A 45150-nucleotide genomic window follows, 5' to 3' on the forward strand; every position below is an offset into this window, starting at 1 on the left:
CTTAAAGAACAGCAACAGCAAGAAACTGCTCAAACTTTAGAAGACGACTTGCAATTACTATGGCAAGAGTGGCAAGAAACGTCTCAGCGAGAATCTGAAGCAAAGCAGCGGAGTGAAGCGCTCAATCAGACAATAGCTGATTTGAAGCGTGATCGAGATTTAATACAACAGCAATCTCGTCAGCTAGAGCAACAGTTAGAAACAATACCTAATATTAATGAACTCAATGCTGCTCTAGAAGGAGCTAGGGCAGAATCAGAGCGGATTAAAGCACAATTAAGGGATTTTGAAGTTTATGTTTTAGAAGAAAATCACAAGCTAGAAGAGAAAAATGCTGACTTAGACCGAGAACTAAATTCAGCTTTAGAAGAAAATCACAAGCTAGAAGATGAAAATGCTGAATTAGACAGAAAACTAAATTCATCTAAGGAGTATATCCGTTATTTGCAAAATATAATGGATGATAACAATTCTTTGATATCAGATACTCAAGAGATAGTTATAGATAGTTCCTCTTCTGCTGGAGTTAGTTATAGATTGAGAAATGTTTCAGGCAGAGGTGCGGTGCGGTCTTTAGAGCGTTTGGGATTCACCGAAGATAGGCAAAGAGGCAGCCATGTTATCCTGAAAAAAATGATAACACAAACAATTTCTGTCCCCGTACCAATACATGAGGGTCAATCATTAAAGCGTGGGACACTCAGGGCTATTATTCGGCAAGCAGAGATAACCAGAGAGGATTTTTTAGATAATCTGTGATCATGTTGAATGGGAAAAAACAATTTTAATGGAGTTTAATTACAAATGAAATTTAGGGTAATCGAAACACTAATTGCTAGTTCTATTATTCTATCAATTTCATCCTTATCATCTGCTCAAAGTAATCAAAAAAAATCTACAATTCTACCCACAGGAACTTACTACTCTCAAGGAACCATGTTCAATAATTCCCGGAGAGAAATTGCACATAAAAACAATAGAATCTGTATTAAGATTGTCAAGGGCCCTGCAAATCCTTACAAGGGAGTGGAAGATATCACAATTAGCAGCGTGTCTTTTCAAAAGGGGAAATTCTATATTGATGCTACCGGAGAAGAGTTAATCTTAGAAAAAAATGGAAAAGTAATAAATAGTGGTCGTGGTGGTGTATGGGAGTATAGAGGCACCTCACCAGATCCCAGGAGTCAACCTATACAGGCTCAAAAAATGGCAGAGTGTGTAGCGGCTCAAGGACGATATGTACAGAAGATGCAAGGAATATCCATCTCAGGAATCGATTTTCCCAAGCATTAACCATGATCGACATAGGTGGGGTTAATGGGGGACTAGGCGCAAGCTAGGCTGAGCCTTTGTTCCCTGATGACTTGACGGATGTGGTTGAGGAGGGCTTCCCAAATTGCGTCGGCGATCGCCACTGGATATTTGAAATGTTCGAGGTCGTATTGTACAATGACTTCTAGGGGTGCTAGGATTTGCTGGTTTCGACAACTGGCAATTGCTGCGATCGCCTCTTGTTGCCATCTGGCAAATAGTCTGTAGCTGAAAAAGGAACTGCATTTTTGTCCTTTCTTGTTCAGGTAAACGACTATTACTTGATGTTGTTTGGGGTAAACTTTGACTATCCGGTTGACGGGCATTCTCAGGGCTTCGGCTGCTTCTTTTTTGGAGATTTGCCAGCGCTGGGGTTTTAGCCAACCGGAGGCTGTAAGGCTCTGGCGTGTGTGGCTGGGCTTGTGAGTTTTTAGATTGCGTCTCTTGGTCATTGCTATTTCTCCTAAATCGGTTTTCATTAAAATTAAAAGTTTCAATGTAATTAAAATAGTATCTGCTAAATCTTCTCCTGTCAAGCAAGACAGGTAAATTTGTTGGTACACAAGTAAACTAGGAATTGTGGTTATCTCGTGGCTGATACCGTGGACGCAGAAGCTAAGAAAAAACTGAGTGAGGTTGTTAAATTAGCGCGGGGCTCGATGAGTCTGACTGCTTTTGGCAAGCTGTTGGGAGTTTCTGCTGCCTCTGTCTTGTATTGGGAAAAGGGGCAGGTACTTCCAGATACGAAAAATTTGACTCAGATTGCGACAAGAGCAGGCTTTACGATGGAAGAGCTCATGGCTCATCTTGAAGGCAAGCCGGTGCAGGAACCCGTAGATACTAACGATCTGCTTAAAAAAATTCAATGTATGCCAATTAGTGAGTTGGCAGTTATTGGTAGAGCCGTGATGGATAGACTTGCTGCTGCTGCTGAGTCTTCTGGGTAAGTACAGTTGATGTGGAGCTATTTAAGGTACTATTAAAATCATAGTTGTTACTGATTGGTATACTTCTAATATTAGCAGCGATAAGTTAGCTTGTCAACAACAAGTGAAAAAATCATAAATTGAGAAGTAAACTTGTTAAATGTGGTTAAGTGGTAACTGCGATTGTGGATGCTGAAGGTAAGAGAAAACTGATCGAGATTGTTAAGTTAGCGCGTGGCGACCTCAGCCAGCGAGCTTTTGGCAAGCTTTTGGGCGTGTCATCGACTGCTGTACAGTTGTGGGAAAAAGGCCAGAGCATTCCGGATACGGAAAATTTGACTCAGATTGCTATTAGAGCTGGTTTCACGCTAGAAGAACTCATAGGTCATCTCGACGGGAAGCCGATGCGGGAACCGATGGATACGAACGATATGCTTAAAAAAATTCAATGTATGCCGATCGCAGATTTGGCGGTAATTGTCCGAGCGGGCGTGGAGCGGCTGGCTAATGCTGCTGAGTCTTCAGGCAAGTACAGTTGAGCGGGTACGAGCCGATCGCCCTTAAAAATTTCCACCACTCGTGCTTATCACAAATCTAGTAATTTGTCAAGGCAAAATCTACTTTGTTACGGAGTGCGATCGCCCTTATGGACTGACGCACTCCAAGCAAAGAAACCGGGTTTTTTACCGAATCTGCGGGATACAACGCGTCTTATCGTAAAAAACCCGGTTTCGGGGCCCCTATGCGATCGCCCTTATGAAAAAACCATTCGCCCTATCCCTGACTCAATATGTCTAAAAACTCTTGGACAATGCGATCGGGTTCTTCGCAGCATCTTTGGGCGTCACAATAGTGGATGATACTGATACCAGCAGATGCAAACTGCCGAAAAGAAATTGATCCAACAGAATGGCATTAACCTACGGCAAATTCTGTGAACTGGCGCATATAGGGTGCATGGAACCCCAGAACAATATCATCTTTAGCAATACCTAATTCCATTAAATCCAGGGTGATATCGTCTGCCGTTGTGTTGAGTTGGAGCCAGATTTTTTCATCTTTAATATCGAGGTGTAAAATTGGGCCGTAGACACGCTTACTTTTGTGCCAGCCGACATACGCTAATTGGTAATGGTCGCGCTGTGGATCGAACAGAATTTGGAGTTCTAACTCTGAATTGCTAGAAGTTCCAGAACGCATCTGAGCATAGTTGAGTAAGGCTTGCTGCACGGCATTTCGATAACGATCTAGTTTAGCCATTGTCTGATTTCCTCTCTGGTAGGATCGTAGACGATGAGACGGGTTTGACTCCTTTGAATGACGGATTGAATGAAGGGAACAACAAAAAAGTCGTCATAAATGCTGACAGGAACGGCGAGGTAAAGTTTTCGATCGGGATCGGTATCTTCGAGTGCGTAGCGATAGTTAAGACACTGACCCAAGGCCGTATGAAATTCCGAAAGTGTAGAGGCTCCAAGAAAGCTTTTGACCTCAACTGCGATTTTTTGACCCTTGCGCTCGGCAATGAGTAACTTCTCTGCTCCAAAGTCAATGTAGAGGTTGCTGAGGCGCTCGATCGGGATTGTAAGTGGATCATCGGTAATTGTCCAGCCATCTTTTTGGAGGGCGACTTTTACGGCTTCATGAAATCGATCTTTGGCAGGCATAGCCACTGAGAACGCTTTACTATTCCTATTTTACCATTGAATCGTGCTGCCCGATCGCCGATCGATACAGGAATTACGTTTTAACTAAATGCGATCGCCCTCTCCCTGACTCAATATGTCTAAAAATTCTCGGACAATGTGATCGGGTTCTTCTGTGCATCTGTTAGCGTCGCAATAGTGGATGATGCTGATACCGTGAGATGCAAACAGTCGATCGCGCGTTTCATCTTTTTGTGTGTCGGGATGCCATATTTCCAGAATACCCCATTTGCCTTGGTGGAAGATGAGAAAATCTGGTTCTTGGTTTTGTCGGCCTGCGGGTGTGGTGAGCCGGGCTTTGGAGTTGGGGAAAAAGAGGGTGTTTGTGCGATCGAGGGCTTCGGCTATTTTTACTTCTTCTTCGCAGCGAAAGCGCAGATCGTTCCAGTGATAAATCCGTTCTTTTGTGCTAGACAAAATTCCTTGGTTATGTGCGTCTTCAGCCTTGATAATTTCATCTGATACTGTATAATAATCAGATAGAATTGCACCGTGTAAATCTGCTGATGAATCTGATTAACTTAAGTTAGCGAATGATAGTTTTGCTCCGCTTAAGTTAGCACCGCTGAGATTAACTCCAATAACTTGAGTTCGATGTAATGTCACTTGATTTCGCCGCAAGTATCGCTTAAAAACAGAGCGTAAATTATTTTTTTTTACCTTTTCATCAAAAGCCTCTGAGAGTTGTTTCCAGAGTTTAGCCGCCAGCGCTTTTATGTATTCATCATTATATTGAGAGAGTTGAGAAATTTCCTCATAGGAATATCTGCCTTCCCAGCATTGTCTGAAGATGATCTCTTGCACGTCGTTTAAGCCTTCGCCATCGAGGACTGTTTCTGCGATCGCGATTGCTTCATCAACGGTCATGGCTTAAGTTTCCTTAAAGTATATATTTGGTGAAGTTTTGACAATAATACCATTTTTTTATGATGCTGTATAGAATCCGATCCCCCCTAAAGAGGGCGGGCGGGCACGGGGAGTAGGGGTCGCACCGCCCCTACAAGGGGGGAGACAAGATTTTGATCAAAGTCCCCCTTCTTAAGGGGGATTTAGGGGGATCGAGATATGTGCAACGACCCATTAAATTAATATAAGAGGCTATATCTTAGGAATTAAGGCTGATGTTCATTCAACCAATTGGTTAAATCTGAAGCTTCGGAAAAGTCCAAAAGCGCCTCTCCTAAATCCTCTAATTCTTCTACGGATAAAGTGTGAATTTGTTCGCGGGTTTCAGATGCGATCGCACCGATGCGTCGAGTCAACTGGCGAGTGAGGAACGACAGCGCCTCATCTTTCCTTCCTTCAAGGAGGCCTAGTTGTCTTCCTTCAAGGAGGCCATCTTCGCGAATTTCTTGGTAAATCACAGAACCGCGCATAGTTTCTTTCCTAAATAGTTGTCTGATTAAGTTTTTTTCAAATCTCAAACCTGCGAGCACTTGGGTGCAAGCGAGTAAATCCGCTTGTTGAGTAGGTTCTTCTATTGTAGCAATCTGAGTAGCTATTTGCTCTAACAAAGTTCGCGGCGAGTTGGTTTGGGATAGTGTCGCGAGTGGGAGCAAGCCGGGGACGGACAGCAGTAAAGCGGGGTCTTGTTCCCAGAGGCGAATAACTCTATATCCGTGTCGGGTGTTCGCGTCTGTGTACTCCGATACAAAAACTTGTTCTGAGGCTGTTTGCTGCAAAAAGATTACTACTTGATTGATGGAACAGGAGTATTGCCGTTTGAGCCTGACGTAGTAGTCTAGCATTCTGAAGGCGATCGGCGGGTCGGAGTAGGGTCGGGTTTCAAATTCCAGATGCAGGATTTGGTTATCTGTTTGCAGGAAAACGAGAGAATCGGCTCGGATGGGCTCTTGAATTAGTTCGGTTTTGAGTACCTGAACGCTGGTGGGCTCGTCAATTGGCAGCAGCCAGCGGACGAAGGCGACGGGGAATTTTTCTGCTAGATATTTGCAGGTGTTGTCGTAGGCCAAGGAAGTTGGGTTGTGAGGGTTGATTAGAAGAGTTTAACTCTAGCGGCATCTACCTGAGAATAGATTTTAGGGCGATTTGGGGAAAGTCCTTACTTTTTATCACTTTTTGTCACTTTTTCTCACTGACACAGATCGGGTCGTATTGGTAAGCTGATTTGAATAAAGAACACTCGACAAAAAGAATATAAGGAGAAAGATTGTGGAACAGTGGATTAACTTCGAGCAATCTTTTAACCAGCGTTTAAATAGCCAAGATTTAGACGAACAACAGACTAAAGCTAGAAACACCAAGCTTGAAGGTCATGCTTTAGTTAGAGGCGTTGCAGGTTCTGGCAAGTCATTAGTGTTGCGGAATCGTATTGAAAAACTAATCGAGGCAGGATATAACGATATTTTGGTATTGTGCTACAACCGCTTCATGAATGGATGGATTGATTCAATAATAAAAGAAAAAGGCTTGAGTTTAAAAGTAGAGAGTCGAACTTTTCATAGTTGGGCTTATCGCATTGGATACGATTACAATTGGGATGAAATTCCTGAAAAGCGGCAGCAAATTATTGATCTAGTTAAAACATATTATAATGCCAACCCCAAAAAGCGTTATAAAGCAATTCTAATTGATGAAGCTCAAGATTTTTATGATGAATGGTTTATGGCGATGTTATCTGCTGTAGATCCCGACACAAACTCTATCTTTTTTGTCTATGATAACACTCAGTCAGTTTACGGTCAGCCACATCGAAGAAAGCGAGAGTGGACTTGGAAGAGTCTTGGATTTGATATTCCTCCACGTCGTTCGCAAATATTTGATATAAACTATAGAAACGCGCCAGAAATTATAGAATTAGCTTGGCAGTTTATATGTCCTTATTTAGCTAGTGCTAATATGAAGACAAGTAAACGTTCAGGTTCTAATATCGGTAGTATTGTCGAACCACTCAAAAAGTCTTCTCGCAGTTCATCTATTAAGCCAATGCTTGTAAAAAGTGATATGTCTCCAGATAATATAGCTAAACAGGTTAAACTGGCATTGAGCAGTCATCCAGTATCTTCAATCGGAGTTTTATTGCATCCACAAGAGTCAAGATTCTTTAAATCAGAAATTAGTAGATGCCTGGGAGAATTGGGTGTTCCCCATCACGCTCCAAAGGGTTCTCCAGACCGAGGTAATAACCTTGTAAACCGACCTTTGGTAATAGTCGATTCTTGGAATGCGCTGAAAGGAGTTGAGTTTGATGCCGTTATTATTGCTGGCGTTGACCAAGTGGAAGAATTATCAGATCCCGATAAAAATTTTCAAGAAAAAGCAGGACTTTATACAGCAATAACAAGAGCAAGAGATCACGTAGTTATGTTATACCAAGATGAAACTCAAGTTGTGCAGCAACTTCAAAACATTTTGACAGCACCGGATGTTTTGGAGAGTGACTCAAATGCAAATGCTCAGGCTGCTTAGTGTGCAACATTAAGTCCTAGGATAGTAGGACATTTCTTAAGTTCATCTGATAACTTTTAGCTCCGCGATCGCTTCATTAACTGTACCTCGAAACACCTTTCCAGATTGATAGTCTTGTTTTCCTTGTGCAATGTTAGCAGCAATTTCGGTGCGACGGCGATCGCTAAGTCTCCGGTGCATGATGACAAGTAAAGCAGTTTGTTCGTCTATAGACAATGTTTCGATCTCGTCTAAAATACTGTCAAATGTTGAGGTTTGCATGGTGAATTAGGTTTTGTGGCGATGAGGGCAGTCTTATTTTACTCAGGTTTAATAGAATTTGCTGAAGGCGATGGGAGGTGCGATCGCCTCCTTTGACAGTTTTTGAAGTGCGATCGCCCTTAACAAATAAGAAAAAGCGCGATCGATCAATCGTCCCTTAAAGCCGACAGTGTTAAGGAATGAAAATCCGACCAACTCCTATATAGTTTTCGATGTAAAGTACAAGCTCAATCAAGCGATCGACACATTGCTCCCGATAGTCACGCTCAGCCACTCGATCGATGTTTCCGAGGGTAACAACAGGTAGCGAAGTTGGTGAACTTTCTTCACGAATAACTTGCTCTAACGAATCTGTTCCTTTCATACTGCGATTTGCTGTCAGCAGAATCATCTGGTTGTCTTGAGCAAATCGCCAAACAATTCGATCGCTACTATTAATTGGTAACTCAACTTCTTCAAAAATCACGAAGCGAATCGATAGTAAATCAAGCCAACCTCCGGCAGTTATACTGCCAAAAAGCATGAGAGCTTGCCCCTCAATATTAGGGTCAATTATAAAAATCATCAGCTTGATACAGCAAGTCTAGCTTTTCGTGCCTGAAGTTTTGCCCAAGCTGCCTGTCGATCCGGCTGTGGCGGCATTCCTGCAATCTGAGCGAGTCGATCGCGATTGCGATCTTCCCAATACTGCCGGATTTCTTCTGCCTGTTGCAAAACTATTTGATACTCTGATTCTACTTCAGTACGATTTGTTTCAATATAGGACATTGCTGCGTTGAATTGTTCGTCGGTTATGTAAAACTGATTGTGGATTAGCTTGGGTGGATAGCCAGCGCAGATGTAATCCATGAGTTGATAAAGTGTAATCCGCGTACCTGCGATCGTGAGTCCGCGCTCGGTGCGAATAATGGTTGATTTTCCGCTTGATACCGAAGTCATAGTTGTAACCTTTAAGCGATTATCTTCATTTTACCTTACTGTATCGACTCATAAATTCTCGCCCTCCAAGTCAAATCCCTTCCACTCCATCATACTTTCAAGGATTCTCGCTGCTGCTCACTACAAGGCACTCCATAAGCAGTATACGGTCTAACATCAGGCGGTTGCAGTCCCAAAACAATTGATTTAGCCGGAATTCCCGCTGCAACTAACTCCTCAGCAATCAGGCGATCGGTATTATTTGCTTGAATCCACACCTGACCATCAATAATATCAATATGAATCACGCAATGGTGAATGCGCTGCTCGTTAAACCAACCTATATTGATTAACATATAGCGGTCATTTTCTACATCAAAAATTGTGGCGTTTTGCGTCCCACTATCACAAACGGGAATCTCAGCGTATTCAGTAAGGAGCTGTCTAACAAGTTGGCGATAATTATTTAAGCTATCCATTGTACTATTTCCTCGGTTTTTGGGTTAAAAACAACAAGATTTAGGCGGTTATTATCTAGCAATATCTGACCAAATCTTTGTCCTTCAAAAAGCTCCGTAAAAGCATTTAGTGGAATTGCAAGATACAGTTGTCTTTCTGATTCCGTCCGTTTTAAGATGTCATAGTAAAGAGTATATTGACCCAAAGCTTGCTCTAAATCTGCAATTCGAGACTCTCTGATAAAACTTTTAACTTCAACGGCTATTTTGCGATCGTTGTTCTCAGCAGCTAATAGCTGTTCGGCACCAAGATCGATCGATAGGTTTCTCTTCGCCCAAGCCAAGGGATACGGATCGTGGGTAATTGTCCAGCCAGCCTTAATCAGAGCCTGTTTGACAAGTTGATGATAAATGTCTCTTGCTGGCACGATTGCTCTCTTTTGCGATCGAGGTTGACACTGACTATTATAATGTATTGCATCGCACCTTCTCACCCTCACTTTTCTACAACCTTCTCCCATCCCCTGCTTTGAAAGTTGTTGAAGTGCGATCGCCCTTTTTCCTCCACCACACAAACAGAATTTTACAATAGCATTCAACAAGCAATTTGAAGCGTCCTAGGTTCAGGGATAGATTCACCTTCTGCTTCCCATGCTTCCAAATACATTTCAATCACTTCTTCGCCCTTATGAATTGCTTCCTCACGAGTTTGACCGTGAGTGCAAGGCATCACCACGCGATCGCCAAACTCTGGAATCGTGACTAAGAAAAGCCGATCTTCATCAGACCATTGAATAATCATACTGTATCGACTCATAAATCCTCGCCCTCCCTTAACTCATTGAGTTCAGTTAATAACTGTGCTAACTGCTTTTCTAGGTAGAGTGCCACATCCTCTCCATCTTTGCCGGGAATTGTCAGTGTTTTTCTGAGCATTGGATGTCGCCAACGCTCATGGCTACCTTTGCCGCGCTTGGGTAGATAAACAAAACCTTCACGCGCAATTTGAACTTTTAACTCTCTAATTTTCCTTGGCATGGATTTTGTCTACTGCTCTACTTTATTTTATCACTTTTTTTCCACTCCTCTAAAAGCGTGCTAAGTTCACGGATAGATTCATATTTTTTACAAAAATTTCCATGATAATATATTTGCGATTCAACGATAGTTTGTTTTTAGGAGATATCTATTAAAAGTCCGATCGCGCCCAACAACAACAGTATCGATCGAAATCCCAACAGATACCTGAGAATCCCTAAACAAAGTAGAACTCCATCGAGATATGCCTCAGTCAGTTGTGCTCAAATTTTACATTGGGCAAGGTTTGCGGCAAGATTTAACAAAATTGTTTAGCGATCGCCCCACCTCACCCAAATATTCCTGCACCCACATCGAGGCCAGAAACCCGGTTTCTTCGTATATCTCTAGCTGAGAATCAGTGATTTTTCATAGAAACCCGGTTTCTTCCCGTAACTCCTACCAAATCAAAATCTGGCAATACCCTAAATATAATTAAAATTTGTTAAGATTAACACGACCTCAGCGCCGGCATCCCATTCCCCGCGCTTACATCCCCTTCCCCAGCCCCCACAACAATGCTGCGACTCGAACACATCAGTAAAATTTACCCCACAGGCGTCGTACTCAAAGATGTCACCTGGGAAGTCAAACCAGGCGATCGCATCGGCTTAGTAGGCGTTAACGGTGCCGGCAAATCCACCCAACTCAAAATCATCGCCGGCGAAATCGAACCCACCGCAGGCGAAGTCATTCGCCCCGCCAGCCTCCACATCGCCTACCTCTCCCAAGAATTTGAAGTAGATCCGACTCGCACCGTCAGAGAAGAATTTTGGCGCGCCTTCAGCGAAGCCAACGAAGTCCACGAATCCCTGATGCAAGTCCATCGAGACTTGGAAAACTCCTCCCCAGAAAATCTCGACGAACTGATCCACAAAATGGATCGGCTGCAACGGCAATTTGAAGGCTTAAACGGCTACGGTTTAGAAGCCCAAATCGAGAAAATTCTGCCCGAAATCGGATTTGAACCTGAAGATGGCGATCGATTAGTCAGCGCCTTCAGCGGCGGCTGGCAAATGCGGATGAGTTTGGGCAAAATTCTCCTCCAAAAACCCGACATCCTGCTGTTAGACGAACCTACCAACCACCTCGACTTAGAAACGATCGAATGGCTGGAAGTATACCTCAAAGGGCTGACAACCCCAATGGTAATCGTATCCCATGACCGAGAATTTCTCGATCGGCTCTGCACCCAAATCGTCGAAACCGAACGCGGCGTTTCCAGCACCTACCTCGGCAACTACTCCTCCTACCTGCTGCAAAAAGCAGAAGCCAGAGAAGCCCAACTCAGCGCCTACGAAAGCCAGCAAAAAGAACTCGAAAAACAGCAAGCATTCGTTGAAAAATTCCGCGCCAGCGCCACTCGCAGCACCCAAGCCAAAAGCCGCGAGAAACAGTTAGACAAAATCGAACGCATCGAAGCGCCCACCGGCGGATTAAAAACTTTGCATTTCCGCTTTCCCCCCGCACCCCGCAGCGGCCGCGAAGTAGCAATAATTGAAGATTTGGTGCACACCTACGGCGAAAAAATCCTATTTTTGGGAGCCGACTTATTAATTGAAAGGGGCGATCGTATAGCCTTTCTCGGCCCCAACGGCGCGGGCAAATCAACCCTGCTACGCCTGATTATGGGTTTAGAAAAGCCGACCGAAGGTACTGTCAAATTGGGAGGCCACAACGTCATCCCCGGTTACTTTGAACAGAATCAGGCAGAAGCCTTAGATTTGAATAAAAGCGTGATGGAAACCATTCACGACGAAGTACCCGACTGGAAAAATGAAGAAGTTCGGACTTTGTTGGGCCGTTTCTTATTTACTGGTGAAACAGTATTTAAACAGGTTGGCGCTTTAAGCGGCGGCGAAAAAGCCCGCTTAGCTTTGGCAAAAATGCTGTTGACTCCCGTGAATTTGCTGATTTTGGACGAACCGACAAATCACCTTGACATTCCGGCGAAAGAGATGATGGAAGAAGCGATTCAGAATTATGACGGTACCGTAATTATCGTTTCGCACGATCGCTATTTCATCTCCCAAGTCGCCAACAAAATAGTGGAAGTTCGCGACGGGGAGTTTCGGACTTATCTGGGAGATTACCATTATTATCTGGACAAAATAGCTGAAGAGAAAGAACTAGCAAAGTTCGCCAAACTTGAAGCTGAGAAGGCGGCAAAGAAATCCGAGAAGGAGGCGAAGAAGAAAGCGGCGGCTAAACAGAAGTAAATAACTTGACTGGTAGGGACACGGCAATGTCGTGTCCCTACGAATATGTAGCTGTAGGTGCGGATACATCGAAACTCCTCAAAGTCGATCGACAATCTCACAACGACGCAGGTTAATTAAGAAAAGCTATATTTAGTTAAACTACTGTTTGTAGGAGTGTGTCGCTACAGCATTTAAATAGACAAAATTGCATAAATCCTTGTTTGATCCAGTCACCGCAGATTTAAGGCAGATGAACAAAGATAAACGCAGATAATTTCCAGATAATTGTGGAATGAGTGCAATCTTGTCTAATGAATGTACGCTTTTATTAGCGAGTACCTCGACCTCAACGACTTGGATCTTTTCGTTTAAAGAATGGCTTTTGAGAACTAAGACACTCTTGCAAATCATCATCTAACTCTGTAGTAGGAAAACTATGATCTGCCACATATTTAATCAAATGATTTACCGAGCCAAACAAGAGAGTTTCTGTATCTTGCTGCAACAGAAATGTACCGTCATATCCGCCATATCCGTTAATTTTGTAAAAGTTTTGGCGCTGAGTATCCGCCGCAACGGAAGCCACAACAACTCCCTTATAAGAATAGTTTCTTAAGCAGAGTCTATTTTCTTTTTCAGCAATCTCAATATATCGATTCCCGGCGCTGCGATAGACGCCCACCTGTAAGGGTAAAGCAGCTAAAGAGTGTTCAGCCCCGATGATGGTCAAAAACAGAACTATCAATCCAAACTCGGTACAACTGTTCCAAAATTTCATTTTTGATTCCGCCTAATCTAGCTAAGATTAAAATTTAAACCCAAAATTCTATTAATCATTTGATTCGCCTGCGACTCGTAACTCCCGCCAAACAAATTAAAGTGATTCAAAATATGATATAAATTGTAAAGCGTTTTGCGCTTTTCATAGCCTGAATCCAGCAACCAAACTTCATTATAACCACGATAAAAGGCTGCGGAAAAACCGCCGAACAGTTCCGTCATCGCAATATCGACTTCTCTGTCGCCCCAATAAGCCGCCGGGTCAAAAATCACCGCTTCCCCCGCAGATGTCACCCCCGCATTTCCCCCCCACAAATCCCCGTGAACTAGCGAGGGTTGAGGTTCATAACCAGCTAACAATTCAGGAATCATCTCTAATAAACGTTCCCCTTGCGGAAAATGACCGCCCCGACGCTTAGCCAATTTTAACTGATAACCAATCCGATGTTCTGCCCAAAATTCTGCCCAATTTGCCGTCCAATTATTAATTTGCACCGTTGAGCCGATCGTATTATTCCTATCCCACCCAAAACCTCCCCTCAGCAAGGTTGAATTCGCCTTTTCTCCCCCCCTTAGCAAGGGGGGGCTGGGGGGGGTGTATTTGTGCATTTCGGCAAGTTTTCGCCCCATTTCTTCCCAAGCTCGATCGCCCCCGCGTCCTCCCAAATCCAACCACTCCAGCACAATATAAGCTGAATTCCCCTCAGATCCCCAGCAAATCGGCTCAGGTACTCGAATCGTCTGGGTTTCTCCCATTTGCTGCAAACCCAAAGCCTCGGCTTCAAACATCGCAATTTGGGAAGCTTGATTGATTTTCACGAAGTAAGTGCGGGAACTGCTGCTGATATAATAGCCTTGATTGATGCAGCCACCGCTGACGGAACGGCGATTGTCGATCGCAAATTTGTCTCCCGTTACTTCGGAGATATGCACGCTAATTTTGTCCCACATGGCATCAAATCGTGTTTAGTGCGATCGTAATTAGTTTAACAGCTAGAGTAACAAATATCGCAGATCAAGCTTTAGTAAATTATCCAGCACTTTGATTTAAAACTGCCTCAATTTGTTTTTCTATTTCTTGAAGTTCTAGACGTTTGTCAGCCAGCCAAACTTTTTGGGCTTCGCATTCTGCTTGATTTTGGCGATCGCGCTTTTCCTGCTGTTCTAATAAATTTTCCCACAGCGACATTGCTTTTGACATCACATCGCTACTCGTCTCAACTCTTTCTTCAAATACTGCAATAATTCTTTCTTGTATCTTATCAAAAATCGACTGCGAAGATTCATCAAACTTCTCAAACCCTAACTCGCAAACTTTTTCCTTGATTTGACCTTTAACTGTATCGCCATCTAAGAAACCCCAGCCCAAACCGCCACCAACACCCGCAGCTAAACCACCCAAAATAACTCCAATAAAACCCAGTCCCGTAAAAAATAGCAACGCAGCACCGACTGCTGCACCAATGCCTAAACCGCCCATGAGTCCGCCATCTTCTATTTGTGAGATTGATGAAGCAATTGTGCTTCCACTTGTACCAATACCACCCAAATTTCCCGCGCTCGCCAAATTCTTAAATTGACTGACAAGGTTACTACTCAGTTGCTTATCGAACTTTTGAAACTCCTGCCGAATTGCATTAATTTCTTCACTGATTTGGCTGTTTAAACTTCCTAGATTTTTTTGTAAAATAGACTGTACTTTTTGAGTAGCCCAATCTTCTATTTCTTCGGTGATATCTCGCACAAATTGGTCGGAATAATCTTTCGTCAGCTCGTTCTGACTCCACATATGCGAATGCTCAGAAGTCCAGCGATCACTTTTTCCGATCAGGCGCTCACCCAATAATTCTAGCCATTCATGCCAAGATTCAATAGCTTCTTCTACACATTTATCCATCAGTTCATCTGCTAATAGTCTAATTTTCACATCGCGGCCGCTTGCTTCCGCCATTTGTTCAAAAATCTTCGCCTTATCTCCTTGAGAAACTGTCAAATTTCCTTCTAGCATTTCCCTATATTGAGTCAATTCATCGCAGCCAGTGTCAATGATTTGCTTAATTCCGGCGGCGGATTGGTTAAGTGCGATCGCCCCCCGTTCAACTGTCAAAAACTGTTCCAGAGATTTGGTAAAATCCTGAAAAGATTTCACATACTCATTTTCCGTCCCGTCCAAAATCGCATCGAGTGCAGATTGAGCAGAAATAAAATGAATCCGGTTTTCACCCACAATCAAAATTTGCTCTTTAACAATCTTTTCTACCCTTTCTCTTACCTGCTTGCGGCTTCCTTCCCGACGCAGCAAATCGGCAAAATTAACTAAAACAAAAATACTCTTCGCAGCTTCATTATCTTTACCCTGATTCAACTCTTTTTTCAAATACAACAGCAGTTCCCGCTCTTTTTCTGTCAAAGCATTTTGAGCGTGAGTCAAAAAAATTACCGCATCAGTTGTTTTGAGAACCTGTTCCGTAACTAACGTGCGTTCCGCTTGTTCGTTCAATCCGGGAGAATCAATAATTTCTACACCATTGGTACACAATTCGAGATTCGGATGCTCAAAAATGATTTCTTTGATTTCTGAATTGACAATTTCATCTCCAAAAGAACCTAAAGCCGCTTCCTCAGAAATCGAGGCTTTATCTTTATATTGCTCAGGTGAAATCTCCTCTTCGCGTCCGTCTTTGTATTTGCAAATCACCCGCTGCTGTAGCCCGTATGTCAAAACTGTCACCGTACCGCTACAGGGAATATCCCGCACCGGTTGAATTTCCTCCCCCAGCAAAGCATTGAGCAAAGTAGATTTTCCTTTACTAAACTCGCCGACAACAGCAACGCGAAACCGCTGAGATTCTAATTTACGAGATATCTTTGTTACTTCTTCTGTTAAATTAGGAGATAGCACGTTGCGATCGCTTCCATCTCGCAGGGTTAAACCTAGTTTTCCACAAACAGCATCCAGTTGTTGCCGATACTCCTGAAAATTTTTCAACTCCTGATAGGACGAGACTGAATTTTTGTGATTTTTTTGCTGTTTCGGTTTGGCTGGCAAATGTTGGATAATGTGACTAGCAGCACGGACAAACATAGAATCGAGAGATTGAAATTGTGCTGGATCGAGTAAGGAGTGGACTTCTGCTAAAGTTGCTGTATCGCTGATTGCTTGATTGCTAAAACTCGCTTCCAAAAAAGTCAAAAATCGCCCAGCAATTCCGAGTCTGTTGGCGATGTTTTGCAAATATTGTTTTTCTCGTTTATCTATTGTCCCATCTGCCGCCGACATTTGATACCCAAAACTAATCAGCAGCAGTTTTTCCTCCTCAGAAAAACACGCTGTCAGCGCCAGCAACGCCGTCACTTTATTGTAAACTTGCCGGTCTTGCACGCTCTTAACCATCGGCATTACCAATGGGCGCAAACTGTTGTTAGCGGGGATAAGTTCCGTAAAAGTTGTCCGCAATCGCTGCTTTTCCTCAGCACTTACCGTACCGTCGGCATGAATGACTCCCAACAATACCGTCACTAGCGCCGCCAGAAAAAGCAGAGGCGGAGTAATATCCTCTTTTCGTAGTCTTTGCCCAGTCAGCAGCGAAACAAGCTCAACCGTTTGCGAACTAATTAGCGAAGTGTCCATTTGCAGGGCCTACTGATAATTTTTTTTTATTTAAACTATCATAATATATTAGTTATTCTGTGGTTTGCTACCAGGGTAAAAATTGATGATGAACTTTGTATTTCCCGCAGCGGTACAGGCTGCGATCGAGGCTGGCAAGTACGCACAAGTGTTTACATCTGCTGGAGTGCCGATCGGCATGGCGAGAGATGCAGCGACGGGACAGTTTGCGGCCCATGCCGTCGGCGCTGCCCTCAACAATAGCCCTCTCTCCCCCTTAGTCTCTCCCATGCAGCTTGTTATGGGCGGCTTGCAGATGCAGCAAATGCACATGGGCTTTCAAGCCGTCCAAGCCAGTTTGGGCGTGCTGCAAGCGACAACAGCCGTCATTGGTGTTGGAACTTTCGCCGGGGTAGCCTTGTCGGCGGTGAATTTGCACCAGACATTGAAACTAAAAAAAGCAGTTGAAAAGCTGGAAGTTAAAGTAGAAAACGGTTTCATCAATTTAGAACAACTTTTGAAAGGCCAAGGTGCGGAAATTAAGCAATTAATTTCCGAAGTTGTTGCAGATATAAAATTTGAGAACCACCGTTTAGTCTTAGTGCAGGCTTACGGGTTATTTAATCAAGCAATTCAACGAATGCGATCGGCTTTGCGACTGGAAGATATCAACCGCCGCAATGCTGAAATTGATGCGGCGCGGGGGATGTTGTTTGAAGCTTTAGCCGATTACAGAAACCCGCATTTGTTGGCAGAAACCTGTGCGGCGGGACAGTTGCGCCGATTAGAGTGCGGTTGGGCGATCGAGCAAAGTATTATTGGCACGTATCAGGTGCAAAATGAATTTGGTGCTGCGGGCGATCGGATTTCTCAACTGCAACAAAAAATCCGTCAAGACGGCATCGGTATTATAGACTGTTGTGACTCAGACGAAGAGCTTGACTTTCTTTTTCCTGAAATTACGCGAATTCACAATCACGATTTAGCCGCATTAGACATTTGGCAAAATCAGATTGAATGGATTAAATCTTTGCCGCCAAGTGAGTTAAAGCAGTTGCAAAGTGCTGATTTTAATAAATCTGACTCGGCTGTTAAGGTGGAGAAAAACTCAGCCGCAACAGCTTTAGCAATCCCAGACGAACAGTTATTTTATGAAAATTTGCGGCCGAAGTCTCATTTTTATGCGCTTCGCACTCAACTGGAATGGATGCTCGATCGGCAGCGACGTGAAAATTATGAAGATTATATCATTAAGCAAGGGCAAATAGCGGGTCATAAAAGTTTAGTAGCGTCGAATTTGGAAAAAGCCTCTGATTTTGCTGTTGCTAATCTCTTTTACTACTTCAGAGTCCGAGATGAATCGGAAGAGGAATTAGAATTAGATGCCGATCGAACTACAACTGATACCAATACTCCTACCGTTTTTGTTGAATCTTCCCCCAGCCATAAGGTTAAGCAACAAATTTATGAAAAAGTCAAAGCCGTTGTTGCCAAGCAACTAGAAGTTGATGCAAGTGAAGTCACCATCAACGCTAATTTTGCCAATAATTTAGGAGCCGATTCTCTCGATGCAGTAGAGCTAATCATGGCGATCGAGGAGGAATTCGACATTGAAATTCCCGATGAAGCTGCGGAGAACATAGAAACGGTTCAACAGGCTGTTGATTACATTTACAAAAAAGTTGCTGTTTAAAAAGCAAAGACAGTAACCAAGTTCAAATTCCTGAAACAGAAAAAAGCACTAGAAAGACTTCAAGGTTTAATGTAATACCAACTCAGAAGAGCGATCGGTGTAGGTACACAGCACTGCCGTTTCCCTACCAGGAACTCAGGCACAGCGGAAAACAAATTCTGTACGAGCCATGTCATTTTTAGTACAACAATAATCAAAGAAAATGAAGTCTAAATCAGTTACACAAATCAGCGGTCTTCCCGGTCAATTAGTCGGTGCAGTTCCACTCCGAACCAGCGGAACTGGAACTATTAAAATTATTGGGGACACCTTACAAGGAAATTTCACTTCATTTTTTGGCTTAGAAATCAAAGAAATTGTCATTCCCATTCAAAATGTCAAAGCAGTTGAAATTGGGGAAGGCTGTACTTGGTGGCTGCTCGGACTCGGAATTTTAACCCTCGGTTTCTTCTTCATTGGTATTATATTTATTGTGTTGGCTTTTGTTGTAAAACAGCGTTATATTGTCATTTATACAAGTAGAAATAATCTGATTCTGTTTTGTGCAAAAAATGATAAAATCAACCAGTTTCGGAACGAAATTATAGAAGCTTGTCGTCCTAAACTGAGCTATATTTCCCGACCCTCTCAGTCTCCACCAGCGCCACCTTCTTTAGCCAAAGTGATTGATACTTAGCTAAATTTACCAGGGCGATTGCTATTTCTACCAAAGTGCGATCGGCTCTTCTCTTGAAGAAAGCACGAAGCGCGGTTAGAACAAAAAAGTTAGGGACATACAGTTTAAGGAGTAAAAATCTAATGCAACTAATTTTGGCAGAATTTTGTGGACGCTGGGGCTGTTCTTGGTGGGAGAACATTATCACCATCATCTTGGTTAGTCTGAAGGGTAAGGGTGCTGTACTATTGCTGGGATTATTGCTGATGTCGATATTTTTGGTCGTTCTAATATTGCTAGTAGGCTTGATAAGCTGTTCAGCATCTAAAACGCATATTGCATAGTATAATATGATGATATTTATAAAAAGTCAATGCCTACTAAAAACTTCCTCAGTTCCGAGACAAGGGAAAATCTTCAACAAGTATTAAAGGAGCATGAGCATCCAGACATTCGGCAAAGAGCCTTAATTTTTTTATTGCTAAATAGCGGAAATACACAAGCTCAAACTGCTGAACTAATAGGATGCTCTCTGAGAAAGATTGCTTATTGGAGCATTCATGGTGATCCTGATAATTTAGACACTTTTAAAGATAATAGGATGAAGGGTAATTACCGAAAAGCCACAGAAGAATACATTAATTTACTTTTAGAAACAGTTGAAGTAGAACCTGAGAAATATGGCTATGAATTCGGGAGATGGACAACAGCTAGACTTGCCATATATCTAGGAGAGAAAACAGGAATCGAGTTGAGTAGTACCCAAGTAAGGAGAATTTTAAAATCAAAAAAGTATGTTTACCTTTGGGCTAAATACAGCTTGAAGGATAAGCAAAATGCCGTAGAAAGGGGTTTATTTAAAGATAAATTAGCTGAGTATTTAAGAATAGAAAAAGAATCTCCAAACCTATTGCAGGTATGGTTTTGGGATGAAAGTGGATTTAGTTTAAGAGTAATTAGAAGGAAAAACTGGTGTAAAAAGGGTACTCGAAGTAATAAAAGAGGAGACCGACGAAAAGGTCGTATTAATGTTATGGGTGGAGTGAGATACTCAGACAAAAAAAGATGGGTAGATTTTATTCCATCTGGTAATTCTGCTAATTTTTATGCTGTGCTGAAAACTTTTTATGAAGATTTAAAATCCGAGTGGATATTGCAAGGAAATTTAGCGGAAGAATTTGAAGATAAAGGCTGTAAATTTGTGATAATCTTGGACAACGCTAGTTTTCATAAAAAAGCAGCGACTTTGCAGAAAATAGCGTCAGAGATGCCGAATCTAATCATAGAGTTTTTGCCCAAGTATAGCCCGGACTATAACTTAGTTGAATTAGTCTGGCATTCTGCCAAGGAATATGTTGCTAATAGATTATTTGAATCCATTGAAAAATTAGAAGCACTGTTACATAAACTGTTAAATGAAGGAGGACTAATTATGAAATGGAACCGAAAAATAAAAAATAAAGGTAACTTAGTTAATGCAGTTTAGATGTTTGACAGCTTATTTTAGCTTTGATGGTTGCCAGTGCCTATTTGCTGAGACGCAAATATTACAAAATCCTTGCAGGAATTGCTCTGAGCGGTGTAATTGCTATTGCCATCATGACTGTCACCAGACCCCTAGATTGGAGCAAACCTTCGATCGCACAAGTCATGTCTAGCCGATCGCCGATGTGGACTCTCTCAGCCCGTGGCATCAAAAAACGCCCGCTATTTGGATGGGGATTTGACGGTTTCGGCATTGCCTATCCCTACATCCGAAATCCTCAAGTAACTCCGATTGTTGTAAATTTAGACGAGTTTACTTACGACTATATTAACATAAAAGCTGAAATCAGCACTAGAGAAATTCCTACTTACAAAGCTCACAATTGGATTCTGGATACAACCCTATCAGTTGGCATCTTAGGGCTGCTTGCTGGCATTGCAGTTTGGGGATATTATGTATGTTTAGCCATGAATTCGTATCTGCGCGGTATTGAAGCAGTTGCTATTGCTTATTTCATTTTTACTTTCACTTGGTTCGACTGCGCTCAATACGCACATATTGCTTGGTGGATCATGAGTCTCGCCGCAGTTAAATCCGCTTCTGCTACTCGTTTTTCTCGTTTACGATCGCAGTCTGGGCAATTACCAATTACTAATTAGCAATTACCCATTCCCCAATCTTACATTTCCTGCATCAACCGCAAATAATTCTGCCGCATCTGCGTCATATTTTCCATCATTCTATTAGCCATATCTTTCTCAACATCGCTCATTTGTTGCCAAAATAAAGCCGATCTCCTCGCCATAATTGCTTCTTCCCAAAGCATCTCCAAAAGTTGCGCCGCCATTGGGTTTTCAGCATCGATAATCCCACACAATTGCTCGAAGGCCCGGTTGGCTTCGGTGTGAGTGCTAACATCCTGAACCAGGCTTAGGCATTTTTTCAGTTGTACGATCGGATTTTCAGAAGAGTAAGCCATAATTTCACTAAGATAAGCGACAAAATTTACAATGATACCTTTGACATTACTAGAGTTTTGACACTCCCCGGCAGACCAGCGCGGGGATTCTTAAGACAGCAATTTGAGTCTTAAAGGCGATGCCAAAGCACCTCTACCGATTCCACTTAGATCTAGTCCAAGCATTATCGCTACTTTTCTAGCAATATTTGCACAACCATTACAATCTGCATTGATTAGCCAACCTTGAGCCGTTCTGTACAAACCGCGCTTAATTCGTTTGCCACTAGGAAGCCACCCTTCGGGTTTTTCGCCAAATTTAGGTAGCAAGTCATTATCGACAAACGAAGCTTTGGAAGAATATGATTCTTCAGCTTCAACAAACCTTAAACCGTATTGCTCGCACAGTTGAGCTATTCTATCTTTCAGTCTGCCCGTAGGGATTTGCACAAACTTTTGATTAGTGTTGCTTCCCATATTGACAGACTCTTTTTGTCCTTTGTTCCAACCAAAAATAACTGTACCGATTTGGTTGTCTAAGCAGTGCTGAATTACTTTTCTTGCTGCTTTGTTGACGGCATCTCGCATTTGGCGATTACGTTTTTCAGTTAAGCCTGCCAATCTTTTAGACCAGTAGCCGTTGGCTTTCCCTTTCATGAGAAAAGCAACCCGTTTGTTATATCCTTGATTGAGGGACTTGAGATGTTTGCCGTCAACGATAAAACTTGTGCCGATATTGCTCAAGCAGGTTAGCCAGTTGTCTATTCCGTGGTCAATTGCTAAGCATTTGGCAGGGTCTACATTCGCTTGGACATCCTCTGTTTTGTAAATCAATTCCAAGTAGAAACAGCCATTCCGGGGAAGAATGCGATACTCTCGAATTGTTTTAAAATCTAGATTAGATGGCATTGGTAGGAAAAACGCATCTAACCCGAACCACGCTTTAACCTTGCTCAAGAGAGGAAATCGCAGCATCCCATTCTTAAGTTTTACGGATCTTCCTGTAAACGTTACAAGTGCCATTCCACCTTTACGGTATCCCGGCAATTTAGGGTGTTGCGTAACCGTTCCATTTTTGATTCCTCTGAGTAAGCCCATAAAAGACTTAAAAGACTCTGCTACCCCTGTCAGAATTTGCTGAGCTGTATCTGAATAGAACGCTTGATAGTGCAGGTTTCTATCTTCAGTTCCCAAGACTTTGTGTAGCTTAGCCCGGTTCGGAATCTTGCCAGTTTTAAAGTATATTTGGCGAGAATAATAGATACCGCAATTAGTAAGCTTTGCCGACTCGGAACACAGATATTCAAGAATCGCTTGAATGCTTGAATCAGCTCGAATTAGATTTTGTTGACAACCAAACATTGCTGAATCCTCCTATAATTTATAGTACAGCAAAAAGCAGGACAATCTATTAATAAATATTTAGATTTTATATTAAAAAGGCGAAGAAAAAACCGGCCACTGAAGAAGGGGCTTCAGACCCAATAATTTGGTGACACAGCCGTAGAGTTCCCTACATACCAGCGCCAAGGCAAATCCATGCCTTGAGAAATCCCGATCCGCGTAGTTTGCACAAAATTTATTGTACCCTCCTCCACAGCTTGCTGAAATTGCTCGCTCCGGTGTTCCAACCGCAGCGGTTGGCCTGCACCCAAGGGAAAACCGCTTAAAGTTCGATCGATCCCCAGTACCTTACACAGTTTGCCAGGCCCGGCGGCGAGGCGCGATCGCTTCTTCTCAGGAATTGCAGCGAATTCTTTGGGAACCACATCTACCTGCAAAGCTCGAATCAGCACAGCACTAGCAACTCCCTCTGCATCCGTCACGACATTAAAACAGTGATACATCCCGTAGATTAAGTAAACGTAGCTCATACCCGGAGGCCCGAACATCACCTCATTGCGAGGAGTTCGCTTTCGGTAAGCGTGACAAGCGGGATCTCCCGGGCCGTAAGCTTCGGTTTCGACAATAATTCCCCGAATCGTCTCGCCGTCAGGAAACTGCCGCACCAACGAACATCCCAGCAAATCTGGCGCTACGCTGGTAGATGGCCGCGCCAGCCAAAAAGATTCTACAATCTGAGTATTTGCACTCACTCAACAACAGCAGGTAAATTATGGACGTTAAGTTAGTTTTAGCAGTCTTGACAGCAGTTTTCACCGTTTGCTGTCTGTTCTTCGGCACAAAAAACGGATTCTACGATACTGACAAGTATCATGGTAACGGTTCTGCTCACTAATTTTAGGCGATTGTTAGTTGCTTAAAAAAACCGCCGCCTGTCAGTCAGGCGACGGTTTTTTTTTATGAACCACAGAGGCCACAGAGGACGCAGAGAAAGAGAAAGAGAGAGCGGAAAGAATGAAAAGAAGTTGACAAATGATGACACAGCAGATTGCTGTATTTGCTGCAATTAAGGATGAATTTTGCCATCGGGCATTTTAGTTTCTTGCAAGCTAGCATTTGAGAAGTCAGCGCATCCCATGAGGTTGAAACGCATTGTGGCTCCTCGATCCGTTGCTTTCATATTGAAACCAACTACTGCATTTTCTGAGTTATTCTGTTCTGGAACAGCGGTGACATTAAAATCCATATTTGCTTCTTTTTCATTAGCCTCAAGGTTGAAAGTGATGCCAGCACAGCCCAAATCAGCTCCCGTCAGGTTGGCTCTATTTAAGTTGGCATTTTTGAGGTTGGCATTGGTCAACTTGGCTCCTGATAAGTTAGCACCTTCTAGGTTAGCTCCCTGCAAGTTGACTCCTTGCAAGTCTAATCCTTGTAAGTTGGCATTGCTGAAATTGCATTCCGGACACTGTTTTGTTTGCAGCAATTCCTTGACTTGGTTTTGTTGCTGGGAAAATGTTAGATGTTTTACCGCAGTAAATACAACTGCGATGGACAATCCAGCAGTAAATAAATTATTTAATTTCATAAATATCCGAAAAGCTTCGGTGGCTTTCTCTCGCGGTTAATAGATTTCTCCAAGAGTGCGATCGACCTCTCCAGAATTCCCACACTAAAATTGCAGGCATCTCCCACAAGCAGTCGGGCGAAATTAAACACCGCCGGACTTATAAATCCCGCCTCCTTTCCCTCGCCAGTGCTGCTTTGAGTTTCGGACTCGCCCCCTCGGTCTGCTTCACTTTGCTTTGAGCAGTCCACAAGCGGAATTTATTATTACCCGAAGGCGCGCAGTGGCATATACCTGCGGACTGAAATAAAAGAAACTTTATTTATATCCCTGGAAAGAGGAAATTTTCGAGAGACTTGAGGATAATTAATATAGAAACGCAATACTGTAGCTGCGCTGTTAAGTTCTCAGCAACTACTTTGGTCAAAATTGCTTTGAGAAATTAGTTTACTCTAAAAACTGTTGGCAGCAGCTCAGGTTCCTCAACCTCGCCAGAACACACTCTACCTATAATCCCGACAATTCGGAGCGGCAATGAACACAATCAAACCCGAACCCCAAAGCTCGCGCTTCATGGCTCTGCTGCTGACAACGCTGCTGACATTTCCCTTTGTGAGTGCTTGCGGTTCTAGCCAGCAAAATTCCGCTCCTCCGCCTCCTGTTGACAACACTCGCGCTGGAGGAGTGCAAACTAATCGTGCCTCCACTCCTTCCCCACAAGCCAAAAAAGGACTGAGCAATGCTCAAAAAGTAGGGATTACTTTAGCAGGAGCAGCAGCCCTTTACTACATCTACAATCAGCACAAAAATAAACAAGAAAAGGGGCCGCAGGGAAAACATTACCTTTCCAAAAACGGTCGCGTTTACTACCGCGATGCCCAGAATCGCGCGGTCTGGGTAACGCCCCCGCCTGAAGGAATTAAAGTTCCGGAGTCCGAGGCAGCGCGTTACCGCGAATTCCAGGGGTACAACAACCAAAATACCGGTCGAGACCTTACTACCTTGCCGGAAGCTACAAGTCCTGTTCCCGCACAGTAGTCTAAGCATTTGAGATTTTAGATTGCAGGTTCCCTGACTTTCAATTAAATCTGGGATGCCCAATCTAAAACAGTCGTGTTTCAACACATAAAAAAGAGGAACTTTATCATGGTAGATGGATTTTTGCGGAAGTTAAAAGATGCGATCGTCGGGCCAGACAGCGAGCAACTCGATCCTGATGGCAATTACCAAGATGCCTCCAATGCCGGACAGTACGGCAACCTGACTCCAGCCAGCCAAGACCCCTACGGCGACCCGGCTGAGTACGGAGAGTACGGCAACCTGACTCCAGCCAGCCAAGACCCCTACGGCGACCCCGCAGACTACGCCGGTTCTGGAGAGTACGGCAACCTGACTCCAGCCAGCCAAGACCCCTACGGCGACCCCGCAGACTACGCCGGTACAGACTACGGACAGTTCGGCAACCTGACTCCGGCCAGCGAAGACCCCTACGGCGACCCCGCAGACTACGTAGCGGATGCTGGAATGTTCGGCAATGTGAGTCCGGCCAGCGAAGACCCCTACGGCGACCCGGCGGATGAGGAAGGGTTTAGTTAAGTCAGTTGGCTAGAAAATTTACCTGGTAAGCAACAGCACCCCTGCGGGGGTGTTTTTTTGTTGCGAAATACCAAGAGTGAGCGAAAGATGAGCACAAAAGCGAACTCTTGAGGGGAGAGAGAATCTGAAACCCTTAACGGACAAGAGAATTGTTAAACGGAGAGGGTGGGATTTGAACCCACGGTGACATCACTGCCACACTCGGTTTCAAGCCGAGCGCATTCGACCACTCTGCCACCTCTCCCGGCGCATAAATTTTATCATACCAGCAAATGTCTCTAACTACAAATAGCTGCAGATTCAGTGCGCCGATAAAGAATTTGTTCTCTTTCTACCCCGAAATCTTCGCCTACCCATACCAGAGACACTTCCGACACGGCTCCATTTTCCAGCAGGACGATCGAGAAATTCCGCAATTTCGAGCACTCTCTCTCCACAATTCGCGGTACGCTGGCCGCATTCAAATAAACTGTACCCTCCGCACTCACCTCCAGCGACTTCCGCAACTCGTGCTTCGTGTGCCGCAGTTTGTGGTGCATATGACCAAAAGTTACCAGAGGTATGTGCTTCCCAGAACTCCGAGTTCGATCGATCGCCTCCGCAAAATCCGGGTCGCCCCAATCCCCTCCCAGCGGCTTCCAATCTCGCCCGCAGGGGTCTTCAGGAGCCTCTCCTAAGCCCGTCGGACCCGTGTGACCCAAAAAAATCACATTTTCGCAATCGGCATCCGCTGCCGCCCCTGCTATGCGCCGCGCCGACTCCTCAAAACTTTCTACCCCAAACCACTCCGAGTAAAAATCCCCGTACTTCCACTCCGAGCCCCCCCAAGTAAACGGGCGGCTTCCCACCACAGTTACGCCCAATTCTGGAAAATCACGCTTCCCGTAACCGACGTGAGCTTCTCCCATTAAATCTAACTGCTGTTTTACCCAATTTTCTTGAGTGCGATCGTAAGGACACTGACTGCGGCCCCACTCCGTCGCCGTGTACCAAGCGTCGTGGTTCCCAAACACCGCTGCTTTCGGAATGTCCAATTGGGCGATCGCCCGCACCACCTCCACCGACTCATTGCCAAAATCCCCCACAAACAGCACCAAATCAACGCCCAGATGCTTCAGGGCCTCGCCGTCTTCAGGTTCCCAGCGATCGTGAACATCCCCAACCACCGCAATTTTGATAGATTTAGCCTCATTCATGTGATTTGCGTTCGTTCGTTCGATCCCTTACCGCTTAAAAATTCCTACTAAACTTACCAATTTTCGGCAAATCCAGCCTTCACTAATTATACAGTGCAGCCTCTCCCAGGGAATTGGAGATTTGAGATTTGAGATTTGAGATTTGCTCAGCTTTCTTCATCTTTCACTCCAGGGCGCAAAAATTCTCTCCCCCTTTGACATGAGAAGCGATTGGCCTGAAGTTAAGCCCGTTAATCACCGACTCCAACGCCATAAAACTCAAGCGAGTCGGGACAGAACCCCTAGACTGAATTATTCCTCCCTATCAGGTTCCCCCGACCTTTCTTCATCTTCAATTGCAAATTCGCTGATGTAATCTCGCACGACACGCTCGAAGAACAGGGTGGCCGGTAAGCTCGACCAGTCGCTGTAGTGACCGAAACCATAGCGCAGAGATTCAACCAGTGCAGCAAGGCGATCGGGATTGTCATTTTCTTGTCGCAAGGTAACAACAATCTCAAGGGGATTGGGAGTTGTCCACTGACCCAAAAACGGCGGTTTGCTTGCGATTTGGTCAACTTTTAATTTAGCTTTATTTAAAAATTTGCCTTTGGACTCATCAGATTTCTTGGCAGCTTCGTCAACTTTTAAATCAGCATTATTTAAAAGTTTGTCTTGAGAATCATCAGCTTTCTTGGCACCTACGTTAATTTTTGTTGAGCGATAGCAACTTTGACCGCGTAATTTACCTGGTTTTTCATTTCGTACAGATAGATAAGCAACACAACCCGTTTGATTAGTTGCGCTTAGTCGAAATAATCCCTTTACACTAGAGGCTGAAGGAATTTCAAGGGTTGAAGTCAGTTCTTTTTTTGTCCGCGTATCTTCCAGAGAAGTTTCTGTTAAATATCGGACTTTTTTATCGATAATTCCAGGGGCGAGGTCTTGGCGAATCCGAATTATCCGCGCGCCTTTCCATTCTTGCTCCATATGTTCGTGCAAGGGGCTTCCCGACTGGGTTTCAAAATTAATCTGATTTGCATTCATTTTAGAATCGGCAAGCCAAGACCAAAGTTTCACGCAGTTGGAAGAATCGATCGTAACTAATGGTTGATTTCCCTCCTCTACAGAATTGGAAATAATCTGCTTGACAAATTCCATGAAACGATTCCGACGCACATCTTCTTTGTCAGCCAGTTTCACGGGGGAGATTTGGGAAATGAAGGCGATCGCATCAGAAAACTTGCTCCAAGGACTGATTTGTAAACTATTCCTATCATAAGCACAGCACAGTTCGCACTCGCCTGTCTCCACGTTGAGACGCATAGCAACTGGTAAAAATGTCTTCTCAATAGAGCCGCGAGTGCGACCTTTCTGTTTGCGGACGATCGTAATCCCAATAATTTCTTTTGGTCTGGCTTCTTGAGGAGTATCTTTTAGCCATTTGTCAACCTTTTCTTTGACATCATCAATGCGGCCAGAATGAGCCCAAAGTAAGTCTTTTAGAGCCGCTTGCACTCGATGGGAAAAATTATCGAGGTTGAGAATATTTTTGTCCTTACTTTTTTCAATCGGTAGCAGAAACTGCACGCAAGAACCAGCGATTTTAGCCAGTGCTTGACGGGATGAGGGTTTATTCACCGAATCGTCATGTTTGTTGTCTGGATACCATTCCCGTGCCATTACCAGGCAAAAAGTTCGCTGTTTGCGTAAAGCAAGTTGTTGGACGATCGACTCCCAGGCTTTTATGCGGTTTTGCGATCGCTCTTTCGCTTTCAAATTTGCACCTGGCAATGACTCTCTCGGCCCGTGAGTGTTTGCTGGCAAACGATTAGCCATGAGTTCGATCGCATCACCCCAGAGAACTGGAATCATTGCTTGCAGCAGTTTCACTTCGGTTTGGCATTGTTCTTCGTAAAAGACAACAAGCAACAGTCTTTCGTTAGGATATAGCCGACGCATAGCTTCCTGGTTTGCCTGAATCATCGCCTTGAGTTCTTTTAATTGACAAACCAATTTAAGGGCTTTTCTGCCTTTTGCAATATTATCTAAATTGGTATCAAGGTGTTTAGTGAGCAAGCTGTTTAACTCATTGTCCTCAAAGCTTTCTAGATATTTGGGAGTCAAATCATAGCAGTCGTCTTTTTCGAGAACTTCTAAAGCAGCACCTAACAGAGTAGGCAAATTAATCATGCGTGAAGCTGTATCATCTAATTTGTGGCTTTCACCTCTCTTAAATTTTACAGGATAGTAATTATCAAAAGCTTTAAAACCGATAGGTTCAAGAATTGTGGCTATCGCCTCAAAAGCTTCTAATTTATCAATTTCCGGTACACCAGCATCAATTCCGTGTTTTCCTTCTTGCAGTCGGTTGCGGTAAGTTAATACTACTTTACAGCTATCCGTTGAAGCTTTCCCCAAAGCAATTTGGGAACCATCAATATTTTGACCGTTAGGGGTTTTCAGCGGGAGTTTTAGCTTGCCGCGCAAGGCTTCAAAATCTTTATCGATCGCCCAAAACCAATTTTTCTTTTTGTCGGGTTGATTTTTCTCAGGTTTTTCGGAATCGGAAAGCACCGTGTAGCGAAAGGTGCGATCGCTATAATCATCAGAAAAGACAAAGCCGCTAATATTTGCTGAGTTATAGCGTGCAGGTTGTAACCCACTTAACCAGCGGCGTTTGGAAACATCTATCTTCAATAAAGGCTGGTGCAAAGAAGGATAGGTTACAACTTCTAAGCGTACCACCAGACTGAATGTTCCTGTAGTGTCGGGTAGAGTAATGGGATCGGTAATCAATTCTGCCATCCCAGTTGTGAGGCTACCACTGCTGGAAATAACCCGCTTCATTGTTCCTAGCCCCTGAAAAATCTCTTTTCCGGCGATCGCACGAGCTGCATAATCGACTAACACGCGATAATCATAATTGTTGCTGTGTTTTGTAGTTCCTGTATTTGGATTCCATTTCCAAGGTAAAACTTGAGACTCAGACGGAGTAATTGTTAACAACTCCTTTCGATCGTGCAAATCTTCCAAACGGTCGATAACTTCCACTAGCCCATCTTCTTTTTCAGCAAAAGGTTTTAGGAAATTTGTTATCCACTCGTTGATAATTGGGCGTAACGCTTTCTGGATATCTTGTGTACTTTCGGAATTTAAGTAAGCAAATGGTTCCGGCTCATTTACACTTTTAGAATTCAACGAATAGTTACTCAAACCTACATTTGACTGAATCCGTGCGGCACTGTCAAGTCCTACTTCTAACAAACCTCGCAGCGAGGCATAAGGGAGATTTTTGATGGCTGAATCGCCCTTGCAAGCAGCTTTTTGGATAGTTGAAAGCTCATGTAAAGCAGATTTTGTCCAACCTAGTGTCAAGCCTTTGACTGTTACTGGCTCGATATTATCTGGCACGGTAAAAGCTAGGGTAATTTCTTTCAGACTCTTATTCGCAAGAGGAATGTAAAGAGTGTCTGAAACCACAGTAGCTTCAGTTTCTTCGTCATCATCGGATTCGATTTCGTCAAAAATGTCGTCGTTCATGGTTGCATCTCCAATAATAGTGGTTTCCTTTATAGTCCTGGACGCATGGGGGCCAGAAACCGGGTTTTTTTACGAAAATATTTCGTTACAGCCCGTAGATTCGGTAAAAAACCCGGTTTCTTTGGTCTGAGTGCGTCCAGGACTGCTTTACTTCGCCGTCGCGATCGAATTCAATTTCGTCCAAAATTTCGTCGTTCATGCTTACATCTCCAATAAAGGCGAAAAATCATTAAAATCGTCTTCTTCCTCTGTCAAACCTTCTGAATCGCGTAAACTTTCCGGGTAAACTATGCCATTAATGCGCCGCAGGGGCTCCAGAAATGCACCGTAAAGTTCTTGATAAATTTCTCGAATCACTGGATCGGGATGCTTGACGCATTCTTCTAAAATAATTCGCATCTGAACTAGCATACTGTCCCGCCCGGAGTCAGGTTCATTTTTAGTAGATTTAATTGCCCAAGCTGCATCGACAAAGTAAACTTGTACGGGACATCCATTTCGCATCCCGCGCCCAATTGTTTGCAAAATCCCAACCATCTGATTTGCCGTAAACGGTTTAAATAAATCTTCACCCAAACGGCTAGCCATGAGAGGTTCGCGTAACAGCCGATTAGCCGTTTTCCAGAGTAGTTTTCGGGACTGTTTCCAAGTATTATAAATTGCTGGCAAGTCTTCGGATTCAGTAAAAACTCGACTGTCAAATTCTTGGGTAGCTTTTCCGGCTAGACTGTACAAAAGTTGCGTATCGTCAGTCGTGGGGTGGGGACGGGTGAGGAAATAAATTGTACCAATGGCTGCATCGAGTTGCCTATCTCCTTTGGTGAAAACAATATTTACGCCTCTACCAATTGCCAACATCGGAAAAATGATAATATCGCAAGTTTCATCATCTCCTAAAGCCTCGCACTGAGCCGTGGTAACGAAATCAGTGGGTTGCTCTCCGTTTTTGAGAAAATTAACAACTGCTTTGGTTCTTTTGCCGATTTCTGGATGGTAATCGTTGATAAAATTCTTAACGTTCCGAGCTTGTTCATAGCTGTTAACAATTAAGGCAGCTTTGCGGTAAATACCATGTTGCACGTCAAAGTTGAGGATGGATTTGTAAATTTCAGATTTCTTGGTTCCTCCTTGCACCAGCGCGTCTACCATTTTTTTTAAATTACGATCTCGCAGTTCGCCTGCACCGCTATATCGGAGAGGTTCATCGCGCGATTCGCGATCTGGCAGCCATTTGAAGCGGTAAATGCTCTTTTTGGGAGCGTGTTCTGTTTGCCGCGGTTTCAGCAGATAATCCGGCCCAGAGTTAATGTGATAAGCAGGACTTGCTTCGAGAAATGAGGTAGCTGAAGTCATTAAAACTGCCGGCCCTGTCAGTTCGCCATCTGCCTTAAATAACTGATGAAAACGGTGCATTAACATCCGAGGCGCGCCCACAAAAATAATATAAGACAGTTCCACATTTCGGGCTTGAGAGCGAGTAGTTTGTGCCGATTCACAACTGTATTTCACGCCCGAAAAAGACCCCAAAATATTCTCAGGAATCAGTTGTCGCAGTTCCGGTGTTGCCGTTGATTCGACAATCGGTTCCCGAATCAGTCCTTCTGCTACCATTGTTCTAGTTTGCGGTACGATCCGCTGATAGCCTAAAATCACGAAAGTAACGCAAACAAGTAAGGTAATCGTATCCTGAGCTTCGCCTGATGCAGTGCCATCCTTAAAACACAAAGGCAAAAACAATTCGGCAATTTCTTTGACTATTTTATCGCGCCGTTCGATCAGATTCTCCGCTAAATAACGACGAAAATAAAGAATTTGAGTTTCCCATTGCTGTTTGAGCGTGTCGGCGTTTATTCCCAGCCTTTGAGCGCACAGATCCATGTTTAGCCGATCGTGCGGTTCAATGCCCGTGCGATCGTAAAAAGCATGGTAAGCAGCCGTTTCCCAGAATTCTTTCAAGGCTCGACTTTTGCTAAATCCCTGTTTGACTTCATCTTCGTCAAGGCGATCGCGTTTAGAAGTTTTCTCAAAGCCATCCAACAAATCGCTGACTATTCTCAGAACGGTTAATAACTGATTCTCATAGCGTTTGCCGACTGGCGATGAGGGCATATTTTGAACGGCAGTAATTAACGATGTGTTGTGATTGCCAAATTCTGCTAGATCGCGGCTATAAAGTTCTACATCTCGATCGAACAATCGATAATTTTCGCCGCGAGCAAAACGATTGTGAATTTGTTCTTGAATGACTAAATGGATAGAATCTGCCGCACCTGAAAGTTTTAAAGTTGCCGCACCGTAAGCATCCAGAGTTGATTGCACCATATCTGCTTCGTCAAAAACTACGACATCAAATGTCCGGGCAATTAATTCAAAATAACGAATGCGATCGCGAATGGCATGGGGTGGTACTTCAGTATCCATTGAGAGAACGTGGCCGACCCAAATATCGGCATCTAGCAAATCGCGGGGTGCTTTGTGGCGGCCGCACATCGTCCAAACCGGACAAAGATACTTTTTCATTTGCCCTTTTTTGCCACCGCTTTGTAAAATTTCCTTGCAGGGTGCATAACCAAATCCCCACATCGAAGTATCAGCAGTAGAAAACGCAGGTAAGACGCAATTTAAGCCAAAAACTTCTGCCTGTTCCAAACTATAGGCAAAGCCGCCATTTCCCCCTGATGCTGCGATCGCCTCGGCAATATTGTTAGCGTGTCGGCGACGAGTTCCATCGCTTTGACCGACTAGCATTCCCACTTTAATTTCGTGAAATGCTAGTTCTGCCATGTACTGTCTGGCAACTTCAATAGAGGGAAACACAAACATCGCTTTATAACCGCGTTTTCCCAACCATACAGCTATCAATACGAGCAAAGTTGTTTTGCCCGATCCAGGCAGTCCAATTAAGTGCTTGATGCCTTCTAATTCGATGACTGTTTCTTCCCGCAAACCCTGACCAATTTCTGGCACTTTAATTGCAAAATGTTCAAACCGTTGTACCCAGCTACCCCGTCTTTTTTCAGGGTGATTTGCTTCGCGTTCATCCATCTCAACTGCTAACTCGTACAGTTCCGCAAGGGGAATGCGGATTTTTGCTTTCGGCAGGCGATCGAGGGAATGGGTGCGGCGCGGCGCAAGTGGGGCTGCGATCGGCCCAATTGGCACTCTCGCGGCTGTTGTTTCTTCACCTAAAGCAACGGCCATTTGCTGGCGGGGATCGGCAAAGGTGGCGCTGTAAAATTGGTGTGCCAAAGGCTGGCCCAGAATTTGACGTGCTTGGGCAATTAAAGGGTCTTCTAGGGGGTCTGTGCGTTGAAAGTGAAGTGTTTCTAAGTTAATTTTATAGGTTCCTTGAGTTTTGTTGCGGTAGTGGCGATCGTTATAAATAGCAACGGCGTGTTTCACTGACTGTTCTGTCACGTAAGCCAGCGACATCAGGCGCATATTGAAAATGGCTTGGCGGGCTTTTGTCAACGCGGGTGCATTGATGATACTCGCCATTCCCGATATCGTTAAAGGGGCATATTCTAGGGAATTAGTCTCAATAAATTCTGCCATCAAGACACACAGCCAGCAAATGCGATCTATTCCCGTCCAGAAATCTGGTTTAATTCTCATATTTGATTTTCTTTAACAACTGTATGACTTGTGAAACAGACAGAATTTCGAGACTAGCAGGATCGCCTTTTTTATCGATCGCTGACTGGAAAGTAGAGAGGTAATCGGGCCGCTCCTCAATTAATTGGTCGCTGACGGCAATGATGCGGCGGCGGTAGTGAATCAGCCCTCCGATGCCAGTGCGGTTGAGGCGCAAAGCAAGGGAGACAGGACTGGTGTATGACTTAGCATCAATACCAATATTGCGACCGTTAATTGCTACATCGCATAGGTCTGATTCTGGGTAAAGTTCGGCATCTAGTCCGTTTTTTATGGCAGCCTTAAAAATTGCTAATTCGTCGATCGCCGGCCCAGTCCAATAGGTTAAAATTTGCGGTTGGGCAATCAGCAATCGGTCTTGGTTTGGGTCTAATTTCTCCGAAACTTTTGCTGTTGAGGAGTTGTGACCGAGGCATTGGCGAATCGGACATCGCCCATCGGGAAAAAGTTCTTTATTGGGATAGGGGCGCATCAGCGTACCGCAATACGCGCAGCGATGAGCGTGTCCGTCAATTAACCAGACATCCGGCACGCTATCAAAAAAGGTGTCAACAATCATTCCCTGTAAAGGGGTTAAATCGTTATCACGTAAATACTCTAAGAGTTGGTGTTCTCCGATGAGCGATCGGCTGCCAAATAGCGCTCGCAAAGCCGTATAAGCTTTGTGCTGGCGGCGAATTCCCAATCGTTCAGTTGCGTCGCGCAACCGTTGGTACAGGCGGTGTTCGATGATATTATCTTCGCCAAAAGTGCCTTTACTGTTGGCAATTACTGCACAATCTGGGGTTGGCACTCGCAAGTCTGGATCGATGAGAATTACTTGACCAGAGTCAAAATCGGCGTGACAAAAAATATCTAATTCCCACTTATTGAGGGGATATCTAGCACGTTCCAAAACCGTATGCACGCAAGCGGCGCGATCGCTTTGTCCGGATTCGATATACAGCCTGCCCAACTTGCACATAGCCCGATAAAGTTCCGATGGCATACTATCATCGTCTTGGCGAACGATGTCTCGATTGAGAATTCTTGTGTATTGTCGCAGAATTCCCTGGGCCAGCAATATAACAGTATCTTCAGCCAGATCGATCGTGCTGGCGTGTCCTGTGGGTAATGGCAATGTCGTTGTTTGCATTTGTGGCAACCAGGTTGGGTCTTGACCATCAGCCTCGGCAAGAATTTGTTGCTCCAATGTTGCGTCTGGGAATGAGGGTAAAACTTGAACGATCGCGGCCAGTGTCCAGCCTTTCTTGAGCAAAAGTGCTGTTGCCAGTCCTTCTAAAATCTGCCGAAACCGAAATTCTTGACCTTTCGGCTGTGACAGGAGTTGCTTGGATCTCCACGATCGCACAGTTCGTAAGGCTGGTGGTTCCACAGATAGCCCAAGCTGCTCAATCCGTCGTTTTAGTTCTTTTGTCAGAAACTCAGCAGTTCCCTCCCACTGGCGATCGTCTTCAAAGTACATAGATGTATAAAACCAACCACTTTACATCGTATACTGATTACAGTAAACGATGTAAATAAAGGATGTCAATAGAGGCTACTCAAAATACTCGTGGCTCAAGGTAGTCATTTACCTGTGAATATCTTGCGGGATAAAGCTTTCAGTCTAATTAGAGTCAGGTAAAAACTTAGCTGAGTCCACCCTTGGATCGCAAAATCTTGCTCCCATTGCCAGTCAGTCGGTTAACCTATGGCAAATTTTCTACCTCTGGCCCAACTGCCCACCGTTTTTGGTGAATTCAACTATAATTCAAAATACACTTGAGTCCAGCCCGCACCTTCCCCGGAATATTCTAACTGTGTTTACCACCGCACCTGCTCCGAACTTTACTCAAACCCGACTGCCCCACGACTTGTTTGCAGCCATTAACGCCCTCAAACAAGAGTTAAACGCCGTCATTCTCGCCCACTATTACCAAGACTCCGAGATTCAAGACATCGCAGACTTCATTGGCGACTCCCTAGAACTTGCCCGCAAAGCCGCCAACACCAGCGCCGAAGTCATAGTTTTTGCCGGAGTTCATTTCATGGCCGAAACCGCAAAAATTCTCAATCCCGACAAATTAGTGTTGTTGCCAGACTTAAATGCTGGGTGTTCCCTCGCCGACAGTTGCCCTCCCGAAGCCTTTGCAGCTTTCAAAGCCGATCGACCAGGACATTTGGTAATTTCCTACATTAATTGTACGGCCGCAATTAAGGCAATGAGCGATATAATTTGCACCAGTTCTAACGCGGTTAAAATTGTCAACCAAATTCCCGAAAATCAGCCGATAATTTTTGGGCCAGATCGCAATCTCGGCCGCTACGTCATGGAACAAACCGGCAGAAACATGGATATCTGGCAAGGGGCCTGCATCGTCCACGAAAACTTCTCAGAAAAAAAGATAGTTCAACTCAAAATCGCAAATCCCGAAGCCGAAATAATTGCCCACCCAGAATGCGAACCTCCCGTGCTGCGCCATGCCAATTACATCGGCTCCACCACCGCTTTGCTCAAATATTCTCAAGCTAGTTCCAGCCAAGCCTTTATTGTCGCGACTGAACCGGGAATCATTCACCAAATGCAAAAGCAAGCTCCGCACAAACGCTTCATCCCCGCTCCTTCAACCAATAATAACTGCGCTTGCAACGAGTGCCCGCACATGAGATTAAATACCTTGGAAAAATTGTATCTCTCCCTAAAAAATCAAACCCCTGAAATTACCATGCCCCTAGATATTCAACTAGCAGCTTTGCAGCCCATCCAACGAATGCTAGAAATGAGCTAACGGTTGACAGTTGACAGTTGTCAGTTGACAGTTGACACTATTTTAGGATGGGTTGAATCCACGGATTAAATTAGTAATCATGGACGCGAAAAAACCGGTTTCTCCGAAAAATTGCGGATGCTCGCCACAGAAACCGGGTTTTTAGCCCCGCGTGCGTCCAGCACTGCATTAGGTCATTTCTTTAAAAATTATGGACAATCGATGATTTTAGAAAAACTGATTGTTTTCACCCGCTATCCCGAACCGGGAACAACCAAAACTCGACTAATTCCGGTGCTGGGAAAAACAGGCGCTGCCAACCTTCACCGCTTGATGGCCCAACGGACGATCGCCTGCGCGCTCTCTCTCCAAAAATTCCGCCAATTATCGGTAGAAATTCACCGAACCGGCGGCAGCCAACAACTGATGCAAGAGTGGTTGGGAACTGATATTATTTGTCAAAATCAAATAGACGGCGATTTGGGCGCAAGAATGACAGCAGCTTTTCAAAACTCTTTTAATTCAGGGGTGGATAAAACTGCAATTATCGGCACTGATTGTCCGGGTTTGAAAGCAGAAATCATGGCACAAGCTTTTGAGGAATTGAGTCAGCACGATTTAGTTTTGGGCCCGGCAAAAGACGGAGGTTATTATCTGATCGGGCTGCGGCGATCGATACCGGAATTGTTCGGTGGCATTCACTGGGGAACCAGTCAAGTATTGGCTTGTACGCGGGCGATCGCCCAAAAGCTCGATCTCAATATTGCTTATCTTCCCACTCTTGCAGATATCGATCGACCAGAAGATCTCCTCGGTTTAGATATTAATATGTTGAAATAACTAAACTCTATTTAACCGTTATAAGTTATTAGAAATTGTCATATATAATTTGAGAAAAATACTTGATTGTGAAACCAGAACGTCATAATATAGTAATTGTATTTGTCTAACCAAATGCTGAATCTCAGTAGCAGTTAGACAGCGCTTGGGACAATAGTCCCAGGCGCGAGAAAAAGCCAAAAATTACCAACTAAATTAGCAACTAACAGCTCCGCTTTGTACAAAACCCGCCCCGCCAGATGAAAGCCCAATGTAGGCGCGGGCCAGGTGTAAAAAATGAGCAACTAATAGCTTTGTTTTTTACCAAACTCTCACGTTAAGGCAAAATGTAGGGGCGAGCCCGGGGTCAGAAATGGGCAAAATCAGCTTTGTACAAAACCCGCTCTCTCTCACGGGCTGCTTAATTCTGTATGTTGTCGCCAGAAAATCCCAATCTCAAAATTTCCCTGATCATTCCAGTCTTAAACGAAGCACCTACAATTGCCTCAGTCATCTCCACCGCCCTTGAGGCCAAAAATGTCGAAATAATTGTCGCCGACGGCGGCAGCAGCGACGGTACTACAGACATAGCAAAATCTTTGGGCGTCCAAGTTATCTGCACCGCCCCAGGCCGCGCCACCCAAATGAATGCAGGTGCCGTCGCAGCTACTGGAGAGATCCTGCTGTTTCTCCACGCAGACACTCTTTTGCCTCGCGGGTACGACTCTTGCGCGCGTCGGGTACTAGCTAACCCGTCGGCAGTAGCGGGGGCCTTTCAACTCAAGATTGACGCCCGCAGGCTCAGCCTCCGGCTGGTAGAAACAGGGGTAAACTGGCGATCGCACTTTCTGCAAATGCCCTACGGCGATCAAGCTATTTTCCTCAAGGCAGTTACCTTTGACAAAATCGGCGGTTTTCCCGACTTGCCCCTGATGGAAGACTTTGAATTCGTGCGTCGATTGAAAAAACAAGGCCGCATTGAAATAGTACCCCAGCCAGTGCTGACATCCGCCCGTCGCTGGCAGCAGCTTGGGGTGATCAAAACCACCGCCATTAATCAAATAGTAATCATCGCTTATTTCCTGGGAGTGTCGCCCGATCGACTCGCTTTCTGGTATAAGAGGCAAAAGAAAAATTCTTCCAAAAACTAAAGAATAGTGAACTTTTCTAAAGCTCGCTGCCAATTATGCAAATAGGAAACACGTCCCTGCGTAAAATATGACTTGAACGCCTCAACTTTTACGCACAGCGAGGAAAAAGAGAATATGGCCGATCCCAGAGATGCAGAGCTGATTAAACCCTTTAACGGCGACCCCTTCACGGGTCATCTCGCAACTCCCATCAGTGCTTCTGATTTCACAAAAGCATTCATTGGGAACTTGCCCGTCTACCGCAAAGGACTCTCGCCCCTAATTCGAGGCCTAGAAATTGGTTTGGCACACGGTTATTTCCTCGTCGGCCCCGAAATCGTCTTCGGACCCCTGCGGGATTATCCAGAAGCAGCTAATCTCGGAGGATTATATACAGCCCTCGTCTTAGTTCTGCTTGGCACACTAGGTATGTCTGCTTACGGTTTAGTCTCTTTCAAACAAGACAACACCAGCTACCCTAGCGCTAATCCCATGACCCCTGATGCCCTCAGAAATGCTGAAGGGTGGAGCCAGTTTACCGGTGGTTTCTTCATTGGTGGAATGGGTGGTGTCTTTGTTGCCTACTTCTTACTCGAAAACTTTAACGGCGTTGATGCCATTTTCCGGGGTTTAGTCAACAATTAGACTCGACTCCCAAATATCCCTGTTGGAACACACTAACTTTAGTTTGGAGAATTTGATATGACAGGTTCCTACGCTGCCTCTTTCTTGCCTTGGATTTTGATTCCCCTAATTACCTGGGTGATGCCGGTTGTGGTAATGGGTTTGTTGTTTATCTACATTGAAAGCGACGCCTGATCCTTACCCCTAAAGTAAGACCTAAGTGGGAAAGCCCAAGTAAGACGATGGACGAACAATTGCTCTGAAATTTCTAGATAAATCTAGGGAAAATCAGCAAAAATTGTTTTGAGATTGCTGGCGATCAGAAAACTTAGTTTCTTTACCCCCATCCCCAGACTTTATCTGTGGAGCAATCTTTCAGTTTTCTTCCTTCAAAACTCGTAATTGCAAAAAAATCCTCTGCCTGCAGGTAGAGGATTTTTTTGCAAAGAAGACAAATCATCCGATCGGGGAACACAAATTGCCAAATTCTGAGCCACAATTGTTATGGAAACCTACTAATGAGGAGACAGCGATGCAATTTTCCCCCGCTCGCCGAATTTTAGCTCCATTCCTGATCTCGGTACTGCTGTTAGTGACCGCCTGCGGTCAAACCCCAACCCAATCACGCTGGGACAAAGCCCAGCAGGAAAGCACCCAAAAGCCTGGTAAAGCACAGCAGACAACTGGTGATAAATCAAGTGCTAGTAATCAAAACCTGCCCAAGAAGGCAGTTGCAGGCGGTAAGTTAAATAAATACTTCCCGGCTTCTGGCGGTGGATTTGATCGCGTTTTTGCTCAAGAAAAATCCGGTTTTGCTGAAGCTAAGTTGAACAAAGACGGTAAAAATGTCGCGGTGCTCTCGATTAACGACATCGCCGGCAACCCCAACGCCGGTGCAAAATTCCAACAAAGTACCAAGCAAATTGCCGGCTATCCCGCCATTAATCAGGGTGCTAATATCACCGCTGTTTTAGTAGCAAATCGCTATCAGGTGAAAGTTCAATCCCGCAATCCCTCTTTTACCGCCAGCGATCGCGAAGCTTGGCTGTCAAAATTTAACCTCGGCGGCCTCGCCCGCGTCAAGTAGCAATGTCTCTTGTCAAACTCCGCGCCAGACTTGAGTCGGGCGCTATCAAAACTAAATTTGCCACAAAGAGAGTTTGAAGTTTTTGCCATCTGCCAAAAGTAATACCTTTGATTTTCGTTCCAGCATAAGGAGTTTTTTGTGAGCAAAACAGTCTTTGAATTAGTCGATCAACTGCCTCAAGACAACATGACTGTCAAAGCCCTGCGAGCGCTTGACTTTGTGGTTCCCGGTGAGTGGAACAATTTAGTTGGCTTTGAAAATACCATTCGCACCGTTACTGGCGAAACAGACGAAGAACTGATCCAGCAAATTGGCGAGCGCGCCATCTACCTGTACAACGATAAATCTGAGGGCTACCAGCGCGCTCTCTGGCTCTACCAAACGATCGACAGTGCCGACAAGGCTTTGGGCACTGCCGCCCTCGCTAACAAAGTCTCCCAAAATGTGCCGTTTTTGTCCATGCTCGGCAATCTCACTCCCAAGCCGGAAAAAGCTCAAACGATCGACCTTTCTCTGAAGTTAGTCACTGAGTTGCTCGCTTTTTGCCAAATCAACGGCATTCCCGGCGACAGCATCGGCGATTTTGCCGCATCCTTGGGTGACTACGGCGGCGAATCCCTGATGCGGATGGCTGCTTTGGTTTGTTTCGATGGTTTGATTCCTCTGGGCCCAGACTTTATCATGGCAACTCAGTCTTGGATTCAGAGGCTCTCCCCGAACGATTTGCAAGATAATTCGGCCTTTAAGTCGATCGGCGGCATGATTCCAGGGGGCTCTCCCGCAGGCCAGTTGGGCTTTATCGGCGAAAGCTTTAACTCGGTTTCTGGCTGGATGAGCTCTTTTGTGAGCGATCGAGGTTTGACTCCCCAAAACGTACTCGGCCACTTGCAGAATTTTGTAGATATTTCAGCAGACAAGGTGGACTACGTGGGCGCATTCCTCGACATGACTACCAACTACTACGAACACACCGGTGTTCAAACTCTCGCCCGCCGTTTGATTGAACGAGCTGTCGCTGAGATTTAGAATAACCAAAGGAGTTGTGATGTTTGCGGGCGATCGCCCTGTGAGAGTGTTTTCAGTTCAAATTTTTTTGACTAGCCATTCTCTCAGGTTGGTTTTCGATAAAATGTGTGCGATCGAGAAAGTCGATCGCCCGCTTGCTCAACTCCCAACTCCTTACCGAATCACTTTTACCAGGAAGCGTTAATGTCAGAAGAACCGAAAAATCCTACCGCTGGCGAATCGGAAACTCCCAGTGCGTCGATCGATCACGCCCCGAGTTCCGACACAGCCGAGACAAGCGACTTTCCCAGCACTGACAAGCCTCAGCCGGCTGCTAAAAAGCCCGCAGCCAAGGCCGAAGGCGACAAGCCCCCAGCTAAAGCTAAAAAGGAAAAAGCACCTGCTGTTGAAGACAAGCCCTTTGCGGAATTTATTCAACAAGATTATTTGCCCGCTTTGCAAACTGCTTTGACTAAGCAGGGCGTTAAGGATTTAGAGGTGAGTTTTACCAAGCAAAAATTTCCCGTTTTTGGGATGAGTTCCGCCGGGGATTGCTGGCAGGTAATTGGTAAATTCCAAGAAGGAGAGCGCCAATTTAACCTGTATTTTCCTCAAGAAAATATTCAAAGTCAAAGAGCCTTTTCCTGCGCGGAAAATAAGACCAAAACCAGCACTTTAGAGCCTTTTTTGATCGATGAGCGCAAGGTAACACTAGACCTCATGGTGTTTGGGGTCGTCCAGCGGCTTAACGCTCAAAAATGGCTAAATCTTAATTAACCTGAGTTCGGGATAAGAAGAGGGGGGGACAATAATTTACTCAAAGTCAACCCCTACTCCCCTTCTTAAGGCAGGGCTGTTTCATTCTCACCAAAAACATGAATTTCGACTCTTGTAGTGCCAAGAATGCCTACCCCCGACCTAGAGGATTTGATCGGCAGATCAGACCAAGAGGGCCGGCACGGGGAGTAGGGGTAGCACGGCCCCTACCGAGAATGAAACTGTCCTGCTTCTTAAGGGGGATTTAGGGGGATCTGGACTCAGGTAAAAACGAGATTGATCACAGGCTTTCAGGCGATTGTTGACACCAACGGGATCTTGGAGTATCCCTACGGGGAAGCTCACGATAGGCTGGTGTACTTCATAAATGTGGAATCTCCTGTAAATGGAAAGCAATAGCCATAGAACTCAAAAAATCAGGTCATCTTCTCAATCAGTGGCGGCATCAATCCTGTGGGATGAAACTGAAGATAAAAATACAATTTTTTGGGAAGAATGGCAGGCGCATCAAGATTATCTTTCCCATTGCTGTCTCAAGTGGATGAACTCAAACCCACTCGATGCCGAAGAAGTATTGAGTCAGGCAATGCTTAAAGCCTGGAATGAATGGCAAAACTATGGAATTCAAATTAAATGTCCTAAAGCTTGGTTAACTCAACTTCTCTATAACTTCTGCATAGATTTCCATCGAAAACGAAAACGAGAAACATTAATAATTGAAAACATAGACGAGATTAAACTTGAAGATTATCCAGCACTTTATTCTAACTTAGGATTTACTGAACCTAATCTTATAGACCTGGAATTGCAGGCATATATCTACCATAAAATTGACTGCTTGCCTCCCAGACTCCGCGATACTTTGGTCTTATACCACTACCAAAATAAATCTTATCAAGATATTGCCAAGCTATTTCTATGCTCTGAAGAAAACGTCCGCAAATCCGTGAGCAAAGCCGGACGTATTCTGCGAAGGCATTTAACCAAATATCTGGCCGGTGAAGATGATACTCCTCTAAATTCTTCCTTGCCCGCCTTAAAGTTGGTAATTCCTTTGCCAGAAAAGTCTCAACCCCAATGCAATTGGGAATCACTAATTCCCCCAAAAAGCCAGGATGAAGAAATTAGCTATCAAGTCACCGTACTATGTCTGGAAACTTTACCAAGAAATTGGGTCTAAAGCCCCGTCCTTATAGGACGGCTTTAATTACAGAGACTGTGAAGATTCGTTAAAGATACAGACTTGCAAATCAAAGTTTCTGTAATAGTGGTAGACTATTGAAATGATAGTATTAGAGTTTAAGTTGAAGGGCAAAGCGGAGCAGTATCGAATCATCGACAACATGATTCGGACGGCTCAATTTGTGCGAAACAAAACTCTTAGACATTGGATAGATAATCAAGGGATTAAGCTAGTAGACCTGTACAAACAATGCGCCGTTATGGCAAAAGAGTTTGAATGGGCAGGCAAGCTTAATTCGACGGCACGTCAGGCTTCCGCCGAACGTGCCATTTTTGCTATCCAGCGTTTCTTTGCTAACTGCAAAGCTAAGAAGCCAGGAAAAAAAGGATACCCGCAGTTCAAGAAACATACTCGCTCTGTTGAGTACAAGCAGTCCGGTTGGTCGCTTTCTAGTGACAAAAGATGCCTAACATTTAAAGATGGATTTGCTGCTGGGAGATTCAAGTTAATCGGTAGTCGGGATTTGCATTTTTATGCGCCTGATGAGATTAAACGAATTAGGATTGTGCGCCGTGCCGATGGCTACCACGCCCAATTCTGTATCAACGTGGAGCGGAAAGAGGAACTTGTTCCGACTGGTAAGGTTATTGGAATAGACGTGGGATTGAACCACTTTTATACTGATAGCGACGGCGAAACAGTTCCTAATCCTCGCTACCTCCGAAAGAGTGAAAAAGCTTTGAAGAGATTGCAGAAGCGAGTTTCTCGGAAAAAGAAAGGTTCCAAGAACCGGAAAAAGGCGATCAACAAGTTAGGAAGAAAACACCGGAAAGTCAGCAGGCAGCGTAAAGACTTCGCCATAAAGACGACGCCCGGCGCGGTAAAATCTAACGATTTTGTAGCCTACGAAGACCTTCAGGTTCGGAATATGGTTAAAAACCACAAGCTCGCTAAATCAATCAGCGATGCAGCCTGGTCACTAACTTGATCATTATTTGGAATATTTCGGGAAAGTGTACAGCAAAACAGTCATTGCTGTTCCACCACAGTACACCTCTCAGAACTGTTCAAATTGCGGCAATCTAGTCAAGAAAACCCTGTCAACTCGAACCCATATTTGTGGTTGCGGTACGATATTGGATCGCGACCACAATGCTGCGTTGAACATTTTGGCGAAAGGGTTAAAGCAGGCAAAATTTAATTTAAATACGGCGGGGCACGCCGGAATTCACGCTGGGGGACAGACCGATCTCTACTCGCTGGTGGTGACATCAACAAGCAAATCGACTGGATGATCCAAGAATCCCCGCGCCTTCAAGGCCGGGGAGTGTCAACCCATCATTCCTACATCTCTAAGCTGTCAAACATCTAAACTGCATTAACTAAGTTACCTTTATTTTTTATTTTTCGGTTCCATTTCATAATTAGTC

47 protein-coding genes, 1 tRNA gene and 1 pseudogene are annotated in these 45150 nt (G+C 44.5%); 23 read left to right on the forward strand and 26 right to left on the reverse strand.

Annotation, left to right across the window (positions count from 1 at the left end; genetic code table 11):
- Together QUA00_RS03815 and QUA00_RS03820 are read left to right on the forward strand one after the other, a co-directional pair.
- On the forward strand, positions 1-759 hold a 759-nt coding region (locus tag QUA00_RS03815), incomplete at its 5' end, for a type II toxin-antitoxin system HicA family toxin (RefSeq protein ID WP_333408724.1).
- Positions 760-804: 45 nt separating this feature from the next.
- A complete protein-coding gene (locus QUA00_RS03820) occupies positions 805-1293 on the forward strand; it encodes a hypothetical protein (protein WP_333408725.1) in 489 nt (162 codons plus the stop codon).
- Between the two features lie 32 nt (positions 1294-1325).
- Here the strand turns inward: QUA00_RS03820 and QUA00_RS03825 are convergent, their stop codons facing one another.
- Positions 1326-1874 (reverse strand): hypothetical protein, encoded by a 549-nt coding sequence (locus QUA00_RS03825; protein ID WP_333408726.1) that lies wholly within the window; start codon positions 1872-1874, stop codon positions 1326-1328.
- Between the two features lie 27 nt (positions 1875-1901).
- On the opposite strand from QUA00_RS03825, the gene QUA00_RS03830 reads away from it, so the two are divergent.
- Both QUA00_RS03830 and QUA00_RS03835 read left to right on the forward strand, forming a co-directional pair.
- Positions 1902-2258 carry a helix-turn-helix domain-containing protein gene (locus QUA00_RS03830; RefSeq protein WP_333408727.1) on the forward strand — a complete coding sequence of 119 codons (357 nt, stop codon included), beginning with the start codon at positions 1902-1904 and terminating at the stop codon, positions 2256-2258.
- A gap of 149 nt (positions 2259-2407) precedes the next feature.
- The gene (locus tag QUA00_RS03835; protein WP_333239177.1) at positions 2408-2776 is read left to right on the forward strand and encodes a helix-turn-helix transcriptional regulator; all 369 of its coding nucleotides are present in this window, start codon (positions 2408-2410) and stop codon (positions 2774-2776) included.
- Positions 2777-3152: 376 nt separating this feature from the next.
- Here the strand turns inward: QUA00_RS03835 and QUA00_RS03840 are convergent, their stop codons facing one another.
- The 5 genes from QUA00_RS03840 to QUA00_RS03860 all read right to left on the reverse strand — a co-directional run bounded on the left by QUA00_RS03840 (position 3153) and on the right by QUA00_RS03860 (position 5916).
- The gene (locus QUA00_RS03840) at positions 3153-3497 is read right to left on the reverse strand and encodes a XisI protein (RefSeq protein ID WP_333408728.1); all 345 of its coding nucleotides are present in this window, start codon (positions 3495-3497) and stop codon (positions 3153-3155) included.
- Entirely contained in the window at positions 3485-3904 is a 420-nt protein-coding gene (locus tag QUA00_RS03845; protein ID WP_333101791.1) for a XisH family protein, read from the reverse strand. The genes QUA00_RS03840 and QUA00_RS03845 overlap by 13 nt, the downstream gene beginning before the upstream one ends.
- An 84-nt stretch (positions 3905-3988) precedes the next feature.
- Positions 3989-4360: a hypothetical protein gene (locus QUA00_RS03850; protein ID WP_333408729.1), complete on the reverse strand. Its 372-nt coding sequence runs from the start codon at positions 4358-4360 to the stop codon at positions 3989-3991.
- 99 nt (positions 4361-4459) lie between these two features.
- The gene (locus QUA00_RS03855) at positions 4460-4810 is read right to left on the reverse strand and encodes a pentapeptide repeat-containing protein (protein ID WP_333408730.1); all 351 of its coding nucleotides are present in this window, start codon (positions 4808-4810) and stop codon (positions 4460-4462) included.
- Positions 4811-5055: 245 nt separating this feature from the next.
- A complete protein-coding gene (locus tag QUA00_RS03860; protein ID WP_333408731.1) occupies positions 5056-5916 on the reverse strand; it encodes an Rpn family recombination-promoting nuclease/putative transposase in 861 nt (286 codons plus the stop codon).
- Between the two features lie 199 nt (positions 5917-6115).
- Between QUA00_RS03860 and QUA00_RS03865 the strand changes: the two genes are divergently transcribed.
- Positions 6116-7372, forward strand: a complete 1257-nt coding sequence (locus QUA00_RS03865) for a UvrD-helicase domain-containing protein (protein WP_333202652.1) — start codon at positions 6116-6118, stop codon at positions 7370-7372.
- A 42-nt stretch (positions 7373-7414) separates the two neighbouring features.
- Here QUA00_RS03865 and QUA00_RS03870 read toward each other — a convergent pair whose 3' ends face one another.
- From QUA00_RS03870 to QUA00_RS03900, 7 genes are all read right to left on the reverse strand, one after another.
- Entirely contained in the window at positions 7415-7633 is a 219-nt protein-coding gene (locus QUA00_RS03870; RefSeq protein WP_333408732.1) for a hypothetical protein, read from the reverse strand.
- A gap of 172 nt (positions 7634-7805) precedes the next feature.
- Positions 7806-8198: an ACP S-malonyltransferase gene (locus QUA00_RS03875; protein ID WP_333408733.1), complete on the reverse strand. Its 393-nt coding sequence runs from the start codon at positions 8196-8198 to the stop codon at positions 7806-7808.
- Positions 8198-8572, reverse strand: a complete 375-nt coding sequence (locus tag QUA00_RS03880; protein WP_333408734.1) for a DUF433 domain-containing protein — start codon at positions 8570-8572, stop codon at positions 8198-8200. The genes QUA00_RS03875 and QUA00_RS03880 overlap by 1 nt, the downstream gene beginning before the upstream one ends.
- Before the next feature lie 89 nt (positions 8573-8661).
- The gene (locus QUA00_RS03885) at positions 8662-9030 is read right to left on the reverse strand and encodes a XisI protein (protein WP_333212831.1); all 369 of its coding nucleotides are present in this window, start codon (positions 9028-9030) and stop codon (positions 8662-8664) included.
- The gene (locus QUA00_RS03890) at positions 9018-9608 is read right to left on the reverse strand and encodes an element excision factor XisH family protein (protein ID WP_333408735.1); all 591 of its coding nucleotides are present in this window, start codon (positions 9606-9608) and stop codon (positions 9018-9020) included. The genes QUA00_RS03885 and QUA00_RS03890 overlap by 13 nt, the downstream gene beginning before the upstream one ends.
- Positions 9605-9826 (reverse strand): type II toxin-antitoxin system HicB family antitoxin, encoded by a 222-nt coding sequence (locus QUA00_RS03895; RefSeq protein ID WP_333408737.1) that lies wholly within the window; start codon positions 9824-9826, stop codon positions 9605-9607. The genes QUA00_RS03890 and QUA00_RS03895 overlap by 4 nt, the downstream gene beginning before the upstream one ends.
- A complete protein-coding gene (locus QUA00_RS03900; RefSeq protein ID WP_333408738.1) occupies positions 9823-10047 on the reverse strand; it encodes a type II toxin-antitoxin system HicA family toxin in 225 nt (74 codons plus the stop codon). The genes QUA00_RS03895 and QUA00_RS03900 overlap by 4 nt, the downstream gene beginning before the upstream one ends.
- 557 nt (positions 10048-10604) lie before the next feature.
- Here QUA00_RS03900 and QUA00_RS03905 point away from each other — a divergent pair.
- Positions 10605-12305, forward strand: coding sequence for an ABC-F family ATP-binding cassette domain-containing protein (locus QUA00_RS03905; protein ID WP_333101784.1), 1701 nt, complete (start codon positions 10605-10607; stop codon positions 12303-12305).
- A gap of 328 nt (positions 12306-12633) precedes the next feature.
- Here the strand turns inward: QUA00_RS03905 and QUA00_RS03910 are convergent, their stop codons facing one another.
- The 3 genes from QUA00_RS03910 to QUA00_RS03920 form a co-directional block, all read right to left on the reverse strand.
- Positions 12634-13065, reverse strand: coding sequence for a hypothetical protein (locus QUA00_RS03910; protein WP_333101783.1), 432 nt, complete (start codon positions 13063-13065; stop codon positions 12634-12636).
- Positions 13066-13082: 17 nt separating this feature from the next.
- On the reverse strand, positions 13083-14018 hold the full coding sequence (locus tag QUA00_RS03915) for a fructosamine kinase family protein (RefSeq protein WP_333408739.1): 936 nt from the start codon (positions 14016-14018) through the stop codon (positions 13083-13085).
- A gap of 79 nt (positions 14019-14097) precedes the next feature.
- A complete protein-coding gene (locus QUA00_RS03920) occupies positions 14098-16698 on the reverse strand; it encodes a dynamin family protein (protein WP_333408740.1) in 2601 nt (866 codons plus the stop codon).
- A gap of 1441 nt (positions 16699-18139) precedes the next feature.
- Here QUA00_RS03920 and acpP point away from each other — a divergent pair.
- The 4 genes from acpP (at position 18140) to QUA00_RS03940 (ending at position 21170) form a co-directional block, all read left to right on the forward strand.
- A complete protein-coding gene (acpP, locus tag QUA00_RS03925) occupies positions 18140-18370 on the forward strand; it encodes an acyl carrier protein (RefSeq protein ID WP_333283457.1) in 231 nt (76 codons plus the stop codon).
- Positions 18371-18572: 202 nt separating this feature from the next.
- Entirely contained in the window at positions 18573-19046 is a 474-nt protein-coding gene (locus tag QUA00_RS03930; RefSeq protein ID WP_333408741.1) for a hypothetical protein, read from the forward strand.
- A gap of 352 nt (positions 19047-19398) precedes the next feature.
- Positions 19399-20511: an IS630 family transposase gene (locus QUA00_RS03935; protein WP_333408742.1), complete on the forward strand. Its 1113-nt coding sequence runs from the start codon at positions 19399-19401 to the stop codon at positions 20509-20511.
- A 26-nt stretch (positions 20512-20537) separates the two neighbouring features.
- Positions 20538-21170, forward strand: coding sequence for an O-antigen ligase family protein (locus QUA00_RS03940; protein ID WP_333408743.1), 633 nt, complete (start codon positions 20538-20540; stop codon positions 21168-21170).
- Between the two features lie 20 nt (positions 21171-21190).
- On the opposite strand, the gene QUA00_RS03945 is transcribed toward QUA00_RS03940, so the two are convergent.
- The 3 genes from QUA00_RS03945 to QUA00_RS03955 all read right to left on the reverse strand — a co-directional run bounded on the left by QUA00_RS03945 (position 21191) and on the right by QUA00_RS03955 (position 23565).
- Entirely contained in the window at positions 21191-21490 is a 300-nt protein-coding gene (locus QUA00_RS03945) for a hypothetical protein (protein ID WP_006633230.1), read from the reverse strand.
- Between the two features lie 90 nt (positions 21491-21580).
- On the reverse strand, positions 21581-22831 hold the full coding sequence (locus tag QUA00_RS03950; RefSeq protein ID WP_333408744.1) for a transposase: 1251 nt from the start codon (positions 22829-22831) through the stop codon (positions 21581-21583).
- 113 nt (positions 22832-22944) lie between these two features.
- Positions 22945-23565 (reverse strand): DNA-3-methyladenine glycosylase, encoded by a 621-nt coding sequence (locus QUA00_RS03955; RefSeq protein WP_333408745.1) that lies wholly within the window; start codon positions 23563-23565, stop codon positions 22945-22947.
- 20 nt (positions 23566-23585) lie between these two features.
- Between QUA00_RS03955 and QUA00_RS03960 the strand changes: the two genes are divergently transcribed.
- Complete coding sequence (locus QUA00_RS03960; RefSeq protein ID WP_006633228.1) at positions 23586-23708, forward strand: hypothetical protein; 123 nt, start codon at positions 23586-23588, stop codon at positions 23706-23708.
- A 171-nt stretch (positions 23709-23879) separates the two neighbouring features.
- Here the strand turns inward: QUA00_RS03960 and QUA00_RS03965 are convergent, their stop codons facing one another.
- Together QUA00_RS03965 and QUA00_RS03970 are read right to left on the reverse strand one after the other, a co-directional pair.
- A complete protein-coding gene (locus QUA00_RS03965) occupies positions 23880-24398 on the reverse strand; it encodes a pentapeptide repeat-containing protein (protein ID WP_333408746.1) in 519 nt (172 codons plus the stop codon).
- Entirely contained in the window at positions 24395-24628 is a 234-nt protein-coding gene (locus QUA00_RS03970) for a hypothetical protein (protein WP_333408747.1), read from the reverse strand. Before QUA00_RS03970 ends, QUA00_RS03965 begins: the two co-directional genes overlap by 4 nt.
- Positions 24629-24911: 283 nt before the next feature.
- Here QUA00_RS03970 and QUA00_RS03975 point away from each other — a divergent pair, with 283 nt between their 5' ends.
- Positions 24912-25415 (forward strand): hypothetical protein, encoded by a 504-nt coding sequence (locus QUA00_RS03975; protein ID WP_333408749.1) that lies wholly within the window; start codon positions 24912-24914, stop codon positions 25413-25415.
- A gap of 108 nt (positions 25416-25523) precedes the next feature.
- Positions 25524-25973 carry a translation initiation factor gene (locus tag QUA00_RS03980; RefSeq protein ID WP_333142649.1) on the forward strand — a complete coding sequence of 150 codons (450 nt, stop codon included), beginning with the start codon at positions 25524-25526 and terminating at the stop codon, positions 25971-25973.
- 157 nt (positions 25974-26130) lie between these two features.
- On the opposite strand, the gene QUA00_RS03985 is transcribed toward QUA00_RS03980, so the two are convergent.
- From QUA00_RS03985 to QUA00_RS04005, 5 genes are all read right to left on the reverse strand, one after another.
- Positions 26131-26217: transfer RNA gene (locus QUA00_RS03985), tRNA-Ser, on the reverse strand.
- A gap of 34 nt (positions 26218-26251) precedes the next feature.
- Entirely contained in the window at positions 26252-27169 is a 918-nt protein-coding gene (locus QUA00_RS03990) for a TIGR04168 family protein (RefSeq protein ID WP_333408750.1), read from the reverse strand.
- A gap of 291 nt (positions 27170-27460) precedes the next feature.
- The gene (locus tag QUA00_RS03995) at positions 27461-30691 is read right to left on the reverse strand and encodes an RNaseH domain-containing protein (RefSeq protein ID WP_333142651.1); all 3231 of its coding nucleotides are present in this window, start codon (positions 30689-30691) and stop codon (positions 27461-27463) included.
- Positions 30692-30892: 201 nt separating this feature from the next.
- The gene (locus QUA00_RS04000; RefSeq protein ID WP_333408752.1) at positions 30893-34306 is read right to left on the reverse strand and encodes a pPIWI_RE_Z domain-containing protein; all 3414 of its coding nucleotides are present in this window, start codon (positions 34304-34306) and stop codon (positions 30893-30895) included.
- Positions 34296-35810, reverse strand: a complete 1515-nt coding sequence (locus tag QUA00_RS04005; protein WP_333408753.1) for a restriction endonuclease-related protein — start codon at positions 35808-35810, stop codon at positions 34296-34298. The genes QUA00_RS04000 and QUA00_RS04005 overlap by 11 nt, the downstream gene beginning before the upstream one ends.
- A 337-nt stretch (positions 35811-36147) precedes the next feature.
- Between QUA00_RS04005 and nadA the strand changes: the two genes are divergently transcribed.
- The 10 genes and pseudogenes from nadA to QUA00_RS04055 all read left to right on the forward strand — a co-directional run bounded on the left by nadA (position 36148) and on the right by QUA00_RS04055 (position 45015).
- Positions 36148-37116, forward strand: coding sequence for a quinolinate synthase NadA (gene nadA / locus QUA00_RS04010; RefSeq protein WP_333408754.1), 969 nt, complete (start codon positions 36148-36150; stop codon positions 37114-37116).
- A 201-nt stretch (positions 37117-37317) separates the two neighbouring features.
- Positions 37318-37935: a TIGR04282 family arsenosugar biosynthesis glycosyltransferase gene (locus QUA00_RS04015; RefSeq protein ID WP_333307749.1), complete on the forward strand. Its 618-nt coding sequence runs from the start codon at positions 37318-37320 to the stop codon at positions 37933-37935.
- A gap of 410 nt (positions 37936-38345) precedes the next feature.
- The gene (locus QUA00_RS04020; RefSeq protein ID WP_445305716.1) at positions 38346-39065 is read left to right on the forward strand and encodes a TIGR04283 family arsenosugar biosynthesis glycosyltransferase; all 720 of its coding nucleotides are present in this window, start codon (positions 38346-38348) and stop codon (positions 39063-39065) included.
- Positions 39066-39179: 114 nt separating this feature from the next.
- Positions 39180-39689 (forward strand): photosystem I reaction center protein subunit XI, encoded by a 510-nt coding sequence (locus QUA00_RS04025; protein ID WP_333081456.1) that lies wholly within the window; start codon positions 39180-39182, stop codon positions 39687-39689.
- A 57-nt stretch (positions 39690-39746) separates the two neighbouring features.
- Entirely contained in the window at positions 39747-39863 is a 117-nt protein-coding gene (locus tag QUA00_RS04030) for a photosystem I reaction center subunit VIII (protein WP_333042098.1), read from the forward strand.
- A gap of 337 nt (positions 39864-40200) precedes the next feature.
- Complete coding sequence (locus QUA00_RS04035; protein ID WP_333104564.1) at positions 40201-40755, forward strand: hypothetical protein; 555 nt, start codon at positions 40201-40203, stop codon at positions 40753-40755.
- A 138-nt stretch (positions 40756-40893) separates the two neighbouring features.
- On the forward strand, positions 40894-41781 hold the full coding sequence (locus QUA00_RS04040) for a hypothetical protein (protein ID WP_333142657.1): 888 nt from the start codon (positions 40894-40896) through the stop codon (positions 41779-41781).
- 183 nt (positions 41782-41964) lie between these two features.
- Complete coding sequence (locus QUA00_RS04045; protein WP_333142658.1) at positions 41965-42537, forward strand: DUF2996 domain-containing protein; 573 nt, start codon at positions 41965-41967, stop codon at positions 42535-42537.
- A 385-nt stretch (positions 42538-42922) separates the two neighbouring features.
- Positions 42923-43717, forward strand: coding sequence for a sigma-70 family RNA polymerase sigma factor (locus tag QUA00_RS04050; protein ID WP_333408755.1), 795 nt, complete (start codon positions 42923-42925; stop codon positions 43715-43717).
- A 103-nt stretch (positions 43718-43820) separates the two neighbouring features.
- Positions 43821-45015, forward strand: a pseudogene (locus QUA00_RS04055) (RNA-guided endonuclease InsQ/TnpB family protein).
- The last annotated feature ends 135 nt before the right edge of the window (positions 45016-45150 follow it).

It is taken from the genome of Microcoleus sp. T2B6, from assembly GCF_036700475.1.
Classification (GTDB): Bacteria; Cyanobacteriota; Cyanobacteriia; order Cyanobacteriales; family Microcoleaceae; genus Microcoleus.

Coding starts and splice junctions, on each gene's coding strand:
- QUA00_RS03875 (WP_333408733.1), bottom strand. CDS start 8,198: ATGATTTTTATAATTGACCCTAATATTGAGGGGCAAGCTCTCATGCTT.
- QUA00_RS03980 (WP_333142649.1), top strand. CDS start 25,524: ATGGTAGATGGATTTTTGCGGAAGTTAAAAGATGCGATCGTCGGGCCA.
- QUA00_RS03855 (WP_333408730.1), bottom strand. CDS start 4,810: ATGACCGTTGATGAAGCAATCGCGATCGCAGAAACAGTCCTCGATGGC.
- QUA00_RS04005 (WP_333408753.1), bottom strand. CDS start 35,810: ATGTACTTTGAAGACGATCGCCAGTGGGAGGGAACTGCTGAGTTTCTG.
- QUA00_RS03845 (WP_333101791.1), bottom strand. CDS start 3,904: ATGCCTGCCAAAGATCGATTTCATGAAGCCGTAAAAGTCGCCCTCCAA.
- QUA00_RS03990 (WP_333408750.1), bottom strand. CDS start 27,169: ATGAATGAGGCTAAATCTATCAAAATTGCGGTGGTTGGGGATGTTCAC.
- QUA00_RS03840 (WP_333408728.1), bottom strand. CDS start 3,497: ATGGCTAAACTAGATCGTTATCGAAATGCCGTGCAGCAAGCCTTACTC.
- QUA00_RS03945 (WP_006633230.1), bottom strand. CDS start 21,490: ATGGCTTACTCTTCTGAAAATCCGATCGTACAACTGAAAAAATGCCTA.
- QUA00_RS03895 (WP_333408737.1), bottom strand. CDS start 9,826: ATGAGTCGATACAGTATGATTATTCAATGGTCTGATGAAGATCGGCTT.
- QUA00_RS03900 (WP_333408738.1), bottom strand. CDS start 10,047: ATGCCAAGGAAAATTAGAGAGTTAAAAGTTCAAATTGCGCGTGAAGGT.
- QUA00_RS04050 (WP_333408755.1), top strand. CDS start 42,923: ATGGAAAGCAATAGCCATAGAACTCAAAAAATCAGGTCATCTTCTCAA.
- QUA00_RS03870 (WP_333408732.1), bottom strand. CDS start 7,633: ATGCAAACCTCAACATTTGACAGTATTTTAGACGAGATCGAAACATTG.
- QUA00_RS04030 (WP_333042098.1), top strand. CDS start 39,747: ATGACAGGTTCCTACGCTGCCTCTTTCTTGCCTTGGATTTTGATTCCC.
- QUA00_RS03950 (WP_333408744.1), bottom strand. CDS start 22,831: ATGTTTGGTTGTCAACAAAATCTAATTCGAGCTGATTCAAGCATTCAA.
- QUA00_RS04020 (WP_445305716.1), top strand. CDS start 38,346: ATGTTGTCGCCAGAAAATCCCAATCTCAAAATTTCCCTGATCATTCCA.
- QUA00_RS03905 (WP_333101784.1), top strand. CDS start 10,605: ATGCTGCGACTCGAACACATCAGTAAAATTTACCCCACAGGCGTCGTA.
- QUA00_RS03930 (WP_333408741.1), top strand. CDS start 18,573: ATGAAGTCTAAATCAGTTACACAAATCAGCGGTCTTCCCGGTCAATTA.
- QUA00_RS04015 (WP_333307749.1), top strand. CDS start 37,318: ATGATTTTAGAAAAACTGATTGTTTTCACCCGCTATCCCGAACCGGGA.
- QUA00_RS03880 (WP_333408734.1), bottom strand. CDS start 8,572: ATGACTTCGGTATCAAGCGGAAAATCAACCATTATTCGCACCGAGCGC.
- QUA00_RS03885 (WP_333212831.1), bottom strand. CDS start 9,030: ATGGATAGCTTAAATAATTATCGCCAACTTGTTAGACAGCTCCTTACT.
- QUA00_RS03940 (WP_333408743.1), top strand. CDS start 20,538: ATGGTTGCCAGTGCCTATTTGCTGAGACGCAAATATTACAAAATCCTT.
- QUA00_RS04025 (WP_333081456.1), top strand. CDS start 39,180: ATGGCCGATCCCAGAGATGCAGAGCTGATTAAACCCTTTAACGGCGAC.
- QUA00_RS04000 (WP_333408752.1), bottom strand. CDS start 34,306: ATGAGAATTAAACCAGATTTCTGGACGGGAATAGATCGCATTTGCTGG.
- QUA00_RS03965 (WP_333408746.1), bottom strand. CDS start 24,398: ATGAAATTAAATAATTTATTTACTGCTGGATTGTCCATCGCAGTTGTA.
- QUA00_RS03975 (WP_333408749.1), top strand. CDS start 24,912: ATGAACACAATCAAACCCGAACCCCAAAGCTCGCGCTTCATGGCTCTG.
- QUA00_RS03915 (WP_333408739.1), bottom strand. CDS start 14,018: ATGTGGGACAAAATTAGCGTGCATATCTCCGAAGTAACGGGAGACAAA.
- QUA00_RS04035 (WP_333104564.1), top strand. CDS start 40,201: ATGCAATTTTCCCCCGCTCGCCGAATTTTAGCTCCATTCCTGATCTCG.
- QUA00_RS03935 (WP_333408742.1), top strand. CDS start 19,399: ATGCCTACTAAAAACTTCCTCAGTTCCGAGACAAGGGAAAATCTTCAA.
- QUA00_RS03995 (WP_333142651.1), bottom strand. CDS start 30,691: ATGAACGACGACATTTTTGACGAAATCGAATCCGATGATGACGAAGAA.
- QUA00_RS03910 (WP_333101783.1), bottom strand. CDS start 13,065: ATGAAATTTTGGAACAGTTGTACCGAGTTTGGATTGATAGTTCTGTTT.
- QUA00_RS03920 (WP_333408740.1), bottom strand. CDS start 16,698: ATGGACACTTCGCTAATTAGTTCGCAAACGGTTGAGCTTGTTTCGCTG.
- QUA00_RS03960 (WP_006633228.1), top strand. CDS start 23,586: ATGGACGTTAAGTTAGTTTTAGCAGTCTTGACAGCAGTTTTCACCGTT.
- QUA00_RS04045 (WP_333142658.1), top strand. CDS start 41,965: ATGTCAGAAGAACCGAAAAATCCTACCGCTGGCGAATCGGAAACTCCC.
- QUA00_RS03820 (WP_333408725.1), top strand. CDS start 805: ATGAAATTTAGGGTAATCGAAACACTAATTGCTAGTTCTATTATTCTA.